56 protein-coding genes, 1 tRNA gene and 2 pseudogenes (1 of these 59 only partly in view) are annotated in these 54,978 nt (G+C 70.8%); 23 read left to right on the top strand and 36 right to left on the bottom strand.

All coding sequences use genetic code 11. The features are described 5' to 3' along the window. The 3 genes in view from ACWIE7_RS11900 to ACWIE7_RS11890 are tightly spaced (each overlapping or abutting the next) and all read right to left on the bottom strand, a layout consistent with a single transcriptional unit that may run on beyond the window. On the bottom strand, nt 1-848 hold the 5' portion of the coding sequence (locus ACWIE7_RS11900; protein WP_454069317.1) for a M56 family metallopeptidase. Its footprint begins 136 nt before the window's first position; 848 of the gene's 984 nt are visible here — the first part of the coding sequence; the start codon lies at nt 846-848; its stop codon lies off the left edge, out of view. Beyond that, a complete protein-coding gene (locus ACWIE7_RS11895) occupies nt 845-1,285 on the bottom strand; it encodes a BlaI/MecI/CopY family transcriptional regulator (protein ID WP_452098723.1) in 441 nt (146 codons plus the stop codon). Before ACWIE7_RS11895 ends, ACWIE7_RS11900 begins: the two co-directional genes overlap by 4 nt. After that, complete coding sequence (locus ACWIE7_RS11890; protein WP_454069316.1) at nt 1,282-1,872, bottom strand: hypothetical protein; 591 nt, start codon at nt 1,870-1,872, stop codon at nt 1,282-1,284. The genes ACWIE7_RS11895 and ACWIE7_RS11890 overlap by 4 nt, the downstream gene beginning before the upstream one ends. 145 nt (nt 1,873-2,017) lie before the next feature. On the opposite strand from ACWIE7_RS11890, the gene ACWIE7_RS11885 reads away from it, so the two are divergent. The 3 genes from ACWIE7_RS11885 (at nt 2,018) to ACWIE7_RS11875 (ending at nt 5,580) form a co-directional block, all read left to right on the top strand. Next, on the top strand, nt 2,018-2,776 hold the full coding sequence (locus ACWIE7_RS11885; RefSeq protein ID WP_452098721.1) for a DsbA family protein: 759 nt from the start codon (nt 2,018-2,020) through the stop codon (nt 2,774-2,776). Between the two features lie 7 nt (nt 2,777-2,783). Continuing rightward, nucleotides 2,784-3,665: a cytochrome c biogenesis CcdA family protein gene (locus ACWIE7_RS11880; protein WP_454069315.1), complete on the top strand. Its 882-nt coding sequence runs from the start codon at nt 2,784-2,786 to the stop codon at nt 3,663-3,665. A 70-nt stretch (nt 3,666-3,735) separates the two neighbouring features. Continuing rightward, nucleotides 3,736-5,580, top strand: coding sequence for a serine hydrolase domain-containing protein (locus ACWIE7_RS11875; RefSeq protein ID WP_454069314.1), 1,845 nt, complete (start codon nt 3,736-3,738; stop codon nt 5,578-5,580). Between the two features lie 69 nt (nt 5,581-5,649). Here ACWIE7_RS11875 and ACWIE7_RS11870 read toward each other — a convergent pair whose 3' ends face one another. The 3 genes from ACWIE7_RS11870 to ppk2 form a co-directional block, all read right to left on the bottom strand. Continuing rightward, entirely contained in the window at nt 5,650-6,864 is a 1,215-nt protein-coding gene (locus tag ACWIE7_RS11870) for an AI-2E family transporter (protein ID WP_454069313.1), read from the bottom strand. Nucleotides 6,865-7,017: 153 nt separating this feature from the next. Then, the gene (locus ACWIE7_RS11865; RefSeq protein ID WP_454069312.1) at nt 7,018-8,067 is read right to left on the bottom strand and encodes an enoyl-CoA hydratase/isomerase family protein; all 1,050 of its coding nucleotides are present in this window, start codon (nt 8,065-8,067) and stop codon (nt 7,018-7,020) included. 95 nt (nt 8,068-8,162) lie between these two features. Next, on the bottom strand, nt 8,163-9,113 hold the full coding sequence (gene ppk2, locus ACWIE7_RS11860; RefSeq protein ID WP_454069311.1) for a polyphosphate kinase 2: 951 nt from the start codon (nt 9,111-9,113) through the stop codon (nt 8,163-8,165). A gap of 124 nt (nt 9,114-9,237) precedes the next feature. On the opposite strand from ppk2, the pseudogene ACWIE7_RS11855 reads away from it, so the two are divergent. The 3 genes and pseudogenes from ACWIE7_RS11855 (at nt 9,238) to ACWIE7_RS11845 (ending at nt 12,375) form a co-directional block, all read left to right on the top strand. Continuing rightward, nucleotides 9,238-10,878 (top strand): annotated as a pseudogene (locus tag ACWIE7_RS11855) (GMC oxidoreductase). Nucleotides 10,879-10,936: 58 nt separating this feature from the next. Further along, a complete protein-coding gene (locus ACWIE7_RS11850; protein ID WP_452098716.1) occupies nt 10,937-11,491 on the top strand; it encodes a TetR/AcrR family transcriptional regulator in 555 nt (184 codons plus the stop codon). Beyond that, nucleotides 11,488-12,375, top strand: coding sequence for an HAD hydrolase-like protein (locus tag ACWIE7_RS11845; protein WP_454069310.1), 888 nt, complete (start codon nt 11,488-11,490; stop codon nt 12,373-12,375). Before ACWIE7_RS11850 ends, ACWIE7_RS11845 begins: the two co-directional genes overlap by 4 nt. A gap of 155 nt (nt 12,376-12,530) precedes the next feature. Here the strand turns inward: ACWIE7_RS11845 and ACWIE7_RS11840 are convergent, their stop codons facing one another. From ACWIE7_RS11840 to ACWIE7_RS11825, 4 genes are all read right to left on the bottom strand, one after another. Then, on the bottom strand, nt 12,531-13,454 hold the full coding sequence (locus ACWIE7_RS11840; RefSeq protein WP_454069309.1) for a hypothetical protein: 924 nt from the start codon (nt 13,452-13,454) through the stop codon (nt 12,531-12,533). 332 nt (nt 13,455-13,786) lie between these two features. Then, nucleotides 13,787-15,760 carry an ABC-F family ATP-binding cassette domain-containing protein gene (locus ACWIE7_RS11835; protein WP_454069308.1) on the bottom strand — a complete coding sequence of 658 codons (1,974 nt, stop codon included), beginning with the start codon at nt 15,758-15,760 and terminating at the stop codon, nt 13,787-13,789. A 2-nt stretch (nt 15,761-15,762) separates the two neighbouring features. After that, nucleotides 15,763-16,830, bottom strand: coding sequence for a 4-(cytidine 5'-diphospho)-2-C-methyl-D-erythritol kinase (locus ACWIE7_RS11830; protein WP_454069307.1), 1,068 nt, complete (start codon nt 16,828-16,830; stop codon nt 15,763-15,765). Nucleotides 16,831-16,867: 37 nt separating this feature from the next. Further along, entirely contained in the window at nt 16,868-17,872 is a 1,005-nt protein-coding gene (locus ACWIE7_RS11825) for a YeiH family protein (protein WP_454069306.1), read from the bottom strand. A 102-nt stretch (nt 17,873-17,974) separates the two neighbouring features. Here ACWIE7_RS11825 and ACWIE7_RS11820 point away from each other — a divergent pair, with 102 nt between their 5' ends. Next, a complete protein-coding gene (locus ACWIE7_RS11820; RefSeq protein WP_454069305.1) occupies nt 17,975-18,937 on the top strand; it encodes a LysR family transcriptional regulator in 963 nt (320 codons plus the stop codon). On the opposite strand, the gene rsmA is transcribed toward ACWIE7_RS11820, so the two are convergent. From rsmA to ACWIE7_RS11795, 5 genes are all read right to left on the bottom strand, one after another. Beyond that, on the bottom strand, nt 18,874-19,785 hold the full coding sequence (gene rsmA / locus ACWIE7_RS11815; protein ID WP_454069323.1) for a 16S rRNA (adenine(1518)-N(6)/adenine(1519)-N(6))-dimethyltransferase RsmA: 912 nt from the start codon (nt 19,783-19,785) through the stop codon (nt 18,874-18,876). The two genes, ACWIE7_RS11820 and rsmA, sit on opposite strands and share 64 nt — an antisense overlap. 38 nt (nt 19,786-19,823) lie before the next feature. Continuing rightward, nucleotides 19,824-21,020, bottom strand: coding sequence for a transglycosylase family protein (locus ACWIE7_RS11810; RefSeq protein WP_454069304.1), 1,197 nt, complete (start codon nt 21,018-21,020; stop codon nt 19,824-19,826). Nucleotides 21,021-21,263: 243 nt separating this feature from the next. Continuing rightward, the gene (locus tag ACWIE7_RS11805; protein ID WP_454069303.1) at nt 21,264-22,130 is read right to left on the bottom strand and encodes a TatD family hydrolase; all 867 of its coding nucleotides are present in this window, start codon (nt 22,128-22,130) and stop codon (nt 21,264-21,266) included. Between the two features lie 8 nt (nt 22,131-22,138). Continuing rightward, nucleotides 22,139-23,977 (bottom strand): methionine--tRNA ligase, encoded by a 1,839-nt coding sequence (gene metG / locus ACWIE7_RS11800; RefSeq protein ID WP_454069302.1) that lies wholly within the window; start codon nt 23,975-23,977, stop codon nt 22,139-22,141. Between the two features lie 9 nt (nt 23,978-23,986). Further along, nucleotides 23,987-25,588, bottom strand: coding sequence for a BCCT family transporter (locus ACWIE7_RS11795; protein WP_454069301.1), 1,602 nt, complete (start codon nt 25,586-25,588; stop codon nt 23,987-23,989). Nucleotides 25,589-25,762: 174 nt separating this feature from the next. Here ACWIE7_RS11795 and ACWIE7_RS11790 point away from each other — a divergent pair, with 174 nt between their 5' ends. Further along, nucleotides 25,763-27,046 carry an aminodeoxychorismate synthase component I gene (locus tag ACWIE7_RS11790; protein ID WP_344988118.1) on the top strand — a complete coding sequence of 428 codons (1,284 nt, stop codon included), beginning with the start codon at nt 25,763-25,765 and terminating at the stop codon, nt 27,044-27,046. A gap of 38 nt (nt 27,047-27,084) precedes the next feature. Here ACWIE7_RS11790 and rsmI read toward each other — a convergent pair whose 3' ends face one another. Next, nucleotides 27,085-27,933 carry a 16S rRNA (cytidine(1402)-2'-O)-methyltransferase gene (rsmI, locus tag ACWIE7_RS11785; protein WP_452098706.1) on the bottom strand — a complete coding sequence of 283 codons (849 nt, stop codon included), beginning with the start codon at nt 27,931-27,933 and terminating at the stop codon, nt 27,085-27,087. Between the two features lie 93 nt (nt 27,934-28,026). On the opposite strand from rsmI, the gene ACWIE7_RS11780 reads away from it, so the two are divergent. After that, entirely contained in the window at nt 28,027-29,538 is a 1,512-nt protein-coding gene (locus ACWIE7_RS11780; RefSeq protein WP_454069300.1) for a dolichyl-phosphate-mannose--protein mannosyltransferase, read from the top strand. Between the two features lie 94 nt (nt 29,539-29,632). Next, nucleotides 29,633-30,655: a mechanosensitive ion channel family protein gene (locus ACWIE7_RS11775; RefSeq protein WP_380059537.1), complete on the top strand. Its 1,023-nt coding sequence runs from the start codon at nt 29,633-29,635 to the stop codon at nt 30,653-30,655. A gap of 98 nt (nt 30,656-30,753) precedes the next feature. Here the strand turns inward: ACWIE7_RS11775 and ACWIE7_RS11770 are convergent, their stop codons facing one another. The 7 genes from ACWIE7_RS11770 to ACWIE7_RS11740 form a co-directional block, all read right to left on the bottom strand. Continuing rightward, nucleotides 30,754-31,152: a DoxX family protein gene (locus ACWIE7_RS11770; protein WP_230930058.1), complete on the bottom strand. Its 399-nt coding sequence runs from the start codon at nt 31,150-31,152 to the stop codon at nt 30,754-30,756. A 5-nt stretch (nt 31,153-31,157) separates the two neighbouring features. Continuing rightward, nucleotides 31,158-32,021 carry an SDR family oxidoreductase gene (locus tag ACWIE7_RS11765; RefSeq protein WP_454069299.1) on the bottom strand — a complete coding sequence of 288 codons (864 nt, stop codon included), beginning with the start codon at nt 32,019-32,021 and terminating at the stop codon, nt 31,158-31,160. Nucleotides 32,022-32,185: 164 nt separating this feature from the next. Continuing rightward, the gene (locus ACWIE7_RS11760) at nt 32,186-33,394 is read right to left on the bottom strand and encodes an NADH:flavin oxidoreductase (RefSeq protein WP_454069298.1); all 1,209 of its coding nucleotides are present in this window, start codon (nt 33,392-33,394) and stop codon (nt 32,186-32,188) included. 60 nt (nt 33,395-33,454) lie between these two features. Beyond that, on the bottom strand, nt 33,455-33,775 hold the full coding sequence (locus ACWIE7_RS11755; RefSeq protein ID WP_454069297.1) for a DMT family transporter: 321 nt from the start codon (nt 33,773-33,775) through the stop codon (nt 33,455-33,457). Next, nucleotides 33,772-34,173: a DMT family transporter gene (locus ACWIE7_RS11750; protein ID WP_452098701.1), complete on the bottom strand. Its 402-nt coding sequence runs from the start codon at nt 34,171-34,173 to the stop codon at nt 33,772-33,774. Before ACWIE7_RS11750 ends, ACWIE7_RS11755 begins: the two co-directional genes overlap by 4 nt. Further along, the gene (locus ACWIE7_RS11745) at nt 34,166-35,077 is read right to left on the bottom strand and encodes a dihydrodipicolinate synthase family protein (protein ID WP_452098700.1); all 912 of its coding nucleotides are present in this window, start codon (nt 35,075-35,077) and stop codon (nt 34,166-34,168) included. Before ACWIE7_RS11745 ends, ACWIE7_RS11750 begins: the two co-directional genes overlap by 8 nt. An 18-nt stretch (nt 35,078-35,095) precedes the next feature. Beyond that, the gene (locus ACWIE7_RS11740; RefSeq protein WP_454069296.1) at nt 35,096-35,242 is read right to left on the bottom strand and encodes a hypothetical protein; all 147 of its coding nucleotides are present in this window, start codon (nt 35,240-35,242) and stop codon (nt 35,096-35,098) included. On the opposite strand from ACWIE7_RS11740, the gene ACWIE7_RS11735 reads away from it, so the two are divergent. Continuing rightward, nucleotides 35,241-35,987 (top strand): potassium channel family protein, encoded by a 747-nt coding sequence (locus tag ACWIE7_RS11735; protein ID WP_454058047.1) that lies wholly within the window; start codon nt 35,241-35,243, stop codon nt 35,985-35,987. The genes ACWIE7_RS11740 and ACWIE7_RS11735 overlap by 2 nt on opposite strands. A gap of 61 nt (nt 35,988-36,048) precedes the next feature. After that, nucleotides 36,049-37,284, top strand: coding sequence for an IS1096 element passenger TnpR family protein (locus ACWIE7_RS11730; RefSeq protein ID WP_454058046.1), 1,236 nt, complete (start codon nt 36,049-36,051; stop codon nt 37,282-37,284). Nucleotides 37,285-37,407: 123 nt separating this feature from the next. On the opposite strand, the gene ACWIE7_RS11725 is transcribed toward ACWIE7_RS11730, so the two are convergent. Beyond that, nucleotides 37,408-37,480, bottom strand: a tRNA-Ala gene (locus ACWIE7_RS11725). A 214-nt stretch (nt 37,481-37,694) separates the two neighbouring features. On the opposite strand from ACWIE7_RS11725, the gene ACWIE7_RS11720 reads away from it, so the two are divergent. Beyond that, nucleotides 37,695-38,786 (top strand): NAD(P)/FAD-dependent oxidoreductase, encoded by a 1,092-nt coding sequence (locus ACWIE7_RS11720; RefSeq protein WP_454069295.1) that lies wholly within the window; start codon nt 37,695-37,697, stop codon nt 38,784-38,786. 57 nt (nt 38,787-38,843) lie between these two features. Then, nucleotides 38,844-39,482: pseudogene (locus ACWIE7_RS11715) on the top strand (class I SAM-dependent methyltransferase); the annotation flags it as partial. Between the two features lie 80 nt (nt 39,483-39,562). Here ACWIE7_RS11715 and sepX read toward each other — a convergent pair. The 4 genes from sepX to ACWIE7_RS11695 all read right to left on the bottom strand — a co-directional run bounded on the left by sepX (nt 39,563) and on the right by ACWIE7_RS11695 (nt 44,024). Beyond that, nucleotides 39,563-40,804 (bottom strand): divisome protein SepX/GlpR, encoded by a 1,242-nt coding sequence (gene sepX, locus ACWIE7_RS11710; RefSeq protein WP_452098695.1) that lies wholly within the window; start codon nt 40,802-40,804, stop codon nt 39,563-39,565. A 120-nt stretch (nt 40,805-40,924) separates the two neighbouring features. Next, a complete protein-coding gene (locus ACWIE7_RS11705) occupies nt 40,925-41,572 on the bottom strand; it encodes a GNAT family N-acetyltransferase (protein WP_452098694.1) in 648 nt (215 codons plus the stop codon). A gap of 23 nt (nt 41,573-41,595) precedes the next feature. Further along, nucleotides 41,596-42,858, bottom strand: coding sequence for a molybdotransferase-like divisome protein Glp (glp, locus tag ACWIE7_RS11700; protein WP_230930069.1), 1,263 nt, complete (start codon nt 42,856-42,858; stop codon nt 41,596-41,598). 266 nt (nt 42,859-43,124) lie between these two features. Continuing rightward, entirely contained in the window at nt 43,125-44,024 is a 900-nt protein-coding gene (locus ACWIE7_RS11695; RefSeq protein ID WP_454069294.1) for a UTP--glucose-1-phosphate uridylyltransferase, read from the bottom strand. Between the two features lie 108 nt (nt 44,025-44,132). Here ACWIE7_RS11695 and ACWIE7_RS11690 point away from each other — a divergent pair, with 108 nt between their 5' ends. The 4 genes from ACWIE7_RS11690 (at nt 44,133) to mscL (ending at nt 46,401) form a co-directional block, all read left to right on the top strand. Continuing rightward, a complete protein-coding gene (locus tag ACWIE7_RS11690) occupies nt 44,133-44,711 on the top strand; it encodes a 5-formyltetrahydrofolate cyclo-ligase (protein ID WP_452098693.1) in 579 nt (192 codons plus the stop codon). A gap of 36 nt (nt 44,712-44,747) precedes the next feature. Continuing rightward, entirely contained in the window at nt 44,748-45,089 is a 342-nt protein-coding gene (locus ACWIE7_RS11685) for an FmdB family zinc ribbon protein (protein ID WP_454069293.1), read from the top strand. A 191-nt stretch (nt 45,090-45,280) separates the two neighbouring features. Beyond that, entirely contained in the window at nt 45,281-45,853 is a 573-nt protein-coding gene (locus ACWIE7_RS11680; protein WP_452098692.1) for a hypothetical protein, read from the top strand. A 119-nt stretch (nt 45,854-45,972) separates the two neighbouring features. Next, the gene (gene mscL, locus ACWIE7_RS11675; protein ID WP_452098691.1) at nt 45,973-46,401 is read left to right on the top strand and encodes a large conductance mechanosensitive channel protein MscL; all 429 of its coding nucleotides are present in this window, start codon (nt 45,973-45,975) and stop codon (nt 46,399-46,401) included. Between the two features lie 118 nt (nt 46,402-46,519). Here the strand turns inward: mscL and ACWIE7_RS11670 are convergent, their stop codons facing one another. From ACWIE7_RS11670 to ACWIE7_RS11640, 7 genes are all read right to left on the bottom strand, one after another. After that, nucleotides 46,520-46,705 carry a hypothetical protein gene (locus ACWIE7_RS11670; RefSeq protein WP_454069292.1) on the bottom strand — a complete coding sequence of 62 codons (186 nt, stop codon included), beginning with the start codon at nt 46,703-46,705 and terminating at the stop codon, nt 46,520-46,522. Beyond that, nucleotides 46,702-47,277 (bottom strand): MogA/MoaB family molybdenum cofactor biosynthesis protein, encoded by a 576-nt coding sequence (locus tag ACWIE7_RS11665; RefSeq protein WP_452098688.1) that lies wholly within the window; start codon nt 47,275-47,277, stop codon nt 46,702-46,704. Before ACWIE7_RS11665 ends, ACWIE7_RS11670 begins: the two co-directional genes overlap by 4 nt. After that, on the bottom strand, nt 47,274-48,371 hold the full coding sequence (locus ACWIE7_RS11660; RefSeq protein ID WP_452098687.1) for a S1C family serine protease: 1,098 nt from the start codon (nt 48,369-48,371) through the stop codon (nt 47,274-47,276). Before ACWIE7_RS11660 ends, ACWIE7_RS11665 begins: the two co-directional genes overlap by 4 nt. A gap of 377 nt (nt 48,372-48,748) precedes the next feature. Then, the gene (locus ACWIE7_RS11655) at nt 48,749-50,140 is read right to left on the bottom strand and encodes an ATP-binding protein (protein WP_452098686.1); all 1,392 of its coding nucleotides are present in this window, start codon (nt 50,138-50,140) and stop codon (nt 48,749-48,751) included. Nucleotides 50,141-50,142: 2 nt separating this feature from the next. Next, entirely contained in the window at nt 50,143-50,826 is a 684-nt protein-coding gene (locus ACWIE7_RS11650; RefSeq protein WP_230930078.1) for a response regulator transcription factor, read from the bottom strand. A gap of 185 nt (nt 50,827-51,011) precedes the next feature. Continuing rightward, the gene (gene rpmF / locus ACWIE7_RS11645; RefSeq protein WP_230930079.1) at nt 51,012-51,182 is read right to left on the bottom strand and encodes a 50S ribosomal protein L32; all 171 of its coding nucleotides are present in this window, start codon (nt 51,180-51,182) and stop codon (nt 51,012-51,014) included. A 51-nt stretch (nt 51,183-51,233) separates the two neighbouring features. Next, a complete protein-coding gene (locus tag ACWIE7_RS11640; protein ID WP_230930080.1) occupies nt 51,234-51,494 on the bottom strand; it encodes a type B 50S ribosomal protein L31 in 261 nt (86 codons plus the stop codon). Nucleotides 51,495-51,881: 387 nt separating this feature from the next. Here ACWIE7_RS11640 and rpmB point away from each other — a divergent pair, with 387 nt between their 5' ends. The 5 genes from rpmB to ACWIE7_RS11615 all read left to right on the top strand — a co-directional run bounded on the left by rpmB (nt 51,882) and on the right by ACWIE7_RS11615 (nt 54,015). Beyond that, nucleotides 51,882-52,118, top strand: a complete 237-nt coding sequence (rpmB, locus tag ACWIE7_RS11635) for a 50S ribosomal protein L28 (protein WP_230930081.1) — start codon at nt 51,882-51,884, stop codon at nt 52,116-52,118. A 1-nt stretch (nt 52,119) separates the two neighbouring features. Then, nucleotides 52,120-52,284 carry a 50S ribosomal protein L33 gene (rpmG, locus tag ACWIE7_RS11630; protein ID WP_010542298.1) on the top strand — a complete coding sequence of 55 codons (165 nt, stop codon included), beginning with the start codon at nt 52,120-52,122 and terminating at the stop codon, nt 52,282-52,284. 3 nt (nt 52,285-52,287) lie between these two features. Next, the gene (gene rpsN, locus ACWIE7_RS11625; protein ID WP_182633241.1) at nt 52,288-52,593 is read left to right on the top strand and encodes a 30S ribosomal protein S14; all 306 of its coding nucleotides are present in this window, start codon (nt 52,288-52,290) and stop codon (nt 52,591-52,593) included. A 10-nt stretch (nt 52,594-52,603) separates the two neighbouring features. Then, complete coding sequence (rpsR, locus tag ACWIE7_RS11620) at nt 52,604-52,861, top strand: 30S ribosomal protein S18 (protein WP_230930083.1); 258 nt, start codon at nt 52,604-52,606, stop codon at nt 52,859-52,861. Nucleotides 52,862-53,049: 188 nt separating this feature from the next. Next, nucleotides 53,050-54,015: an AEC family transporter gene (locus ACWIE7_RS11615; protein WP_454069291.1), complete on the top strand. Its 966-nt coding sequence runs from the start codon at nt 53,050-53,052 to the stop codon at nt 54,013-54,015. A gap of 39 nt (nt 54,016-54,054) precedes the next feature. Here the strand turns inward: ACWIE7_RS11615 and ACWIE7_RS11610 are convergent, their stop codons facing one another. Next, on the bottom strand, nt 54,055-54,768 hold the full coding sequence (locus ACWIE7_RS11610) for a CPBP family intramembrane glutamic endopeptidase (protein ID WP_454069290.1): 714 nt from the start codon (nt 54,766-54,768) through the stop codon (nt 54,055-54,057). Nucleotides 54,769-54,978 lie beyond the last annotated feature (210 nt).

The following is a 54,978-nucleotide window of genomic DNA, read 5'->3' as shown; positions in this document are numbered from 1 at the left end:
TGCCGGATGCGGTCGGGGCCGAGCGCGTGCAGCGCGCCGTGCAGCTGCTGGCGATGCGCCCCCGGATGCCCGGTCTGTCCCAGGGTCAACAGCGCGCCGGCCAGCGCCGTGGTGCCGACCTCGCGCCTGGCGGCGTCGTCGGCCGCGATCTCGAGGTAGTGGCCGAGTGCCGCCTCCACGGCGGCGAACAGGGGAACGCGGTGCAGTCGCCCGGTGAGCGTGGTGACGACCGCCGAGATGAGGTGGTGCCGCTGGCGCAGGTGCGCGGCCTCGTGGGCGAGGACCGCCCGCAGTTCGTCGGGGGTCAGCATCCGGACGGCGCTGGTGGAGACCACGATGCCACCGTGCCGCCGGGGCAACGTGAGCGCGAACGGGTGCTCATCGCCCACGAGGAGCACCCGGTGCCCGTACAGGTCCACCGGCCGCGCGCCGTCCCGGAAGACCCGCGCGGTTCTGCTCGAACGGCGGCGACGACGGACGAGATCACCCGCGATCGCGAAGGCCTGGTAAACCGAGACCGCGACCGGCACGGCCAGCAGGAGGGCGACAGGCACGCCGGTGTCCACCCGGTCGAGCCCGAAGGGATCAGCGGCTGCCAGACACTGGCTGCACACGACCGCGGCGTCGCCGGGGAGGATGTCCGGCCCGGTGACGACCCAGGCGAGCAGTGGTGCGATGGACAGGGCCGCCAGCACCCAGGCGACCACGCCTCCGGACAGCAGCGCGACCGCCAGGCGGGGCACCCGCATCAGCGTGGGCGCCGCGTGGCGTAGCACGCGCGGCCCGGCGAGAGCCGGCACGGCGAGGCCGAGGCACAGCACGAACACCAGGAGCAGGATGCCGGTCACGACGCACCTCCACCGCGGCGGTCGAGGAACTCCCGCAGCAGATCCAACTCGTCGTCCGGGATGGTCTCGGCGAAGTGCAGAATCGACGCGGCACGGTCACGACTGCTCCCGAGCGCGTGGGACATCACCGAGGCCACGTGCTGCTCACGCGTGCCGGTGGCCCCGTACACCGTGGAGCGGCCCTCCTTGTGCGGGGACACGAGCTGCTTGCGGCAGAGATTAGTGAGCACCGTGGCGATGGTCGTGTACGCGGGCTCGCCCGGGAGCCGGTCGATGAGCCCGCGGATGGTCGACGGCCCGGCGTCCCACAACATGTCCATCACCCGGGACTCGAGCGTGCCGAGGCGGGGCGCCTCGTCCTGCCGGGACGGCGCTTCTCGACCGCCGCTCCGGCGGGATGCACGCTCTCCTCGAGCCCCTTCGCCGCGACTGCTCATCGGCTCACCTCCTCCACCCGGCCCGACGGTAGTACGCACAGGACCCGGCCACGTAACCGGACGATCAGCGCGACGCCCGTGAGTACGAGGGCCAGCACCGCGAGGACGGGCTGGAACGGAGCGAACCACGTGATGGCGCCCGAGTAGCCGAGCGCGAGGAGGGCGAACTTGTTGCAGACCGGACACCCGACCGCGAACCACGCGAGGAACGCCCCGGCCATGCCGGCCCTGCTCGTGCGCCTGGCCTCGTCGTCGTCACCCCCGGCCCCGCTGGCGGAGGCGCCCGCTTCCCCGGCGCCGTCGCGGACGTAGGTCGCGAAGAGCAGGCCGGCGAGCATCGATGTGACGATCCAGACGGGGTAGTTCCACCACACCCCGGGGATGTCGCGGGTGAACAGCGAGTTGGGGATGAGGACCGTGGCCAGGCCGAGCAGCACCCCGAAGCCGATCGAGACCGCTGCTGCGACCACCCACTGCCGACGGGTGAGCGTGCGGAGCCCCTCGGCCGCGAGCGATACCGATCGCGGCCATGTCGCGACGTGCCGCCTGATCTTCTCCACCGGGCCCGCGGGCTTCGAGAACTGCATGGGGACGATCATGCCACGAGTCGACTAACCGCAATAGTCGACTATGTGCCATAGTCGTTACCGGTTCGCCCGGACGCGACCCGGTGCGACGGCACCGCAGCCTCCGGAACCTCCGCAGAACCGACCCCCGACAGAAGGGCCCGCAGTGAACGCTCCCGTCTCACGCCACACACTGGAGGCGAAGTACCGACGCTCCCGGATCTGGAACATCGTGTTGGGGGCGGTCGTCGCCTTCCTCGGCATCGTGGTGGTTGCCCAGATGCTGCCCGGCCAATCCCCCACCTCGACCACCACTGCGGGAGAGGCCTCAGACGAGACGAACGCTGAGGCGAACGCGAGCGGCGGCGGGGACATGATGTTCGTCAGGCGCGATGCCGACGACCCCAAGGCGATCGGCGACATCGACGCGCCGGTCGTGCTCACCGAATGGGTGGACCTGCGATGCCCCTTCTGCGCGTCGTTCAGCCGCGACACGCTGCCGACCCTCATCGCGGAGTACGTCGACACCGGGAAGGTGCGCATCGAGTTCACCGACGTCGCCTACTTCGGCGAGGAATCGGAGTTCGCGTCGGTCGCCGCGCAGGCGGCGGCCGACCAGGACAAGTACGTCGAGTACCTCACGGCCGTCTTCGACGCCGCGCCCGAGAAGGGTCACCCGGATCTGCCCCGCGAGGAGCTCATCGCCTTCGCCGAACAGGTGGGGATGCCGGACATGGACCGGTTCACCGCAGCGCTCGACGACCCGGAGATCCGGAAGCAGACCGAGGCCGCGACCCTCGAATCGCAGCAGCTCGGGGTGACCGCCGTCCCGTTCTTCGTGGCAGGCGAGACCGCACTGTCCGGCGCGCAACCCCTCACGACGTTCCGCGAGTACCTCGACGAGTCACTCGCCGCGGCGGAGTGACGCCGACATGGACATCGGACTGACCGGCGCCTTCCTCGGTGGCGTCCTCACCCTGCTGAGCCCCTGCTCGGCGATGCTCCTGCCCGCGTTCTTCTCGTACGCTTTCGCGAGCCCCCGCGAGCTGCTCGCCCGGACCGGCGTCTTCTACCTGGGCCTGGCCACCAGCCTCGTCCCCCTCGGCGTCCTGGCCGGGACACTGGGCGCGTTCGTCAACCAGCACCGCTTCACGTTCGTCACCGTCGCCTCGGTCATCGTGATCGTTCTCGGCGTACTCATGCTGCTCAACGTGCCGCTCCCCTTCCGGGGCCGTGGGACCAACACGCAGGGCACCTCCATCACGGCCGTGTACGCCCTCGGCACCGTCTACGGGCTGGCGGGTGTGTGCGCGGGACCGCTGCTCGGCGCCGTCCTCACGGTGGCCGCCGTCTCCGGGACCGCACTGTCCGGCGGGGTCATCGTGCTGGTCTTCGCCGCCGGCATGGCCCTGCCTCTGCTCCTGCTGTCCCTCGTGTGGGGGCGCTTCCCCGCGATCAAACGGCTGATCCGGCCCCGTGAGGTCTCGATCGGGCCCTGGACCAACACGTGGACCGGCATCATCGGCGGAGTCCTCACCATCGGCGTGGGCGTCCTGCTGCTGGTGACCGCCGGCACCACCGAGCTCACCGGACTGCTCGGTGCCGGCGCCCAGGCCGAACTCGAGGGAGCGGTCCTCGAGTGGGCCGGCGCGATCCCCGATCTCGTCGTCGTCCTCGTGGTCCTCGCGGTGGCCCTCACCGCTCTGGTCGTCGTCCGCGTCTCGCGGACGAAGCCGCGGGTCGCCGCGGACACCCCGTTCCCCGAGGTCTCCCTCCCGGGCAAGATCCGCGTCCGGACAGAGGAGGACGCGTGACCGCGGGCCTCGCTGTAGCCGCCCGATGTCCCTCGGCGCATCCGGCGGTGCCGAGCACTAACCTGGGCGCATGCTCACTCCCCCGTCACGGGCCCCGCGAGCCGGGCGGATCGCGCCGCTACGCGCCTCACTGCCCACCACACCCCGTGGCCGGGATTCGGGTCGCGTCGCCGTCCGCCGCCGGATGTGGTCGCTGACCGCCGGGGGCCTCGTCCTCACCACCGTCGCCGCGTGTGGAGCGCCGCTCCCCAAGCCCGAACCGGGACAGAGACCGGCCGCCTACTCCGGGCTCGAGGTGGGTGAGGATCGTATCGAGTACGCGATCGGCAAGATCACCGACATCGTCGAGGACGAGCTCGACAAGTCGGGGGTTCCCGGAGCCTCGGTGGCTGTGGTCCACGGCGGCGAGGTGGTGCTGGCCGAGGGATTCGGGGTGCGGAGTACCGAGACGGGCGAGGCCGTGGACGCGCAGACCGTGTTCCCCCTGGCGTCGCTCTCCACGCCGGTCAGCGCGACCGTCGTGGCGGCCGAGAGCGCCCGCGGCGAGGTCGGCTGGGACACGCCGGTCCGCGAGTACCTGCCGTGGTTCGCACTCTCGGACCCGCGGGCGTCGGAGCAGGTCACCGTGGGCGATATGTTCGCGCACCGCTCCGGGCTGCCGGAGCAGGCGGGCGGCGATCTGGAGGATCTGGGGTACGATAGGCCGGCGATCCTGCACGGGCTGCGGCACCTGCCGCTCGAGCAGTTCCGAACCTCGTACGCGTACACCGATTTCGGCCTCACGGCGGGCGCGCAGGCGGTCGCGACGGCCGCGGGGGCCCCGTGGGACGAGCTCAGTCGCGAGCTCATCTTCGAGCCGCTCGGGATGAGCGAGTCCTCGTACTCGTACGACGGGCTCGTCGATCGCGGCAACCGCGCCGTGGGGCACGTGCGGGCCACGGATTCCGACACAGGCTCGGGCGAGGCCGGGGATGACTCCGGGTCCGGGTCCGAACCGGATTCCGGGCCGGGGTCCCAGGCCGGGTGGGTCCCCGCCGATCCCGCGCGCGACACGGACACGCAGGCGCCCGCGGGCGGGCTGAGCTCGACCGCTGCGGACATGGCCAGGTGGATGACGATGGTGCTCGCCGACGGCGCCGGGCCCGCCGGCCAGCAGGTGGTCCCCCCGGAAGCGCTGCGGCAGGCGCTGACCCCGCAGGTCGTGTCCTCGCCGCCGCAGTCGGGCGCCGACCGCACGGGCGGTTACGGCTACGGCTTCGACATCGGAACGAGCTCGTCCGGCCGCGTGCAGTGGAGCCACTCGGGCGCCTTCACGCAGGGCGCGGCCACGGCGATGCTCATGATGCCCGACCTCGACCTGGGGATCGTCACGCTCACCAACGCCGCACCGATCGGGGTTCCGGAGACGATCAACGCCCGGTTCGCCGACTACGCGCAGTACGGCGACCCCGCGCAACCTTGGGGCGAACTGTTCGCCACCGAGTTCGCCCCGCTCCGGGTCGGGATCGGCGACCTGGTCTCGGCCCGGCGCCCGGAATCGCCCGCCGCCGCCCCGCCAGTGGACGACCTGCTGGGCGTCTATCGCAACACCTACTTCGGGGACGTCGAGGTGCGCGAGGCGCGCGGGTCGAGCGACGCGACCGAAGACGGCCGGGAGGACGACGACGACAGCGTCGCCGGGTCCACGGACACCGGCGCGGCCGCGGACACCGGCCCCGCCCTGGTGCTGACGGTGGGACCCGACCGGCAGTCCTGGCGGCTCGAGCACTGGGACGGGGCCACGTTCGCCATCAGCCCCGAGGGCGAGAACTGGCCGCCCGGCTCACGCGGCAGCGTCACCTTCGACGGCGACACGCTGGCCGTCGACCTCCTCGACGGCGACGGCATGGGCACCTTCACCCGCGTCGAGGACTGAGGCCTCTCCCGAATGGCGGGCCGGCCCTGTTGCTCTCAGCGCGCGGCGGCGCTCAGCTCATGGCGGCGGTCAGCTTCCGGCGGCGGTGAGCTTCCGTGCCCGGAGTCTGCCTCGCTTGGAGTCGGCGTCCGGAGTGGTGAGGAAGGTGGACAGCCACGCCATACGCGGGTCGGCATCCACCAGGAACGCCTTGAACGCGAGGGTGAGCGGGACCGCCAGGATCGCGCCGAGCGGTCCGGCGACGGCCGCCCAGAACACCAGCGACAGGAACGTGACCGTCGGGGTCAGGCCCACCGCGTCACCGGTGAACTTGGGCTGGATGAAGCTCTGCATCACCAGGTTGACCACGCTGTAGATGGCCACCACCCAGATGGCGTCCCCGACGCCGCCGGTGAGCAGGGCGAACAGGGCGGGCGGGACGAGGCCGAGCACGAAGCCGATGTTGGGGATGTAGTTGGTGACGAACGCCAGCACGCCCCACACCAGGGCCAGCGGGACGCCGAGGATCCAGAGCGCGACCACGTCCATGAAGGCGACGATGAGACCGAACGCGGTGGCCACGATCCAGTACGACTTGAGGCCGTCGCCGAACGAGTCGAGTGCGTCGGCCAGGCGGGGCCGGAGGCGGGCGATGGTGGCCCGGCGCCGCGAGACCCCGGGGATGTCAAAGACGAGGAAGGTCAGCGCGATCACCAGGATGGTGAGCTGGCCCCCGGCCGAGGACACCTGGCCCGCGACGTTCTGCAGGGCACCGATCACGGTCGTCGGCGACACCCCGCTCAAGGCCTCGGAGACCTGGTCCTGACTCAGCCCGAACCGGCCGAGGAACTCGATGGACTGTCGGTACATCTCGTAGAACTTGTCCTGGTACTGCGGGATCTCCTCCGCGGCGATCCAGAGCGCCCACACGAGCATGCCCACGAGGGCGATGAGCAGGAGGTACAGGACGAGCAGGACGATGATCATCCCGCCCCAGCGCGGCACGCCGACCCGTTCGAGCAGAGACTGCAGTGGCTGCGCGGCGATCACGAGGTTGAGTGCGAGGAACGCCGGCATCACCATGTGCGAGTGCTCGGAGATGCCCCACAGCACGATGAACGCCGCGGCCAACGACACGACGGTGACGGCCGCGATTCCCCAGCCCTTGGACTCCTCTTCCGGGGCAGCGATCTCGCTCACGGCCTCGTCGGAGTTCGTCTCCTCACTGGTCGCCGCAGCAGCGGATTCACTTTCCTCTGAGTCGGCCGACAACGCGTCCGCGTCGTGACCAGCGGTTCCTGACATACGTCCTCCTCGGCCCTGCCACCATGATCGCCCTACGCGCAACGACATTACGCGGTGGCGCACCGCGATCACCCGCGGCGCGGAACCCCGCCCCGCGGCCGGATGTCCGGCCGCGGGAGCAGTCGCGGGACGCCGCGGAACGCGAGGTCCGGGTCAGGCTCCGGCGAGCGCGGAGCGGATCGCGTCGACGTCGACGTCGACCGAGTCGAGATCGGCCGGGTCCCACGACGGGTTGCGATCCTTGTCGATCACCACGGCACGCACGCCCTCGATGAAATCCGGGCGAGCGGTGATCCAGGAGCCGAGCGCGAGCTCGTTGTCCAGGCACTCACGCAGGTCCGCGGCCCCGGCGCCGGCGCGCAGCAGTTCGATGGTCGCGATGACCGACGTCGGGCAGTGCGAGCGGAACATCTCCAGCGTCGCGGTGGCCCACTCGTCCGGCTCTCCGGCCTGCAGCGCGGCCACCATCTCCTGCGCGGTGCCGCGAGAGAAGACGTCGACGATGCGGTCGATGTGGGTCTCCACGGCAGATTCTCCCGCCTCGGACCGATCACGGGCGAAACGCTCGAGCGCCGCGTCGAGACCGTCGGTGCCGATCGCGGCGATGAACGCCTCCTGGTCGTCGTTGTCGATCAGGTGGGTGCCGAGTCCGGTGTAGAGGGCGTCGGCGGAATTCAGACGCACGCCCGTCGTGCCGAGGTAGATCGCCACCGCGAGCCCGCGTTCCCCGCCGCCGCACAGGCGCGGCAGGAAGTGACTCGCGCCGACATCCGGGATGAAGCCGATCGCGGTCTCCGGCATGGCCATCATGACCTTCTTGGTCACGACCCGGTGCGAGCCGTTGATGGAGATGCCGAGCCCGCCGCCCATCGCGACGCCGTGGACCACGGCCACGGTCGGAGCCGGGTTGGTGTGGTACGCGAGGTTCATCGCGTACTCCTCTGAGAAGAACGTCCGGTTCGTCTCGTGGTCGCCGGCCGCCGCCGCGTCGCGCAGCGCGCGGATGTCGCCGCCGGCACAGAACGCCTTCTCCGAGGTGCTGGAGACCACCACGGCCTCGACGGCCGTATCCCCCGAGACCTCTTCCAGCGCCGCGTGCAGGGCCTGGCACATGGGCAGGTCCAGCGAGTTCAGGGCCTTGGGGCGGTCCAGGACGATGTGCTGCATCCGGCCTTCGCGCCGGGTGATGACGAATTCGCTCATGGCCCCAGTCTGACAGGCCCGCCGCGGCCCGGCGCAGAGATACTAGGAATTCCTACCTCATCGCCCCCGCCCGGGCGTCCGGGAGCAGCCCGGGGTCAGTCGTCGAGCAGCTGCGAGGCCACATCCGGCACGTAGCGGAACTCCTCGCGCGGTGGCCGCACGTAGTCGGTCTCCTCGGGCCGCTCCGGGATCTCCAGTTTCGGCGGCTCGAGCTTCTCCCACGGAATGGTCGAGAGCAGGTGCGAGATCACGTTGATCCGCGACCGCTTCTTGTCCTCCGACTCGACCGTGTACCACGGCGCCTCGGGGATGTCGGTGTGGACGAACATCGCGTCCTTGGCCCGGCTGTAGTCCTCCCACCGGTTGATGGACTCCAGATCCATGGGAGAGAGCTTCCACCGCCGCATCGGGTCCTTGTTCCGGTCCCGGAAGCGCCGCTCCTGCTCCTCGTCCGAGACGGAGAACCAGTACTTGCGCAGCATGATCCCGTCCTCCACGAGCAGCCGCTCGAAGATCGGCGCCTGGTGCAGGAAGCGGCGGTACTCGTCGGTGGTGCAGAACCCCATCACGCGCTCCACGCCGGCCCGGTTGTACCAGGAGCGGTCGAAGATCACGATCTCCCCGGCGGCCGGCAGGTGCTCGATGTAGCGCTGGAAATACCACTGCGTCCGCTGCACCTCCGTCGGTACGGGCAGCGCGACCACGCGGGCGTGGCGGGGGTTGAGGTACTGCGTGAGCCGCTTGATCGCCGATCCCTTGCCCGCGGCGTCGCGCCCCTCGAACACCACCACCAGGCGGTTTCCGGTCTCGCGGAGCCAGGCCTGCATCTCCACGAGCTCGGCCTGGAGCCGCTTGAGCTCCTTCTCGTACTCCTTCTTGGGGAGCTTCTCGAGCCCACTGGGCAGCAGCTCCCTGGAATCGCCCTTCGCGCCGCCGCCGGTCTTGGCGCTCTTCGTGCCGTTGCCCGTCCTTGCACTCTTCGTGCCGCTGCCGGACGCAGACTTCTTCGCACCGGACTTCTTGTCGCCGCTCTTCCCGCTGCTCATGGGCCGATCCTACGGGGCCGCAGCGCCTCGTCGACCCCACACGAAGAACTTGACAGTATCCGAGACATATGTCTAACTTTGCGCGCGGTGACGGCTGTCACCCATCGCCCGAGACGAGGATTCGATGCACCACCTCTCCCGCCGGGGTTTCCTCGGCGCCGTCACCGCCGCCGGCCTCGCCGCACTCACGGCACACCCCGCCGGAGCACGGCCCACCGGTCCCGCCGGCGCCGAGCCGGCCCCCGGATCCGCCGGCCCGGAGGCCGCCCGCCCGGCCACGCGGATCCCCCACGCGATCGAAGACCATCGCGTCCTGGTCGTGGGCAGCGGTTTCGGAGGCGGGATCTCCGCACTACGACTCGCGGAGGCGGGAGTGCCCGTCGTCGTCGTCGAACGGGGTCGCCGCTGGCCCACCGGACCGGACGCCACCACGTTCCCCGACGCCACGGCCCCCGACGAGCGCGCCCTGTGGTTCCGCTCGTCCCCCGAGGTCTTCGGCCGCCCCGTCGACCTCCCGCGCTATACCGGCCTCCTCGACGCCTCCGTCGGCGAGAACATGACCTCCGTCTGCGCCACTGGCGTCGGCGGCGGCTCCCTCATCTACCAGGGCATGGCGCTCCAACCCACCGAGGAGCTCTTCCACACCTGGTTCCCCTCCGGCCTCGACTGGCGCGAGCTGGACCGCGAGTACTACCCGCGCGTCGCCCGAATGCTGCGGCTGGCCTAGGCCCCCGACGAGCTGATCGCCTCGCCCACCTACGCCGTCGCGCGCGCCTTCGCCCGGCGCGTCCGCGAGGCCGGCCTGCCGCTGCGCAAGATCCCCATGCCCATCGACTGGGACTACGCGCTGGCCGAGCTGCGCGGCGAGATGAAACCCGCCTACACCAACGGCGACGGCTCGCTCGGCGTCAACAACGGCGGCAAACACTCCGTCGACGTCACCTACCTCGCGCGGGCCGAGGCCACGGGGCTCGTCGACGTCCGGCCGCTCCACGACGTGCGCGCCATGCGGCGGCTGCCCGACGGTCGCTGGGAACTGGACGTGGAGGTGCTCGACACGGCAGGCCGGCTGCTCCGCACCCTCGCCCTCCGCGCGCCGACGCTGATCCTGTCGGCCGGGTCGGTGGGCACGAGCACACTGCTCACGCGCGCCGCCGCGACGGGCGAGGTCACCGACCTGCCGGACGGGATCGGCAGCGGCTGGGGCACCAACGCCGATCGCATCTACCTGTGGTCCGACCCCACCGCCGGTTTCGGCGCCGTCCAGGGCGGGCCGGTCGTCTACGGCAGCCTCAACTGGGACGATCCGCGCAGCGCGCACACCCTCATCCAAGCGTCCATCCCGTCGGTCGGCGCCGAGGTCCACTCCACGATGATGGTCGGCTACGGCGTCAGCGCCGACCGCGGTCGGATCGTGTACGACGCCGCGCAGGACCGCGGCGTGATCAGGTGGCCGGAAGGGGGCGACGACGACATCGTGTTCGGCCGCATCGACCGGACCGCACGCCGGATCGTCGGACCGACCGGACATCTCACCGACACCAACACGATGGTGAACTCCACCTGGCACCCGCTCGGCGGCGCGGCGATGGACAGTGTCTGCGACCTCGAGGGGCGGGTGCTCGGCCAGCGCGGCCTCTACGTCGTCGACGGCGCGCTCATCCCCGGCACCACCGCGGCCTGCAACCCGTCGTGGACCATCGCCGCGATCGCCGAGCGGGCGCTGGATCGGATCGTGCATCACGACGTGGGCGAGGTGGTCTGAGGTCGGCCCGGGGCGGGGGAACGCGAACGCTCGCCCCCTGCTGGGGGATACTGTCTTCGTGCGCTCCCGCGAACCCATACTCGACGCCACCCGCGAGGTGATAGGTGATGCCGGTTTCGACGGCGTCACGATCGCGGCCGTGGCCAAACGTGCGGGCGTGAGTCGCCAGACCGTCTACTCGATCTTCGGATCACGGGAGGAGCTGGTCTCGCAGGCCATTTCCGAGCGCCTCACCTCGCTCTTCGGCGCCGTTTCCGACCTGCAGAGTTCCGCCACCACCCCGCTGGACCTGCTGGTGGAGATCCTGGTGGTGACCCGCGGGCATATCCTCGGCGACCCCCTGCTGCGGACCCTCACCCTGGCCGGCGGCTCCAACCCGATCTTCGACCCGGGCGCGGCCGAACGTGCGCGGCGGTACGCCAGGTCGCTGCTCGTGCCCGCCACCGAGCAGTTCCCGCAACTGGTTCCGCACCTGGACTTCTTCTCCGACGTGGGCGTCCACATGGGCTGGTCGGTGCTGTGCCTGGACTCACCCGAGACCCGCTCCGACGCCGACCTGCGCACCTTCCTCCGCACCTGGCTGGGGCCGCTCGTGGCGAGCCTGCTCGAATGACGCACGCGGACCTCGCCGCGCTCCGCCGCGCTGCGGCCGCGCCGGCCCTGACTCCGGCCACGCCGGACCCTCCTACGGCCGCTCCGGCACCCACCGCCGCGCCCGTGACCCCACCGGCGCCCGCGCCCGTGCTCGTACTCTGGGACCTCGACCTCACCCTCCTCGACCCGGCCGGCTTCGGTTCGCGCATGATCACGCCGGTCCTCGCCGAACTGCTCGGCCGCGAACCTGTAATGGGCGCTTCGTTCGCCGGACGTACCGACCGTGCGATCCTCACCGATCTGCTGGTGCGCAACGGGATGGAGATCGACGACGACAACGCCACCACCGACACCACGCTCACCGGTGGTGTCGAGCTGACCGGCGCCGACCGTCTCGTCCCCGCTGTCATGGATGCCGTGGCCGAGCGGTGCGAGACGTTCGCCGACGACCTCCTCGACGGTGGAGGTGGTCCCCTGCCGGGCGCTCATGACGCTGTTCGCGCGCTGGCCGCGGACCCTCTCGTGCACCAGGGCATCGTGACCGGCAACATGCGTCGGACCGCGCTGCTCAAGCTGCGCGTCTGCGGGTTCGACGGTCTGCCCGATCCCTCGCTCGGGGCGTTCGGCGATCACCGCAGCGACCGGGCCCACCTGATCCTCGACGCGGTCGCCGCCGCCCGCGAGCGAGGTATCGACGTCTCTCCTGCACAGGCGGTGGTGGTGGGCGATCACGTGCACGACGTGCGCGGCGCACTCGATGCGGGTGCCCGCTGCATCGGCGTGGCGACGGGGCGTGTCTCCGCCGACGACCTCCACTCGGCCGGCGCCCACGTGGTTCTGCCCGACCTCACCGATCCGGATGCCCTCATCGCCGCTATTCGCGCGGCAGCGCCCCGGCACTGACCGTCACCCACACCACCCGCCCCTCCCGCACCTTTGTCGACACCACGGCGACGCTTGATGCCACTACTGCGAGAACGCGGCGGGTGCTTCGCAGTGATGCCAACACAACGCTCTGAGGGCCCTGGCCGCGGCCTTCAACTGCTCGACTTCCTTCCTCAACCAGACCAATCTCCCCGCATTACCGCCGAGCCGATCTGCCGCGTCAGCATCCCCGGGCTGCGCATCATTTGCGCCGTGACGCGAAACCTCTCCCACCCGAGCTCTGCCATCTGGGCGTTGGCCCACGCGTCGAACTCCCAGTTCCCCTTCTCACGATGGAGTTCGCTGTCGTAGAAGATCGCGACCTTCTGCTTCTCGTATCCGAGGTCCGCTTTGGCGATCTTCTCGCCGTACTCGTTGCGCATGACTAGCTGCGGAGTCGGCGTCGGCAGTCCGGCCCGGATCAACATCAGCCGTAGACGTGTCTCCGGCGGAGAATCAGCCCGCTCGTCGCACCATCGGAGCAGCGATCGGATCCGGTTTACCCCGTGCAGACCGCTCATCTGGTCAATCGTCTGTCCCAGTGCGTTCACCGTGATCCCGCCCCGGTTGCAGACGGCGTCGATCTTGGCGATGGCGATATCGTCGTCGTCCTCCCACCTCCCCACATCGACGGCGGTTCTGGCCGCGGACGTGAATCGGACCCCTTCCTTCTCCACCAAGTGTCCTTTCGGAAACGCGCGCGACCAGCGGCGGAGCCTCACGCCCGGGACTCTTCGCGGCGTGCCCGGACAATAAATGTCAGTAGTCTTCGTGACGGATTCCGGCGCGTACCAGCGCTCGTGATGCAACAGGGCCGCACCCGCGCCGCCGAGCACCGAACCCTCGGGCGCCCACAGCGCAGCCGCGCGCACAAGAATCTCCGGCGTCACCACGCACGACGACACGACGTACACATCCGGGAACAAGCGCCTGTACCGAGTGCGCAGTTGGTACGGGCTGAGCCGCCCCGCCGCGATCGCGTCACTGCCGAGGAAGGGAGCATCGCGCCGCGACAGAGTTGCGCGATTCAACGGTTTTCCACGACTCGGTGCGCTCACCAGTCCATCTTCAGCCTCACCGACCACCGCCGAGACGATCGACCGCGCGATTGTGGATAGAACAGACGACCATCCACAGGCACCAAAGCAACGTAGCCCGGCCCTACTCCGCCCAGCACAGCCCCGCATGCACGGCCCAGCCGGTCCCAGCCAAGAGTAGCGTCCGGCCCGGTCGGTAGCGCCCCGCACCGCTGCAGCTGCGAACTTTGTTGGCACCACTGCGGTGGGCGGAAGAGATTTTCGCATTGGCGCCAACAGTCCCCGCAATGGTGCAGACAAAACGCAGTACTCGGGCTGGGCCGCGGGGACTGCGGGGACCGCGCGCGAGCGGATCACCCCTCGAGTTGCTCGCCGATCTCCATCCAGCGCTCCTCGAGCTGCTCCTTCTCGGCGACGACGTCCTTGAGTTCGCGGTCCAGGTCGGCGAGTTTCTCGGTGTCCAGCGCCTCCCCCGCTGCGGCGGCCATCGCGGCGTGCAGCTGAGATTCACGCTTGTCGAGCTTCTGCATCTGCCGCTCCAGCTTGTTCATCTCCTTCTGCAGCTCGCGCTGCTCACCGGAGCTGAGTACGGCAGCCGCAGGTACGGACGTATCGGCGACCGTCGCGCCCGTGCCCGTGCCCGTGCCGCCAGCGTAACCGGCGGAACCGGCGGAACCAGCCACGCCAGCGGAACCAGCGGAACCAGCCCCGGCCCCGTCGGCCCCAGCCGTGGAGCGGCCATCCGAGCCAGCGCCGACACCAGCGCCAACGCCTGCACCCGCCACTGCCGCGCGCGAGATCTTGCCCGAGTCGCCGGCCGCCCCGGCCACGCGCCGACGCTCGAGGTACTCGTCGATCCCGCGCGGCAGATTGGTGAGCCCGCCGTCCCCGAACAGCGCCCACACCGAGTCGCAGATCCGCTCGATCAGGTAGCGGTCGTGAGAGATCACGACCATCGTCCCGGGCCAGCCGTCGAGAAGGTCCTCGAGTTGCCGCAGTGTGTCGATGTCGAGGTCGTTGGTGGGCTCGTCCAGCAGCAGCACGTTCGGCTCGGCCATCAGTACGCGGGTGAGCTGCAGCCGCCGCCGCTCGCCGCCGGAGAGGTCACCGACGGGCGTGCGCTGCCGCGCCGGCGAGAAACCGAGCCGCTCGGCCAACTGGGAGGCGGACAGCTCATCCTCGCCGAACGCCACGCGCGTGGCGACGTCCTCGATCGCCTGGAGTACCCGCTGGTCGAGCGGCAGGTCGTCGAGCTCCTGCTTGAGCCAGCCGATCCGGACGGTCTTGCCCTCCTTGCGTCGCCCGGCCGCCAGCGGCGCCTGGCCGGCGAGCGCCCGCAGCAGGGTGGTCTTGCCGGAACCGTTGACGCCCACCAGTCCGAGTCGCTCGCCCGGCGCGAGCCGCCAGGTCAGATCGTCGACGAGCGTACGGCCGTCGGGGGCGTCGAGCCGGACGTCCTCGAGTTCGATCACGACCTTGCCCAGCCGCCGCGCAGCAAAACTCGACAGCTGCAGTGCATCGCGGGGCGGCGGCACGTCCTTGATCAACGCCTCGGCGGCCTCGATGCGGTAGCGCGGCTTGGAGGTACGTGCGGGCGCGCCGCGGCGCAGCCAGGCGAGCTCCTTGCGCGCGAGGTTCTGCCGGCGCGATTCGGTGACGGAGGCCTGGCGATCACGCTCGGCGCGCGCGAACACCCAGTCGTTGTATCCGCCCTCGTACTGCTCGACGCGGCCGTCGACGACCTCCCAGGTGTGGGTGGCCACCGTGTCGAGAAACCAGCGATCGTGTGTGACGACGACGAGTGCGCTCGACCTCCGCACCAGGTGGTCGGCCAACCACTGGACGCCCTCCACGTCGAGATGGTTGGTGGGCTCGTCCAGCACCAGCAGATCGAGGTCCTGCACCAGGGCCGCCGCCAACGACACCCGGCGCCGCTCGCCGCCGGACAGGTCCGCGACAGGGGTGTCCAGGCCGAGGTCGTGGATGCCGATGCCGTCGAGCACCGACCGCACGCGGGCGTCGCCGGCCCACTCGTGGGTGGCCAGGCCGAGTCCGCCGATCACGGCCTCGCCCACGGTGTCGGCCGCGAGTTCCGTGCGCTGGGTGACCACCGCCATCCGCAGGTCACCCACCCGGGACACGCGCCCGGAGTCGGGCTCGGCGACGCCGGTGAGGATCTCCAGCAGGGTCGTCTTGCCACCGCCGTTGAGGCCCACCACGCCGATGCGGTCACCGGCGTTGACGCCCAGCGAGACGTTGTCGAGCACCTGGCGGATGCCGAAGGAGATCGAACCCTGCTCGATGTTGATGAGGTTGGTGGGGGCCATCTCTACTTTCCTGTGGGGTCGCCGGCGGACGGTGCGCCGCCGACGTGATCGAGGTCGAGGTCGCCGGTGGCGTCGCTCGTGATGCGGGCGCCGCCGACCGGGCCGCTGGTGATGCGCACCTCGCGCGCGACGCCGGATTCGCTGATCTCGGCCGCCACGGCGATCGCGTGTTCGCGGTCGGCGCAGAAGAACAGGCAGGTCGGCCCGGAGCCGGAGACCATTCCGCCCAGGGCTCCGGCCTCCCGGCCCGCGCGCAGGGTGCGGCGTAGCGCAGGCATGAGTGAGAGGGCGGCGGGCTCCATGTCGTTGACCAGCAGGGCGGCCACCGCGGCGGGGTCATTCCCGGCCAGTGCCTGCACGAGCCGCTCGGTGCCGCCCGCCCGGGGTAGGGCGCGGCGGCCGTCGCCCTGCTCCGCGGTCCCCCGCTCGGCGCGGAGCCGGTCGAGCTCGCCGAACACCGCCGGGGTGGACAGCCCGCCGGCGGCCAGTGCCACGACGACGTGTTGTTCGCCGCGGGCGTGCAGCAGCGTCGCGAGCTCCTCGCCCCGGCCGGTGCCGAGCGCTGTTCCGCCGCGGATGCAGAACGGCACGTCACTGCCGAGACGGGCCCCGCGCTGCTCCAGTTCCGCCCGGTTCAGTCCCAGACCGAGCAGCCGGTCGGTGGCCACCAGGGCGGCCGCCGCGTCCGCGCTTCCGCCGGCCATTCCGCCGGCCACGGGGACGCCCTTGCGAATACGGATGGCGATCCGGGCATCCGAACCCGCCTCCTCACGGAGCAGGTCGACCGCCCGGGCCGCGAGATTGGTCCGGTCCGTGGGCACCTGGTCGGCCCCGGGCCCCGACACGGTGATCGCGACGTCGTCGTCGGAACCAGCGATGCCGTCGTCGGGTCCGGCGGCCTCGATCGCGACCGTGACCTCCTCCCACAGATCCACGGCCCGGTACACGGTGACCAGCTCGTGGAAGCCGTCCTCGCGCACGTCACCCACGGCCAGGTGGAGGTTGATCTTGGCCGGCGCGACGGCGGTCACAGCACGCGGGCCGGTGGGGGTGGAGACGTCGCGGAGCATGCCCATCAGCCTACGTCGCCCACCGCGGAACCGACGGTCAGGCCGCGACCCCCGCCACCCGCACCCCGACCAACGCGATCCCGGCCACCCAGACGGTGGACGCCGCGGCCAGGACGAACGGGCGCGCGCCGACCTCGCGGAGGGTGGCCACCCGCACGCCCGTCCCGAGGGCGAACATCGCGGCGGTGAGCAGGACCGTCTGCGCCACCCCGGCCCCGTCGAGCACCGCCGGCGCGAGCAGCCCCGACGACCGCAGGAGCACGCAGGCGAGGAACGCCACGATGAACAGCGGCACGAGCGGGGGTCGACGGAGCCCCGGAACCGAGGCGGACCGCCGGCGCGCCTGCAGCCCCAGCACCGTCACGACCGGGGCCAGCAGGAGGACGCGCGCGAGTTTGACCGTCACCGCCACCGCGAGTGCCGATCCCCCGATCGCCCCGCCCGCCGCGACCACCTGGGCCACCTCGTGGATCGACCCCCCGGCCCACGCGCCGGCCGCAGTCTCGGGCATCCCGAGCGCCGCGGCGGCGAGCGGCACGGCGGGGATCATGAGGGTGCCGAACACCACCACGAGCGCCACGGCGGTGGCCACCTCCTCCTCACGGGCGTCCACCACCCCGTCGACGGCCGCCACGGCCGCCGCCCCGCAGACCGAGAACCCGCAGGCGATGAGCACCCGCTGCGTCCATCCCAGGCCGAGGAGCCCGCCGACGAGCATCGTCCCCGCGATCCCGAGGATCACCACCGACACCACGACGACCAGGACCGGCCACCCCAGCCCGAGGATGTCGCCGAGCGCCACCTGCAGCCCGAGCACGGCGATTCCGGCGCGGAGAAACGTGGTCGACGCCACCGCCAGACCCGGGCGACACCCTGGGGTCACGCGCCCGAGGTTCACCAGGACGGCCCCGAGCAGGATCGCCACGAGCAGCGGGCTCACGGCGGGAAGCAGCCGCCCCAGCACGAGCGCGAGGATGGTGCCGAGGCCGCACAGCGCGAGCCCCGGCAGGGCTGGTCGGGTCGCGGTTCTCAGGGAGGTCATGGCGTCCAGTCTCGGCCGGGCGGCGGTCTCCCGGTAGCCGCGGAATCGGCATCGGGACATATAGTTCCGATATGCCAGCGCTTCGAGGCATATGATCCGGACATGACCAGATGGTGGCCGGACCTCGTGGCCCTGGAGCTGTTGACCGGTGTCGACGACCACGGCAGTCTGAGCGCCGCCGCCCGCGCCGCCGGCGTGGCCCAGCCCAACGCCAGCCGGATGATCAAGCAGCTCGAGCACCGTTTCGGCACGCCACTGCTCGAGCGCCGCCCGTCGGGCGCGACCCTCACCCCGCACGGGAGGCTGATCACGCACTGGGCCCGGCAGGTCCTCGAGGGGGCGGCCGGGCTGCTCGACGTGGCGGAGAGTCTGAACAGCGAGCGGGCCGCCCAGCTCACGGTCAGTGCGAGCATGACCGTGGCCGAGCACCTCATGCCGCTGTGGCTGGGGGACTTCCGCGGCGAGCATGGAGAGGTGGGCCTCCACGTGAACGTGCGCAACTCCGCCGTGGTGTTCGACGAGGTCTCCGGCGGGGCGTGCGATGTGGGATTCGTTGAGACACCCACGGTCCCGGCCGGCCTGCACTCCGCGACCGTCGCCCGGGACCGACTCGTCGTGGTGGTCCCGCCCGGTCATCCGTGGGTGCGGAGAAGGACGCCCCTGAGCGTGCGCGAGCTGGCCGCCACGCCGCTGGTGGTCCGCGAGCAGGGATCGGGCACCCGCGTCACCCTGGACCTGGCACTACAGGAGTACGAGCGGGCCGCGCCGCTCCTGGAATCCGGGAGTTCCGCTGCCGTCCGGACGAGCGTCCTCGCGGGCGTGGGGCCGGCCGTACTCAGTTCGCTGGCCGTGTCCGACCAGGTGCGCTCGGGCGAGCTCCGGGTGATCGAGGTGGACTGCCTCGATCTGGACCGCCGCCTGCGGGCGGTGTGGCGGCCACCGCGCCAACTCTCGGGGCCGGCCGCCGATCTGGTGACGATCGCGCGGAGGAACGTGCGCGGTCAGGCGGGCCCGGGCCCCGGCCCGATCCCCAGCTCCCGGGCGGCCCCGGCGATCGCCACGTAATCGGCGGTGGTGAGCTGCTCGCCGCGCGCCCTGGGGTCGATGTCGGCGGCGACCAGCGCCTCCTCCGCGAGCGCACCCGAGCCGGCCCAGCCGGACAGCGCCGCGCGAAGGGTCTTACGGCGCTGCGCGAACGCGGCGTCGGCCACGGCGAACACCCGGCGGCGGTGCTCGTCGCTCATGTCCCACGGCGCCTCGTCGTACCGGTCGATCCGCACCAGCCCGGACTCGACGTTGGGTACGGGCCAGAAGACGTTGCGCCCCACCACGCCGGTGCGGCGGACGGTGCCGTAGAAGCCCGCCTTGACGCTGGGCACGCCGTACACGCGCGAGCCCGGGGCGGCGGCCAGGCGGTCGGCCACCTCGAGCTGCACCATCACCAGCGCGGTGCGCAGGGTGGGCACCTCGGCGAGCAGGTGCAGCAGCACGGGCACGGACACGTTGTAGGGCAGGTTCGCCACGAGCGCGGTGGGCGCGGGCTGACCCAGCTCGGCGACGGTCACCGCGAGCGCGTCGGCGCCCACGACGGTGAGCGCACCGGCCCGCTGCGGGGCCCGCTCGGCGACGGTGCGCGGCAGCCGCTCGGCCAGGACCGGGTCGATCTCCACGGCCACCACGCGGCCGGCGGCGTCGAGCAGCGGCAGGGTCAGCGAGCCCAGGCCGGGGCCCACCTCGATGACCGAGTCCTCGCGCCCGACGCCGGAGGCCACGACGATCCGCCGGACGGTGTTGGCGTCGTGGACGAAGTTCTGCCCGAGGGTCTTGGTGGGCTTGATGCCCAGCTCGCCGGCGAGCGCGCGGACCTCCTGGGGGCCGAGAGGTTCGGCCTGCCCGCGGAACTGCTCGGAGATCCCCGTCCCCGCGGGCTGGGATCCCGGGTCGACGATGCTCAGCGGAGCCCCAGCCGCGAGGTGCAGGCGGGCCAGGCGCCCCAGCCCTGTGAGGCCCGGACCTTCTCGGCGATCGCGATCTGCTGCTCACGCGTGGCCAGGTGGGCGCTGGGCGCGTACTGGCCGCCGCCGTGGCCGGTCCAGGTCTGCGGGTGGAACTGGAGGCCGCCGGAGAAGCCGTTGCCGGTGTTGGTCGCCCAGTTACCACCGGACTCACACTGTGCGATCGCGTCCCACGTACTGCCCTGCGAGGACTGCGGGACCGCCGGCTTGGGCTTGGTGCCCACGCTCACGACGGCCGGGGTGGCCTCGGTCAGGACGGTCTCGGCGCCGCGGTGACGCTCGGTCTCGACGCCGTTGACGCGGGTGACCGTGTAGGTGACCTCGCGCTCGCCGGGCACGCCGGGCTCGGCGACGGTGCGCTCCCCCTCAAGCGCCTCGGGATCCTCGGTGGTCGTCTCGGGCGCGTCGTAGGGCTCGACCGCCTTCTCCTCGGCGGTGGCGATGCGGGTGACCGTCACCCGGGTCTCCGGGCCGACCGGGGTCTCGGGGGCGGGCTCCACGACGTCCTGCGCACCCAGCTTCACGCCGAGCCGCTCCAGGAACTCGCCCACGGTCGCGCCGGGCGCACTGAACGAGCTGTGCGGGCCGCCGTGGTCGGACAGCATGACCTCGCGCGGGGTCACGATCGAGACGGAAGCACCGTCGAGCGGCACCTCGGCGTCGATACGGGGGCTGACGTAGCTACGGGGCGGCACGTCGCCGCGTTCGGCGACGAGGTCGGCGACCGTGGTGGCCGTGGTCCAGACCTCTTCGGTCTCGCCGTCGACCTCAACGGTGACGGGCCGGGCGCGCTGCAGGGTCACGGTGTCGCCGTCGCCGAGCCGCTCGGGCGCAGAGACCACGTCACGCTCGTCGACCGAGTAGCCGGCCTCCTCGAGCGCGGCGCGCACGTCGGACTTGAAGGTCACGAGCTCGACGGTCGAGCCGTCCACCTCGAGCGTGTACTGGGTGCGCTGGTCCACCGCCGCGACCCCGCCCACCACGAGGGTGGTGAGCATGCCGGCCACCGACCACCGCAGCAGCGCGGAGCGCGAGCGGTGGATCCGCGTGACGGGGGCGAGCAGTCCCCTCGGCTCCCGGCGAGTGCCGTTGCCGGTATCCGTGGGGGTGCCGGTCCGTGCGTCGTCAACCACTTGTCAGATCTCTCCTCGCGTACCGCGCGAACGCCCGTATCCGGCGTCCACGTTTCATCACGGTAGCGTAACGAATCCGGTCACCGTCGGGCAACGTGATACCCGTGACATGCGACGACGACGAAGACCGCCGATTACTTTTCGTTACAATTGCACCGCTGTTCACTCCAGTCACACCACTCACGGCGCTCCCTCCGCGGCCGGTGGGCCGGGCGGTCGCCCGCGTCGGCCGGCGGTGCCGCGTCAGACCGTCAGGCCGAAGATCCCCCGCGCGGTCTCGGCGACCTCGGCCACGAATTCCTCGGGCGTCTGCCCGCGGACCTCGGCGATCGCACGGGCGGTGTAGCCGACCAGTCCCGGCTCGTTGCGGGCCCCGCGGAACGGCTCGGGCGCCATGTAGGGGGCGTCGGTCTCCACCAGGATCTGCCCGGCCGGGGCCAGGCGTGCCGCCTCGCGCAGGTGCTCGTTGGCCTTGAAGGTCACGTTCCCGGTGAACGACAGCACGTACCCGCGGTCCAGCGCCTCGCGGGCGACGTCCAGGGGCGAGGAGAAGCAGTGGAGCATCACGCTCGGAACGCCCGACCCGGGCCCGGCCACCTCGGCCAGCACGCGCATGAGGTCGTCGTCGGCCTCGCGGTTGTGGATCATCAGGCACTTGCCCAGTTCGGCGGCGAGACCGGCGTGCCAGCGCAGCGACTCCTCCTGCTCCGCCGGGTCGGCGCAACCGTCCATCGTCCCCACCCAGTAGTGGTCCAGGCCGGTCTCCCCCACCGCCACCACGCGCGGGTGGGCGGCGAGCTCCGCCAGCCGGGCCCGCGCGGCCGGGCCGGTCTCGGGGTCAGTGACCTCGCGGGCACGGGTCGGGTGCACGGCCACGGCCGCGTACACCCGCTCGTCGGCCTCGGCGGCGGCCACCACGGCCTCCGACTCGGCCAGGTCATCGCCGACGGTCACGAGCGCGGCCACGCCGGCCAGAGCGGCACGGTCGGCGGCGGCGCGGACCTCGTCGGCGGTGCGGTGCCCGCACGAGTACAGGTGCGTGTGGGCGTCGACGAGTCCGGGCAGCGGCTCGGGCAGGACGGGGGTCGGGCGGGGCTTGCGCTTTCCCATACTCCGGGTCAGTCCTCGCGCTGGATCGGGGCCCACTCGGGGCCGGTCTCGGCCAGCTCCGGGTCGACCTTGGCGAACAACGGGGAGGGCTTGGCCAGCGGGGTGCCGGGCACGATCTCGCTGCGGGCCCACCGGGCCTGCTCGGAGGCGTAGTCGCCCATGATCACCGGGTACCGGTGGCCGGGCTCGGGCACACCCGAACCCACCACCTCGACGGGCATGTCGTCGGTGACCTCGTGGACCTGCGGTGCGGCCGCCCAGATGCCCTCGCCGCCGATCGCGCCGTGGATCCGCTGGGCGGCCGACGGCATGAACGGGGTGAGCAACGTGTTGGCGTCGGAGACGACCTGCAGCGCGGTGTGCAGGACGGTGCCCAGCCGCTCGCGCTGGTCGGGCTCCTTGGCCAGCTTCCACGGCTCGGTGGCGGCGATGTACCGGTTGGCGGCGCCGACGATGCGCATCGCCTCGGTCACGCCGGCCTTGAAGCGTGACTGGTCGAGGTGGCCGCCGACGGTGTCGAACGCGGAGCGGGCCTCGCGCAGCAGCTCGACGTCCACGTCGGTCAGCGTGCCCGGTCGCGGGATCTCGCCGAAGTTCTTGTGCGCCATCGACACGGTGCGGTTGACGAGGTTGCCCCAGCCGCCCACCAGTTCGGCGTTGGTGCGGCGCACGTACTCGTCCCAGGTGAAGTCGGTGTCCTGGTTCTCCGGCCCGGCCACGGCGATGAAGTAGCGCAGGGCGTCGGGACCGAACTCGGCCAGGAAGTCGCGGACGTAGATCACCACGCCGCGCGACGAGGAGAACTTGGAGCCCGACATGGTGAGGAACTCAGATGAGACCACCTCGGTGGGCAGGTTGAGCGCGCCCAGTCCACCGGGCTCGCCACCCTTGGCCCCACGGCCGTCGTAGCCCAGCAGCTCGGCCGGCCAGATCTGCGAGTGGAAGGTGATGTTGTCCTTGCCCATGAAGTAGTGGGAGACCGCCTCCGGGTCCGTCCACCAGCGGCGCCACGCCTCCGGCTCACCGGAGCGCCACGCCCACTCGATCGACGCCGACAGGTAGCCCACCACGGCGTCGAACCAAACGTAGAGCTTCTTGTCACCGCGGTCCTGCCAGCCCTCGACCGGGATCGGGATGCCCCAGTCGATGTCGCGGCTCATAGCCCGCGGGCGCAGGTCCTCGAGCAGGTTGAGCGAGAACTTCAGGACGTTGGGCCGCCAGTCCTTGCGCCCTTTGAGCCAGTCCCCCAGCGCGTCGGCCAGGGCGGGCAGGTCGAGGAACCAGTGCTCGGTCTCGATGAACTTCGGCGTCTCGCCGTTGATCTTCGAGACCGGGTTCTTCAGGTCGATCGGGTCGAGCTGGTTACCGCAGTTGTCGCACTGGTCGCCGCGCGCACCGTCGTAGCCACAGATCGGGCAGGTGCCCTCGATGTAGCGGTCCGGCAGAGTACGGCCCGTCGACGGGCTCACCGCGCCCGTGGTGGTCTTGGCCACCATGTAGCCGTTGCGGTGCAGACCCTTGAACAACTCCTGCACCACGGCGTAGTGGTTCCGCGTGGTGGTGCGGGTGAACAGGTCGTAGCTCAGCCCCAGCCCGGCCAGGTCGTCGACGATCACCCGGTTGTACCGGTCGGCCAACGCCTGCACCGGCACCCCCTCCTTCTCCGCCTGGACGAGGAGGGGGGTGCCGTGCTCGTCGGTGCCAGAGACCATGAGCACGTCGTTGCCGGCCATGCGCTGGTACCTGGAGAAGACGTCCGACGGTACGCCGAACCCCGAGACGTGTCCGATGTGCCGGGGGCCGTTCGCGTACGGCCATGCGACCGCGGTGAGGACTGTCTTCGCCATGGCTACAGACTAGGTGGTCGGATCCTCCTCCTTCGAGGAGGTGGTACCCCCGTGCGCCGCGGCCTCCCGCGCCGCGATGATCTCGTCCTGCTGCTTCTTCGGCATCGCGTAGATCTTCTCGGTGATGAACGGGTCCGACTGCAGACCCCTGAGCATGGACACGCACATGAACGCCAGGACCACCACGAACGGCGACGCCGCGATGATCGTGAGGTTCTGCAGACTGTCCAGCGCCAGAGAGGGCTCGCCCTCGCTCAGGCCCGGCAGCAGCATCAGGACCGCCACACCGGCCGTGAGGACGCCCCACAGCACCACGACCCCACGCTTGGGCTCCTCGGCACCGAACTCCGACATCGACGCCATGATGATGGACGCCGAGTCCGCGCCGGTGATGAAGAAGATCGCCACCAGCGCCATGGCCAGGAACGACAGCAGCCCGGTGAGCGGCAGGTGCTCGAACAGCGAGAACAGCTGGACGGTCGCGTCACCGTCGCCGTAGATGCTCTCCCCCTTGAGCTCCAGGTCCAGCGCGGCGCCGCCCAGAACCGAGAACCATACGATGCTCAGCGCGCTGGGCACGACCAGCACGCCTACGACGAACTCACGGATCGTACGGCCGCGCGAGATGCGGGCCAGGAACATGCCCACGAAGGGCGACCAGGAGATCCACCAGGCCCAGTAGAAGACCGTCCAGCCCGACAGCCACGGGCCGGCCGTGCCGTTGTCACTCGCGCCGGTGCGCGCGGACATGGCGAAGAAGGTGTCGATGTACGCGCCGACCGAGGTGGGGATCAGGTCGAGCATGAACACGGCCGCGCCGGAGAACACCAGCACGAAGATCACCATCAGGATCGCGAGGATCATGTTGATGTTCGACAGCAGCTGGATGCCCCGCTCGACGCCACTGACCGCCGAGGCGACGAAGCACAGGCCCAACACGACGATGATGCCGATCACCACCGCGATGCTCTCGCCGGTGATGCTTCCGGTCTGCTGCAGTCCGGCCTGGATCTGCAGCGCGCCGAGGCCGAGCGAGGCCGCCGTACCGAACACGGTCGCGAAGATCGCCAGGACGTCCAGGACCTTGCCCTGCCAGCCGTCCGCGCGGCGCTGACCGATGAGCGGGGTGAAGGCGCTGGAGATGAGATGCCGGCCGCCGTAGCGGTAGGCGGTCAGCGCCAGCGAGAGCCCGACCACCGCGTAGACGGCCCAGGCGTGGCCGGTCCAGTGGAAGGTCGTGGTGGCCATCGCGGTGGTCACGCCGCCGTTGGTTCCCGGCGGGTCCTCGACGAAGTGCGCTAGCGGCTCGCTCACGCCGTAGAACATCAGGCCGATGCCCATGCCGGCCGCGAACATCATGGAGATCCAGCTCGTGGTGCGGAAGGTCGGCTTCTCGCCGTCCCCGCCCAGGCGCACGTTGCCGTACTTGCTGAACGCCAGCCACAGGACGAACGCGACGAAGGAGGTCGCCGCGAGGACGTACACCCAGCCGACGCTGTCCACGGTCCAGTCGAAGGCCGCCGTGGCCACCGTCTGGAAGGAGTCGGTGAACACCAGCCCCCAGACGAGGACCGCGCCGATCAGGATGAGCGCAGGGATGAACACACCCATGCTGATCCCGCTGGTCGGTGATCCACCCTTGGCAGGTGGAGACTTTGGGACTTTCTCTTCGTTGATGGTCACAGGTCCACTGGTAGCACGTTGGGGCCGCCAGTCGGTAAGTTTGGCCGTCTCCGGCTCGGCCCCGGCTGGACCCGGGTCGTGCGGATCTGCCACGTTTATACCGTGCATACCTGGGCGGAAGTGCCGCCGGACCCGCTCCGCGTCCTCGACGCCTGCGCTCGCCGAGCCACCCACGAGGGGCTGCCGCAACCGGCCGCGCTGCTCGGGGACTGGCTGGGCGCCGCCGCGGTGATCGCCCCGTCCGTCGAGCTGCTGCCCGTGGCATCGGAGCACGCCTTCGGTGACGGCAGCGCCAGCGCCGACGGGGACGGCCTCGTCGTCGTCGACCCTTCGCACTCCCCCGCACCCGCCGCGGAATCCCGCTACACGCTGGGCTTCCGTTCGTTCCCCGACGTTCCGATCGGCGCCCGCCGCCTCCTGCCCGAGGCGGTGTCCGGCCGCGCCGACGGCCTGCTCGTCCTCGGCCACGACGGGCGCTGGACCGCACGGGGTGACGTCCCCACCCCGCGCGACCTGGGGCTCGGAAGATTTGACGACGCCACCGACACAGTCACCAACACAGTCACCAACACCGATACCGCCGCGGCCCATCTGACCTGGGAGGCCCCGGACCGGCGGTCGCATCAGGCCGCGGTCCGGGAGTGCCTCGAGGCCATCCGGGCCGGCGAGATCTATCAGGCCTGCCTGTCCACCCGACTCGACGGCCGGCTGCACGGCGAGCCGCTCGTGCTGTTCAGTCGGCTGTGGCGGAAGACCCGGGCGCGGCGCGCGGCGTTCATGACCGGGCCGTGGGGCTCGGTGGTCTCGCTGTCGCCGGAGACGTATCTGACGCGAAGCGGCCGCGAGGTGCGCTCCTGCCCCATCAAGGGCACCCTGCCGCGCGCGGCCGATCCCGCACTGCTTCGCGGGTCGGTCAAGGACGTGGCCGAGAACATCATGATCGTCGACCTGGTCCGCCACGACCTGGGCCGGACCGCCGAACTCGGCTCGGTGACGGTGCCCGAGCTGCTGGCAGTCCACGAGGCGCCCGGCGTGTGGCACCTCGTCTCGACCGTCGCGGCCCGGACCGGCGTTCCGCACGACGAACTGGTCGAGACCACGTTCCCGCCCGCTTCCGTCACCGGCACGCCCAAGCTGCGGGCGCGTGGGCTCATCGCCGGGTGGGAGCCGCGGGCGCGCGGGCTGCACTGCGGGGCGATCGGGATCGCCGGGCCCGACGAGCTCGACCTGTCGGTGGCCATCCGGACGCTGGAGATCGCGCCGGACGGACGATGTGAGTTCGGGGTGGGCGGCGGGATCACGATCGACTCCGACCCGGACGCCGAATGGGACGAATGCGTGCACAAGGCGGCGTTCACGTGGGGCGGTGGGCCGGCGCCCTGGTGACGCGGCTCGCTGATGGGGCCCACAACGCGAGTGGGTGACTAATCAGACTCCGCGCGGGCGTCGAGCACCGCCTGGTACAGGTCCCGCTTGGTCAGCGACGACCCCTCCGCCACCGCCGCGCAGGCGTCCTTGAGGCGCTCACCGGCCGCGACGCGCTCCTCCACGATCTCGACCAGATCGTCGAGCGAGGCCTCGGTATCCGCCGCGTCTGCGCCCTCGAGCACCACGACGATCTCACCCAGCACCCCGTCGGCGGTGCGTTCGGCCAGCTCCGCGAGCGTTCCGCGCAGCACCTCCTCGTAGGTCTTGGTGAGCTCCCGGCACACCGCGGCACGGCGATCCGGCCCGAGCACCTCGGCGGCCTCGGCGAGGGTGTCGGCCAGACGGTGCGGCGACTCGAAGAACACGCAGGTGCGCTCCTCCGCGGCCAGGCGGGCCAGCCACGTGCGACGCCGCCCGGCGCGGCGCGGCGGGAACCCGTCGAAGCAGAAGCGATCCACGGGCAGACCGCTGAGCACGAGCGCGGTGGTCACGGCCGACGGCCCCGGCAGACACGTCACCGGCAGACCATCCTCGATACAGGCCGCCACCAGCGAATATCCCGGGTCCGAGACCGCGGGCATCCCGGCGTCGGTCACGACCGCCACAACGTCACCCGCGCGGACGCGATCGAGCAGCTGCGGCACGCGGCCGGCCTCGTTGTGCTCGTAGAAGCTCATCACCCGGCCGCCGATGGCGACCTCCAGCGCCGCGGCCAGTGACCGCAGGCGGCGGGTGTCCTCCGCGGCCACCACATCGGCGGTCTCGAGCAGCTGGCGGAGTCGGCCCGAGGCGTCGCCCGGGTTCCCGATGGGGGTGGCCGCCAACACGACCCGTCCGGACGTCATGTCGTCCACCTTATCCCCGTCATCCCGCGAGCCACGCCTTGCTGCCGCCGGGCGTCCCCCGTGCGCGACACGGACCCCCACTATGCTCGCCGTGTGACCTCGACCCTCGGCGTGCGCTCTCCCGGCCGCCCGCTCCCCGCTCCGGACACCGGGCCTGTCGAGACCACCCGCGACCTCATCGCCACCGGCGTCATCCTCGTGCTGGCGTTCGTGACGCGCTTCTGGGGTCTGGGTTCCGTCACCGACCGCGGCACCCCGGTCTTCGACGAGAAGCACTACGCACCGCAGTCGTTCAACATCGCCCAGCTGGGCATCGAGGAGAACCCCGCCTACGGGTTGGTCGTGCACCCGCCGGTGGCCAAGCAGATCGAGTCGATCGGCGGGATGCTGTTCGGTTACACGCCGATGGGCTGGCGGTTCACCGCCGCGATCTGTGGCGTGCTCGTGGTGCTGCTTGTCATGCGCATCACCCGGCGGCTGACCCGTTCCACCCAGCTCGGGCTCGTCGCCGGTCTGCTGCTCTGCCTCGACGGCGTCACGTTCGTCACCTCCCGCATCGGGATGCTGGACATCTACCAGGTGCTGTTCGTCACCGCGGCCGCCGGCGCACTGCTGGTGGATCGCGACCAGATGCGGGCCCGCATGCACCGTGCCGCCGTCGAGGGCCGCCTGCACCTGTCCGACCTCGGACCGCGACTCGGGTTCAGGTGGTGGCGCTTCACGGCCGGCGTCATGCTCGGCCTGTCCCTGGGCGTCAAGTGGTCGGGACTGTACTTCATCGCCTTCTTCGGTCTGATGACCGTGGCGTGGGACTGGGCGCTGCGCAGCCGCTACGGGGCCCGTCGTCCGTTCGCCGGGGCGCTGCTCCGGGACGCGCCGCCGGCTTTCCTCACCCTGGTGATCTGGCCGGCGATCCTCCACTTCTTCACCTGGCTGCCGTGGTTCGCCGGGGAGAACACGGTGTACCGCCACGCGGTGGGCGCGAAAACCGAGGACACCTGGCTGCCCGATGTCATCCAGTCCTGGATCTACTACCAGTCCTCCGTGTTGGACTTCCACTCGTCGCTGACCACCTCGGCCGGGAACCGGCACCCGTGGGAGTCCAAGCCGTGGACGTGGCCGATGAGCCTGCGGCCGATGCTCTACTACGTCGAGCAGGGCGAGGACGTGGCCGGATGCGGCGAGGCCTCCTGCGTACGGGCGATCATGCTGCTCGGCACGCCCGCCATCTGGTGGCTGGCGATCCCGGTTCTGGCCTGGGCGTTCTGGCGTGCGGTGATCTGCCGCGACGGGCGCTACGCATTCCCGCTGGTCGGATACGCCGCCGGATACCTGCCGTGGTTCTTCCAGCACGACCGACAGATGTACTTCTTCTACGCCGCGGTGATGGTGCCGTTCTTCGTCATGATGGTCTCGCTCGTGCTCGGCGAGATCTCCGGCAGATTCTCGGATCCCCCACGCAGGCGGATCATCGGGCGGGCGATCGTCTGCCTGTATCTCGCGTTGGTGATCGTGAACTTCATCTTCATGCTGCCGATCCTCTCCGGCACGCCCATCACGCAGGCCGAATGGAACATGCAACTCTGGTTGCCGTCCTGGCGGTGACCCTCCACACACCCTGGCGCACCTGACACGACCGGTGAGGGTCAGTAGCGTCGCGAGAGTGAACGAGCTACCCATTCCCTTCCCCGATCTCGGGATGTCCGACACGACGCAGGAATGGCTGGTGGAGAAGCCGGTCATGATCGTCGTGTACATACTTCTGGCGTTGCTGGTGCGCTGGCTCCTGCACCGGGCCATCGACCGCGTCACCAGGCCCACGGCGGACGGCACCACCCCGAGCCTGTGGCCGCGTCGCCGCAGGAAGGCCGACGCAGGGGCCACCGTCGACATCGACGAGCACGACGACGAGCAACGCGGGGTCAGCGCCGACGAGAGCGGTGGACTGACCGCCGAGAGCCTCAAGAAGGCACACCGCAAGCCCGCCGAGCAGGCGATGTCCGACCGCAAGCGGGCGGAGCGGCGAGCCCAGCGCATGGCCACGATCGGGTCGGTGCTCAAGTCGCTGGTGTCCTTCGTCGTCCTCGTCTGGGTGGTCCTGCAGACGCTGGCGATAGTCGGGGTGAACGTGGCGCCGTTCATCGCCTCGGCCGGGATCGTGGGCGTGGCGCTCGGCTTCGGCGCCCAGGCGTTGGTGCGTGACTTCCTCTCGGGGATCTTCATGCTCTTCGAGGACCAGTACGGCGTGGGCGACTGGGTCGACCTGGGCGAGGCCGAGGGCACCGTCGAGAACGTGGGTCTGCGGATCACCTCGCTGCGCGACCTGCACGGAACCCTGTGGTACTGCCGCAACGGCGACATCCTGCGCGTTGGCAACTACAGCCAGGACTTCGGTGTGGCGTTCCTCGAGATCCCGGTCTCCTACGGCGCGGACATCGACCGCGCCTGCAATATCGCCATCGAGACCGCCAAGAGTGCGGCGCTCGAGGAGCCGATCAAGTCCAACCTCATCTCCGGGCCCGAGCTGGCCGGCGTCAACGAACTCGGTGCGGACTCGTGGTCGCTGCGGATGACGGCGGTGACCCACGCCAACATGCAGTGGGCGACCGAGCGCGAACTCCGGCGCCGCATCCGCAATGCCTTCGTCGACGCAGGTATCGACGCCCCCTACTCCCATGGCCTGCCGGTGACGCCCATGAAGGCGATCTCCTCGGCCGAATGACGGCCTGAGCACCGGCGACGCGAACACGCGCGACACGAACGCGGGCGCGGCGACCCTGATCGGGTCGGCCGCGCCCGCGCTGTTGTGCGCCTGTGGATTCAGCCGCCCAGCGCCCGGTCGACACTGAATCTGCCCGCCCCGACGGCGGCGATGAGCAGGGCCCCCACTCCGAGCGCGACCACCAGCTCCCAGCCGTTCTGGGTGACGAACGGGCCGTTGGTGGCGTGCACGAAGTAGAACGCGCCGGCCATGTCCGCGCCGAGCAGGATCCCGGCCAGCGGGGTGAGGATCCCGGCGATGAGTGCGATCCCGGCGGCCAGCTCGACGCCGGCCACGATCGCGGCGGTGACGTCCGGTTGGGGCACGCCGAAGGAGGCGAACTGCTCCCCCACGCGGGACAGGCCGAGGGTGAAGAACTTCTGCCACCCGTGCGCCACGAAGACCACCCCGAGCCCGACGCGGGCCAGGAGGATCGCGGCGTCGGTGAGTGTCTCCATCCCCCTCACGGGAGGACGCCCTGCGCCGCCTTGTTGATCTTCCGGGCGATGAGCCTCATCGCCAGCTTGTACGCCGGCGGCGCGAACTTCTGGGCCGCGAAGGCCAGCCGGATGTCGGGCGAGGTGTAGACGATGTAGCGTCCCTTGCGCACGCCCTCGATCATCGATTCGGCCGCCTGGTCCGGGGTGACGGCGTGCCGCTGGAACTGCGCCGCGGTCTTGGCCACCTCGGGGTTCGACCGGTCCACGCCGGCGATCTCGATGCTGCCCACCAGCGGCGTGTCGACGGCGCCCGGACAGACCAGGTGCACACCGATGTCGTATGGCGCCAGATCGAAGCGCAGCACCTCGGCGATGCCGCGGATGCCGAACTTGGCGGCACTGTAGGCGGCGTGCCACGGCAGTCCCAGGAGGCCCGCGGCCGACGACACCATGACCACCGCGCCGGGTTTGCGGGCTGCCATCATCGCGGGGATGAACGCCTCGATCACGTGGATCGTGCCCATCAGGTTGACCTCGACCATGGACCGCCACACGCGGTGTTCGAGCAGGTCCGGGCGGCCCCAGGCCGAGTTTCCGGCCACGTGGAAGATCGCGTCAGGCGCGCCGTTCGCGGCGACGACCCGGTCGCCGAACGCGGCAACGGCCTCGTGATCGGTGAGGTCGATAGTCTCGGAGGCCAGCACGGAGACCCCCTTGTCGCGGCACTCCTGCGTGACCCCGGCGAGCCCGTCGGCGTTGACATCGGTCAGCACCAGCCGCGCGCCTTCGTCGGCCAGGCGGATCGCGGCCGAGCGTCCGATCCCGCTGGCCGCGCCCGTCACCACACAGATCGTGCCCCGGTAGTCCTTGATCCGCCGCCTCGACATGTGCTCCCCTGTCCGGGCCCGGGTCGACTGGTCGGGCCGCTGGTGTCCCACCGTAGCGGCCCGCCGTACCCCGCGAGGGGAGGTCGCGCGGCGCGGATCTCTGCTCGCTGCACGCGGTCGGCGGCGCTGATCCGCGGTCCGACCGCAGCCTGTATCGGCCCTGGCTACCGCGCCGGGACCGGCGGGACGTACTCGCGCAGGACGCAGCGGCTGCCGCTGTAGATGGTGGCCATGCAGCGGTTGCAGTGCACGCACAGCGACCGGCGACGCTCGTCCGCCTTGAGCTTGTTCGGCAGGTCCGGCTCGCGCAGCAGCCCGCGGCCCATGGCCACGAACTCGAAGCCGGCACCCATGGCCTTGTCGATGGAGGGCCGATCGACGATCCCGCCGAGCAGCATCATCGGCAGGTCGACGGCCTCACGGATCTGTCGGGCGTCGTCGAACATGTACGCGTCGGTGTACGGGTACTCCTTGAACATCCTCGGCCCGACGACCTTCATGCCCATCTTGATCACGGGCGGCTGGGTCGCCGCGAACTCCTCCAGCGGCGCATCCCCCTTGAACAGGTAGATGGGGTTGAGCAGCGAGCTGCCCACGGTCATCACCAGCGCGTCGGCGGAGCCGTCCTGCTCGATCCACCTGGCCACCTGTACGGCCTCGTCGATCCAGAACCCGCCGGGTACGCCGTCGTCCATGTTGAGCTTGATGGTCACGGCGATCGTGTCGCCCACGGCGTCGCGGACGGCCCGGCCGATGCGACGCGCGAACCGGGCGCGGTTCTCGAGCGAGCCGCCGTAGGCGTCCTTGCGTCTGTTCAGCTTGGGGCTGAGGAACTCGCTGACGAGGTAGTTGTGCCCGAAGTGGACCTCGATGGCGTCGAATCCGGCCTCGCGGGCACCGCGGGCGGCCCGCACGTGGTCGGCGATGATCCGGTCGATGTCGGCCTCGGTGCACGCCTTGGTCAGGGACATCCCGGTGGGCGCGGGGATGCGCGACGGCCCCATCGCGGGCATCCCGTTGGAGGCGGAGTTGGCCACGGCGCCGGCGTGACCGACCTGCGCGGAGACCGCGGCGCCCTCGGCGTGCACGGCGTCGGTGAGCTTGCGCAGCATCCCGCGGTCGTCCATGCCCCAGTGGTACTGGTGCCGGTCGGTCCGCCCCTCCGGTGAGGTCGCGAGGTAGGCGACCGTGGTCATCCCGACGCCGCCACGCGCGTACTCGGCGTGGAACTCGATGAGCTCGTCGGTCACGCGACCGTTCGGGCACCGCCCCTCGAAGGTCGCGGCCTTGACGATGCGGTTACGCAGCATCACGTTGCCGATCTTGCCGGGACTGAAGACGTCGGGTGCAGGGGTTCCGGGCGCGAGAAGCATGCGGGAACTATAACCTGTTCCAGTCGGTCTCGCGGGGGCTTGGCCAGCCTGTTTTCCGGGTCAGGCCGCCGATCCCAGTTCCACCAGCACCACGCCGGCACCGATCATCGCGATCCCGGCGCCCATCAGCGGACTGAGCGGTTCGCGGAACAGGAACCGACTCGCCACCGCGGCCAGCGCCACGCCGGCGGCCGTCCAGATGCCGTACGCCACGCCCAGTGGCATCCCGGCGGCGAGCGTCAGGGACAGCAGGGCGAACGCGGCCAGGTAGCCGGGCGCCACCGCGAGGTACCACCGACGGTCGTCGACCGCCTTGCGGAGGGAGAGGGTCGCCGCGAGTTCGAGGACGATGGCGACGACGAGATACGCCCACCCGGTCACACGGGCACCCCTTCTGTGGCGCGGGCCCGCTGGGCCCCGAGTTCGACGCACAGGACCCCGGCGATGATGACCGCGATGCCCGCGCCCATCAGCGGGGTCAGCGGCTCGGCGAAGATCAACGCGGACAGCGCCGCGGTGAGCACGACCCCCGCGGCGCCCCAGATCCCGTACGCCACGCCGAGCGGCATCCTGGCCCGCAGGGTCAGTGCCAGGAACACGAACGCTCCCGCGTAGCCCAGCACCACCACGAGGTAGAGCACCGGAGAGGTCAGGGCGCCCTTGAGCGAGAGCGAACCCGCCACCTCCAGCCCGATGGCCGCCATGAGGAATCCCCACCGGCGGGCCGTGCCCGCGCCCTGGCCCGCTTCACCGGGTACTCGGCCGCCGGGCTCAGTCACGGGGGCCGATGGTCTGCAGCGCGGACCGGACGGCCTCACGCTCGTCCCCGCTCAGCGGCAGCACCGGATGGTGAAGGCCCTCGTGGCGTACGAGGCCGGTCTCGGCGGCGATCGCGGACACCGTGCGGTAGCTGCCGAACCTGTCGAACAGGTCCCAGACGGGGTCCAGCTCCGCGGAGAGCCCGGTCGCCAGCTCCTCGTCGCCGTCCTGCGCGGCGCGGGTGATCGCCAGGCAGGTCCGGGGGAACACCCCGGCCAGCACGCTGTACCAGGTGTCGCATCCGACGAGTAGTCCGCAGGCGCCGGCACGGTCGCCGCTGATCCCCAGGGACACATACCGCGACACGGCATCACGGAGATCGGTCACGTGCCCGAGGGCCCGGCCGAGGTCCGCCGCCACGGGCGGGATCTTGACCGAGACCACCCGGGGCAGCGCGGCGACCTCGGTGAGCACTTCGCGGGTGAAGGTGTAACCCGTGGTGGCCGGGTTGTCGTAGACCACCACGGGCAGGTCGGTCTCCGAGGTCACCGTCTTGAACAGCGTCATGACCTCGGCCGGGCGCAGCGGTTGGTAGCCCAGCGGTGGCACGAGGATGCCGGCCGCGCCCGCGTCTTCCGCATCGGCCACGTGCCCGAGGATCTCCCGGGTCGTCAGGGCCCCCACGCCGACGATCACCGGCGTGGATCCGGCCGCACGCACGGCCGTCCGTGCGAGCGCGCGACGGTCACCGCGCTGCAGGTAGGCGAACCCACCCGTCGAGCCCAGAGCTCCGATCGAATCGACCCCCGCCGCCACCAGTCGCGCGACCAGGCGGGCGTACGCGCCGAGGTCGGGCACACCCCCGCTGTCCGGGCCCGCGCCGGTGAACGGGGTCAAGGGAAATGCACTCAGTCCGCTGAACACGTCGACCACTATGCCCCTCTACGCGCCCGGAGAGAAAGCAAGGCCCGCCTCGCCCGATTCGCCGCCCACGCGTTCGCCACCGATGCGCTCGATGTCGTCGTCATCGTCGTCGCCCTTCGTCCCGTCGAAGGCGTGGGCGTGGGCGAAGACTAACGTCGAGGCCATGAACGACTCCGCGTCGCCGATCCAGCGGGCGCAGCACTTCGAGCACTTCACGACGTGGCCGGTCTTCCTGGCCTCGATCCTGTTCTTCGCGGCGACGGTGGCGCTGGTCTCCGGATCGGTCCACGCCCGGGACCTGGTCAACGCGACACGGCTCGCGGCGATCGCCTGCTACGTGCTGATCCTCATCGACTTCCTCATCCGGGCGGTGCTCGCCCGCAAGGACCCCCGTGCGTTCTTCCATCGCTACCGGTTCGAGATGGTGTGCCTGATCCTGCCGCTCCTGCGGCCGTTCGTGATCCTCATCTATCTGTGGCGGCTCCCGGCCTTCCGGCGGTCCGGCACCACCCTCCGGGCCAGGTTGCTGGTCACCACCTTCCTGTTCATGCTCCTGTTCGTCTACTTCGCCGCCTCGGCCGTCTGGCTGTTCGAGCGCGGGGCGGACGGGGCCAACATCGTCAATCTCGACGACGCGATCTGGTGGGGATTCACCACGCTGACGACCGTCGGCTACGGCGAGTACTACCCGGTCACCTTCCCCGGGCGCGCTCTCGCCGTGGGGCTGATGCTGGCCGGGATAGCGATCGTCGGTACGACCACGGCCCTGGTGGTCTCGGTGCTCGGCGAGCAACTCGCGCTCCGCAAGGACGCTCTCATCCACCCGGGCGCGACAGTTAGCCATCACGACCCCGACGGGCCATCCGAGCCCAGCGGTCCAAGCGAACCAAGCGGGCCGACGACGCAGTGACGCGAGCAGCGGGCACAGCAGATCACGGCGAGCTCCCCAGCAAGCCGACATACTCGAACTCATGGCACGTACCTGGCTTTCGATCACGGTGGAACTCCTAGGCGGCCGAGGCGACGATCTGTGGCCACCACCCGGCCGGGCTTTCGCCGTCGGCCCGTCGCACACGTTCATGGATTTCGCTGACGCCATCAACACCGCGTTCGCTCGATGGGATCCCGCGCATCTCTCCGAGTTCACGCTCTCAGACGGGACAACCGTCGCCAATCTTGAGAGCAGTCTGGACTTCGTGTCGTCCGGCTTCGGCCCGGTCCAGCGCCTCGAGGACATCGAACGGACGAAGGTCGCCAAGACCGTGGAGCTCGGGGATGAGTTCCGGTTCGTCTTCGATCTCGGGGACAACTGGGTGCACCGCTGCGAGGTACACCCGGTCAAGATCGACCCGGTCGAGACCCTGGGGATCCGGCCCAGTACTCCCCTGCCCTACTGGGGATGGGGAGACATACCCGACCAATACGGGCGCCGTTGGAGCGACGACGACGGCGAGTCCCAGCCGGGCCCCCGCCCCGACCAGCCTGAGCCCATGCTGGATCCTCGATGGCCCGCGGCCCCGACTATCTCCAGTGGCGATCTCCAGGAGGTACGACGGGCCCTGTCGGCCCGGGGTGGTGATGCCCTCCTGTCGGCGATCGCAGGGCGTCAGGTCGACGACGCGCTGCAACAGATAGCCGTCGGGGCTGCGCTCCTGTTGGAGTCCGGCGACGCGAGGAGGGAGGCCCTCGTACTCTCGTTCGTCAACAGGCTGAATGCCCGCGGCCTCCCGGGGGACAAGGTGTTGGGTGAGGAGCTCCTCGCGCGGTTGCGGGGCGACACGCCGCCCGGGCGGCAGACCCCCGTCGATATCGACATGCTCGCCACGATGCTCGGCGATTCCGAGCACCTGACCGGCGCCTACGTCGACCTCGAGACCGGGTCGGTGATCCCCGTCGGGAATGGGCTCGTCGACGCCGACGACCCCGTTGACGTGGAGACCGATCCGGATCGATTTCTCTGGCTGGACCGGTACGAGGCCGACGACCGCTGGAACGACAGGATGGCCTTCGCCGCGCAGGAGCGAGACCGTGATCTACGCAGACGGCTCGAGACGGCGTTGGACGGGAAAGGGGCGTTCCAGGCATTCCGGAGCGCGATCGACGAGGCCGACCTGGTGGAGCGATGGCTCGTGTTCTCGGCGGATGCCGAACAGGGACGCGCCCGTGAGCGTCTCGCGGAACACGACATCCGTCCCGCACTGCCGTGAGTCGGCATCTGCGGGGGGGTAAAGGCCAAACTTAATGTAGGGATGCCCAGACCGTGCCCAGCCGAACGCACGAAGGCCGTCCCCGGTTTCCCGGAAACGGCCTCTGACATGCTAATTACCTTGTGGAGCTAAGGGGAATCGAACCCCTGACCTTCTCGATGCGAACGAGACGCGCTACCAACTGCGCTATAGCCCCTCACCGCCCTCGCGGGCAGTGGGTCCACCCTTGCGGGCTGGAATGCGACCCTCTCGGGCAGCGTGGAACACCTTACCAGTACGCCCCGCCCACCAACCAAACCGGCAGGGCCGCCGGTCACCGAATGCCCGCCGCCGCGGCCGCCGCCTGCGGAACCTTGCCAGACCAGCAATATTTCTTGCAGGTCTCGCACGCCCGCCCGCAGACTGCACTCATGAGCGAAACCCGAGAGAGCAAGGACCGCGGTCGGCGCGACACCGACGACGCGGCCCAGCCGCCCGAAGACCCGACACACCAGAACGCCGCACACGGAGATCCATGGGACACGGTCATCATCGGCGGAGGTGCCGCCGGCCTGTCCGCGGCACTCATGTTGGGGCGCGCCCGCCGCCGCGTGCTCGTGGTGGACGCCGGCGAGCCCCGCAACCGCTTCGCCGCCCACATGCACGGCGTGCTCGGCGACGACGGCACCGACCCGGCCGAACTCCTCCGCCGTGGACGCTCGGAGGTGGCCGCGTACGACGTGACGATCCGTCCGGGCATGGTGACCGGCGTGGACGACAACGACCCCGACGACGACGAGGCCGGCCTCACCGTCCGGTTCGCGGACGCAGCGCCCGCATCCGCGCGTGCACTGATCCTCGCGACCGGGATGACCGACGGCCTGCCGGACATCCCCGGTATCCGGGAATTCTGGGGCACCAGCGTGCTGCACTGCCCCTACTGCCACGGCTGGGAGGTCCGCGGCCGCAGGCTGGCGGTTCTCGGCACGTCCGAGATGTCGCTGCACCAGGCCCAGCTAGTGCGCCAATGGAGTGACGACCTGATCTTTTTCACCGCGGCCGTGGGCGAGCTCGACCCGGACGTCGTGGCGCGGCTGCGCTCGCGTGGGGTGGAGCTCGTGGACACGCCCGTCGCTGCGGTCCTGTCCCGCGACGACGAACTGAGCGGCGTGCGTCTGGCCGACGGCAGCGAGGCGGAACTCGACGCGATCTTCGTGGCCTCGCAAGCCCTCCCCCACGACGACGTCGTGGCCCACTTCGAGCTGGAGCGGGCCACCAACCCGATCGGATCGTTCCTCGCCACGGATATGACGGGCAAGACGAGCCATCCTCGTATCTGGGCCGTTGGCAATGTGGCCAACCCCGGAGCGACCGTTCCGGTGGCGATGGCGGCGGGCGCGATGGCCGGCGGGATGGTCAACATGGCCCTCGTCACCGAAGAGTTCGACCGGGCGGTCCGGGCGGTGTCGGGCCTCGCCCCCGCCACGCCAGTTCACGCCACGCCCTCTCCCGCCGAGCACTGAGAGAGCCGCTATGCCGGGGGCGAGGTCCGCTGGCCGGGAGGTGTCAACGCCAGCACCGCCGCCGTGGTCAGCACACTCGAGGCCGGCGACGTCCTCGAGCTGGGATGCGGGGAGGGCGGCGACGCCGTCTGGCTCGCCGAGCAGGGGTGGCGGGTCACGGCCGTGGACATCTCTCCCACCGCCACCGCCCGCGGCGCCGAGGCCGCGGCCGCACGCGGGGTGTCGGCGAACATCGACTGGGTCGCGCACGACCTGTCCACGTGGGAAACAGAGCAGAGTTTCGACCTGGTGACGGCCAGCTTCTTCCACTCGGAGGTGGAGCTGCAGCGCATCGAGATTCTGCGCCGGTCCGCCGGGTATCTCCGGCCCGGTGGGCTCCTCCTGCTGGTGACGCACGTCTTCGAAAGCGAACACGACATCCCGCCGTGGGGGCGCGAGGCCTCGCGGGAGCGGGCTGACGCCGTCGGCCACGGGCACGGGCGCGGGCACGGGCGCGGGCACGGGCACGGGCACGGGCACGGGCACGCTGTCCACACGATGCCCACGCCGGGCGAGGAACTCGAGGATCTCGCCCTGGACCCGGCGCTCTGGGACGTCGTCACCCAGGAGATCCGCCCGAGGGAGGTCATTTCTCCCGACGGCACTCAGGCGGCCACGATCAAGGACGGCATGCTCCTGCTGCGGCGTCGCACCTGACGTCCGCGACCGAGACGACGACGCCGCGGCCCTCATTCGGGCCGCGGCGTCGAAGCTCGCAAAGGGGGGAGGGGCCGGGGTCAGCCCACCGCGCGGCGCAGCGGCTCGCGGTGCGTCGACCGGCGGTCGTGATGGTCCGGGCCGCTGTCGAGGTCGCGATCGTAGGTGTCCAGCACGTCGAACGCGGGGTCCTCGTCGTCGATCTCCAGGACCACGGCGCCCGGGCGGCGCAGCCGCGGCGGGACAACCGACAGCTCGTCGTCCTCACGCGACTCCACGCCCAGCCGCGCGCGGCGCATCCGCTCGACACGGCGGCGGCGCAGGCTCTCCTCGAGCCGGACCTGGCGGCGCAGGTACGTCAGGTAGGCGGCCAGCAGCAGCACCGCGCCGCCGGCGAACCACCACACGGCCGGGACGGTGAGCAGCGCCGCGATCACGGCGGCCACCGCCAACCCGACGAGCAACAGGGCTGTGCGCTGGCGCGCGTGCGCCCGCTGCTCGGCGGCCTGACGATCCGCCATCGGGTCGTAGGCCCCGCGCCCACGACGCCGCTCGGCGAAGTCCAGATCGGCATCGGTGAGCTCCACCTCGGGCTCGGCATGACGACGCCGACCGCGATGCAGGTGGACGGCCTCGGCATCGATGCCCGCCGCGTCCTCGGCGTGATCCACGCGCCCCGCGGCCGAACGGGCGGCGGGGCGCTCGAGCAGCTCACCGTCGACGACCTCGGGCCGCACCGAGTCGGCGGCGGGCCGGTCCGCGACCGCGCGGGCGCCCCCGGCCCGGACGTCCGTGGTGCGGATGTCGGCGGACCGGACCTCGGCAGCGGTCCCAGCAGCCACGGCTGATGCGGTCCGCTCGTCGACGGAGGCGACGGCCTCTGCCGCCTCGTCGTCGTCGGACACGACGACCGCCGGGATCTCGGAGGTGATCTCCTCGGACAACTCGCCGCCACCCGTGGCGGCGTTGCGGCGTTCCTCCATCGCACGGCGGACGGCCTCGCCGCGCCGGCCCGCCGCCTCCCGGCGCAGGGTCTGCTCGAGCGTGTGCTCCCAGGTCTCGGTGTCGAGCAGTTCGGCGTCGGTGGCTCCGGCTCCGGTCGGCAGACCGAACAGCGACTCCTCGGGTTCGGCCTGCACCGGGTCCGCGGCGGCGGGCCCGCGACTGGGCACGAGTCGGCCCGAGCCGCCGGAGTACAGCGTTCGTGTCTGGGCCAGCGCGTCACCGGTGCGGCGGATGGGATTGCGCGACCGGATGAGCATCGGCGCGAGAACGAACAGCCAGACCACCACCAGCAGGATGATCAGCAGTGAGCTCGACATCGATCAGGCCTCCTCGAGCGTCTACCCCGACTCGGGACGTCGTGGTGAGGTCCCAACCGTAACGGCGGCCGAGCCCGGCTTTGTGGCGGCGCGCCGCAGGTCACGATGCTCAGGACATACTCAGACGCGCTGTGCGAATCCGGCGTCCACGAGCGCGGCCACGGCTCCCCTGCCGTGTTCCTCCCGGGTGCGCGCCACCAGCAGATGGTCCCGCCAGGCGCCGTCCACGTGGAGGTAGCGCCGTAGCACCCCCTCCTGCCGTAGACCGCAACGCTCGAGCACCACGCGGCTGGCCGCGTTCTCCGGGCGGACGGTGGCGTCGACGCGGTGCAGGGCGCCCGGCCCGAGCGCGTGATCCAGGCCCAGGGCCAGTGCCGCGGTGGCCACGCCCGTACCGACGAAGGGCCGGCCCACCCAGTAGCCGATCCAGCCCGAGTGCAGCGCGCCGCGCACGATCCCGCCCACGGTGAGCTGGCCGCAGAACGTGCCGTTCAGCTCGATGGCCGCGGGGATCGTGGCCCCCGCGCGGGCGTAGCGGCGCAGCTGCGAGTGGATTCCGGGCCACGCTCGTGGGGTGTTGTTCTGACTCCAAGGGCCCTCGACCGTGGGTTCCCACGGTTCCAGGTACGCCCGCTCGCCCAGCCGCAGCGCCGACCATTCGCGCGCGTCCCTGCGGCGCACCGGACGCAGGGTCACGACCCCGCCGCGGACACGGAGCGGGCCGGCCTCGATCGGCCAGCCCGGATGGTGGGCGGTCTCGCCCGCCAACGCGCTCCACACGGTCGCGCCGCTCAGCCGCGCTGGGCGAGGAACATCACGTCGACCTCGTCGCCGGCCCGCACCGCGTCGACCTCGGGATCGATCACGACGAGGCAGTTCGCCTCGGCGAGCGAGGCCAGGAGGTGCGTGGAGGCGCCCTGCGCACCGCCGAGTGCCCGGACCAGGTACTCGCCGGTGTCGGTGTCGCGCATGAGCTGCCCGCGCAGGTAGCCGCGACGACCCTCGACCGAGGAGATGGGGGCGACGGTCCGGGCGCGGACCGTGCGGCGCATGGGCTGGCGTTTGCCGAGCGCGATGCGGATCAGCGGGCGCACCATGATCTCGAACACCACCAGCGCGCTGACCGGGTTCGACGGGAGCAGGAAGGTGGGCACCTCGTCGCGTCCGAGCCGGCCGAACCCCTGCACGGAACCCGGGTGCATCGCCACGCGGTTGACCTCGATCTCACCGAGCTCGGCCATCACCTGCCGGATGCGGGTGGTGGCCTCACCGCCCGCGGCGCCGGAGACCACCACGAGTTCGGAGCGCACGAGCTGCCCCTCGAGCACCTCGCGCAGGCGTCCGGGCTCGGTGCTGGCGATGCCCACCCGGTGCACGTCGGCGCCGGCGTCGCGGCCGGCGGCGGTGAGCGCGTAGGAGTTGACGTCGTAGACCTGCCCGGTGCCGGGGCGGGCGTCCACGTCGAGGAGCTCGTCGCCCACCGAGATGACGGACATCCGCGGCTTGGGGTGCACGAGCACCTTGGCCCGGCCGACGGACGCGAGCAGGCCCACCTGGGCGGGCCCGATGATGCTCCCGGCGCGCACCGCCACATCGCCCGGCTGCACGTCGTCGCCGATCCGCCTCACGTAGTCGCCGGTGCGGACGCCACGGGTCGGGGTGATGTGCCGTCCCGACGCCTCGGCCCAGCCCACGGGCAGGACCGCGTCCGCGAGTGTCGGCAGGGGCGCTCCGGTGTCGACGCGGACCACCTGGCCCGGCTGCAGTCGCGTGGGCTGCCGGGAGCCGGCGGTGATCTGCCCGACCACCGGCAGCGTGGCGGGGCCGGACTGCTCGCCCTCGCCGCGGCCGTCTCCGGAGCCGCCGACCCGGACGTCGACGCTGCGCACCGCGTAGCCGTCGATGGCCGCCTGATCGAACGACGGGAGTGGTCGTTCAGCCACGACCTCCTCGGCACACAGCAGACCCTGTGCCTCGGAGATCGACACCCGAACCGGGCGCGGGGCGACCGCGGCCGCCGTCACCAGAGCCAGCTGTTCCTCGACAGAGCGCACCAGTGCCCCCTTCCCGTACCTGTTCCGGCCGAATCAGCCCGCGCCCGCGGGGCGGTGCTCGCCACCGCGCCGCGGAGCCGGGCCCCCGGGTCTCTGTGGGAGAGGGTAGCGGCCATATGCCCGACTTCCGCGGCGGCGCCGCCGAATCCGGGCGTGTTCGCAGCGCACGGGCGGGGTCTCGGCTACGCCCACCAGACCACGCCCGTTCCCCCCGGCGGCCGGTGCCGGCCTCAGGGGGCCGTTGTCGGCGCCGGGGCGGGTCGGTGTCAGGAACCGAGCCGGCCGGCGAGCCACTCGCGCAGGTCGTCCGCGTACGCCGGATTGCCCAGGGCGAAGTCCACGCACGCCTTGATGTAGCCACCGGGGTTGCCCAGGTCATGGCGGGCGCCGTCGTGCACCACCACGTGCACGGGGTGACCCTCGTCGATGAGCATGTCGATCGCATCGGTGAGCTGCAGCTCGCCACCGGCGCCGGGGGCGATCCGCCGCAGCGCGTCGAAGATCACCCGGTCCAGGACGTACCGTCCCGCCGCGGCGAGGTTCGACGGCGCGTCCTCGGCAGCCGGCTTCTCGACCATGCCGAGCACCTTCTTCACGGCCGGATCGTCGGTGTCCTCGACCTCGAACACGCCGTAGGAGGACACGTTCTCCGGATCCACCTCGAACGCGCACAGCACGCTGCCGCCGCGCGCGGCCCGCACGTCCGACATCTGGCCGAGGATCCCGAACGGCAGAACCAGGTCGTCGGGCAGCAGCACGGCGATGGCCTGCTCGTCGGCGCCCAGCTCGGACTCGACCTGCGCGACCGCGTGCCCCAACCCGAGCGGTTCCTCCTGGCGCACGTCCACGACCTCGATCAGGCCGGGCGCGCGCCGCACCTTGTGCAGCAGCACGTCCTTGCCGCGGTCCTCGAGGGTGCCCTCGAGGACCGGGTCATCGGCGAAGTGCGCCATCACGCCGACCTTACGCTCGGAGGTGACGATCGCCAGGCGACCCGCGCCGGCCTCGGTGGCCTCCTCGGCGATGAGCTCGATACCGGGCGTGTCGACGACCGGCAGCAGCTCCTTGGGCACCGTCTTTGTGGCGGGCAGGAACCGGGTCCCGAGGCCTGCGGCGGGCACGACGGCGGTCCGGAACTGCGAGTCGGACGAAGCGGTGGACGTCATGGGCATCACTGTAGACGCAGGACCTGACTCCCCCACGCCACGCCTCGCCCCGAACCCGGCGCCTCTCCTATGAGACGGCGCCCCTCCGTCGCCAGGCAGACTGGGGCCATGGACAAGTCCGAACTGAGGCGGGTGGTGCGCGCCCGGCGCGCCGCGGTGCCGCCGTCGGTGCGCGCCGAGCGCGATGGCGCGATCCTGGTCGGACTGGGAGAGATCGTCTCCGCCGGGATGGTGGTCTGTGCCTATGTTCCCGACGACGACGAGGCCGGCGGCTCCGGACTCCTCTCACGTCTCGTCGACTCCGGCGCGCGTGTTCTTCTCCCCGTCTCCCCGGCGGTGGGCCCGTTGGGATGGGCGGAGTACGCCGGCCCCGCGGACCTGGCGCCGGGCCGTTTCGGCATCCCCGTCCCGTCGGCGCCACCGGAAGGTCCGGAGACGATCGCCGGGGCCGATCTCGTGCTGGTGCCGGCCGTGGCCGTGGACCGCCGGGGCAACCGACTCGGCCGGGGCGGCGGCTACTACGACCGTTCCCTTCAGTTCGCGGGGCCACGCACCCGCCTGCTGGCGCTACTGGATACCGAGAACGTGGTCGAGCGCGTCCCGGTCGAGGCCCACGACCGCGCGGTGGACGGCGTGATCACGGAGGAGGGGCTTCTCGACTTCGAAACCTGGCACTCAGCGGAGTAGAGTGCCAGGCGTTGTCCCTGCTCCCCGGGAGGCCCCATGCCCACCTATTCGTACCGCTGCCGCGACTGTGACGTCGCGTTCGACATCCAGCAGTCCTTCGACGAGGACTCGCTGACGGACTGTCCGCAGTGCGGGGGCGGCCTGCGCAAGCTGTTCAACACGGTGGGCGTCGTGTTCAAGGGCTCCGGCTTCTACCGCACCGACAGCCGCGCCGGCGCGGGCTCGTCCGGCGGCACCGGCTCGTCGGGCAACTCCTCCGGAGGCTCCTCGTCAGGTTCCTCCAGCGGTGGCTCTTCCAGCAGCGGGTCCTCGAGCAGCAGCTCGTCGGCTTCCAGCTCCTCCGGCTCGAGCTCGTCCGGCAGCTCGGGCACCACGTAGGCAGCACGTAGCCGCCGCCTCGGCGTCGTCGTCGCACCGAACGCCACCGCCTGCCGCAACCGGTTCTCCACAGGCCGCTCCCCCTCCACAGGCGCCGGCTCCCACGCCGTTTTCCTCGATTGGTCGGGGCCGACCGCCGGTACCGTCGGCCCCACACCGCCGCCCTAGGCGCCGACCGACGGGGGATCCACATGCGCGGGACCATCGCCACCGCGACCGCACCGGGTCGTTGGCGGCGCCGACGCGCCGCTCGAATCGCCCTCGCGGGTGCGCTCGTGCTGGCCGCGCCGTTCGCCGGCGGGGCCGACGACGCCGAGGACGCCACCGCCGGGGACCTCACCCCCGCTCACGGCGGCCTTCCCGGAAGCTCGGGAACCCTCTCGGACTTCTCCCCGCACCGCCGGTCGGCAGACGGCGAGGCCCTGCGGGTCGTTCCCATCCCGCTCGCCGACCCCGCGGTGGCCGACGTCCTCAGCCCCGGGGACCTCGTCGACCTCGTGGCCGTCGCCGCTGCGGGCGCAGAGGCAGCGAACACCGGCACCGCGCGCGCTGACGCCGCAGGCGCGAATGCGGAAGCGACCCCGGACCACGACGTGGCGACCGGGGGCGCGCCGGTTGTCGTGGCCCGGGCGGCCCGCGTCCGCGACGCTCCGCCCGCGCGCACGGGAGGCCGGTCGATCCTCGTCGAGGTCCCCGAATCCGCCGCGCCGGAGCTGGCCGCGACCGCCGCCGGGACGCCGCTCGCGGTGATCGTCCATGGATGAAAACTACTGTTGACAGTGCTTCGGATCCGGTCGGAGGTGTTGGTACTATCCGTCCGCACCACACACGAACGCACGGCCATTCACATGATGGACCGGGCACTGACAGGTAGGAGTGCGCGATGCTCAAGGGCTTCAAGGAATTCATCATGCAGGGCAACGTGATCGACCTCGCGGTCGCCGTTGTCATCGGTTCGGCGTTCGCCACCATCGTCGACGCCTTCACCACGGCGATCATCAATCCGCTCATCGCACTTCTCGGCGGCAACAAGGAGATCGGATTCGCGGTCCAGCTACTGCCGGACAATCCCGAGACCATCATGGACTTCGGGATGCTCGTGACCGCGATCATCAACTTCCTGCTGATCGCCGCGATCATCTACTTCGTCCTGGTGGCACCGATGAACTCGATGAAGGAGGCCGCCGCCAAGCGCAAGGGCGTCGAGGCCCCCGCGAGCGACAACGACCTCCTGGTCGAGATCCGCGACCTGCTCGCCGGCCGTCCCCTGACGCACCCCTCCGACCCGCAGAGCCCCTCCAGCAACCTGTGACCCGCAGCCTGCCAGCTCACCGGAACCGGGCGCGGGCGGGAGATCCGCACAGCAGAGAACCCCTGCTCCTCACCTGAAGGAGCAGGGGTTCTCTGCGTGGCCGACCGGGGACCGCGGTTCAACCGTGATGGGGTGGGCGCTGCTCGCGCCACCAGTCGTCGTCCAGGTGACCGTCCCGCCCGCGCCGCTCGTCGGAGGTGGTCACGGGCAGGGTCTCGTCGAACACGGCGTCGAGCCGGGCCTTGTCCGGGCGGGGTCTATCCGACCCGGCTGTGTCCGGCCGGGCCGTGCTCCGGTCGGTCACAACTCGTCGAGGTCCGACAGCTGCGCCACGACGTAGGAGACCAGCGGGCACAGGGTGGCCATGCCATCGCGGATCGCGGCCCGGCTCGGTGCCAGGTTGGCCACGACCGTGCTGCCGGAGACCCCCACGTAGCCGCGGGACACGATCGAGTCGACCGCACCGGCGGTCAGCCCGGACGAACGGACGGCCTCGGCGATACCCGGCAACCGCTGGTCGAGGATCTCCTCCGTCACCTCGGGCGTGATGTCGCGGGGCCCCACGCCCGTGCCGCCGATGGTGACCACGAAGTCGAAGCCACCGACGACCGCCGTCTCCAGCGCCTTACGCACCTCGGTCTCCTCGGCGGCGACCCCCACCACGCCGCCCACGAGGAAGCCCTCTTCCTCAAGCAGTTCGGTGACCAGCGGGCCGATGGTGTCCCCGTGTTCACCGGAGCGGTCGGTCACGAGCACCACCATGGCGCGGCCCGCGATGCGCGGCTCCACGGGCTCGGCCGCCTCCGGATCGAACTCCACCTCGGTGGGCAGCCTGCGGCCTCCGGGCAGTGCCCGCGGATCGAATCTGGTGCTCATCTCGCCTCTCCCAGTACAACGTCGACGGTGGTCGGCTGCTCGCCCTCACGTGCAGCATAGGTGACACTGATCGTCTCCCCGGGGGCGTGGGAGCGGATTGCCGCCACCAGTGCGTCGCCGTTCTCGATGATGCGCTCCCCGACGCGGCTGATGATCGCCCCGTCACGGATATCCGCCTCCGCCGCCGGCCCGCCGGCCTCGACCCCCCGGACGAGGGCGCCGTCACTCCCGGGCGCGTCACTGACCGAGACCCCGAGCATCGCCCGCGTGGCGAAACCCTGCTTGATCAGCTGATCGGCGATACGGCGGGCCTGATCCACGGGGATCGCGAACCCGAGGCCGATCGACCCGGAGTTCCCGGAGCCCAGGGAGGCGATAGCCGAGTTGATGCCCACCAGCTCACCGTTCATGTTGACCAGGGCGCCACCCGAATTGCCGGGGTTGACGGCGGCGTCGGTCTGGATGGCGTTGATCACCGTGCTCTGGTCGGACTGCGCGCCGCCGGCCCGCACCGGGCGATCCAGCGCGGAGACGATACCGGTGGTCACGGTCCCTGACAGCCCCAGTGGCGAACCGACCGCCGCGACCGCCTGGCCTTCCTTGAGGTTCGCCGACGTACCCAGGGAGACCGGCGTGAGCGCCTTGGACGTGTCCGCCTTGATGACGGCGATGTCGGTCGCCGGGTCGGTACCGATGATCCGGGCGGGCGCCTTGGATCCGTCATCGAAACGGACCTGGATTTCGCCGCCTGCAGCCGCCATACCGACCACGTGGTTGTTTGTGATGATCAAGCCGTCCTGGGTGAGGATCACGCCCGATCCTTCGCCACTCCCGGTCTGGCCGCGCACGGCGATCGAGACGACGCTCGGCAGGACCTTGTCCGCCACCGCCTCGGCGGTGCCGTCCGGCGCCTGACTCTCCGGCTGCGACATGCTGATCGGCGAGGAGAGCCCCCCACCGGAGCCTCCGGCGACACTCGCTCCGACCCAGCCACCCAGACCGCCCGAGACCAGCATCGCCGCGATGATCCCCGCGACGAGCAGTCCCCGGCCGGGCTTCTTCTCCCGCGGAGCACCCGGCTCCGACGGGTCCATGGGCTGCGGCCCGGTAGCGGGAGGGAACACCGAGGTCGGCTGGGGGCCGCCGGGACCACCGGGAAAGGGCTGGGGACCGCCGGCAGTCGGCTGCGCGCCCCCACCGGTCCCGCTTCCGCCACCCGCGCCCTGCGCCTGTCCCTGTAACGGGCCGGCATACGGGTTCTGCGGGCCGTGAGGACCCTGTCCCCCATGCGGATACTGTCCCGCAGGTTGCCGACCGTGACCGCCCGCTCCCGTACCTGTTCCCGACGCCCATTCGTCGCCGGACCCGGATGTACCCGGGACTCGACCGTTCTCGTTCTCCATACCCGCCATCGTCCCCCACGGTGCTGTGTGTCCGCTGAAACGAGCCTGGAATCGCGCCACCAGTCGGTTCAGACGGAAGACTCCTCGCTACCCGGAAGAGTCACGCGTACTTCCGCGCCTCCCCCCTCGGCTTCGCCGACCTCGACGGTGCCCCCGTGCCGCGTAACGACCTGATGCACGATGGCCAGCCCGAGCCCGGACCCCGGCATGGCCCGCGCCTCGCGCGAGCGATGGAAACGCTCGAACACCAGCTGTCGGTCCGACTCGGGAATCCCCGGCCCCTGATCCGCGACGGTCAGCTCCATCACCGCCTCGGAGATCGGGCGCATGCGCACTGTGACGGTCCCGCCGCCGGGGCTCCACTTCGCGGCGTTGTCGCAGATGTTGAGCACGGCCCGCTCGATGCCGGCGGAGTCACCGAACGAGTACCAGGGAACGAGCTCGACCCGGAAGTCGACGTCGTGTCGCCGACGCCGGACGCGCTCGAGCGCACGCTCGACGGCCTCGGACACCGCGACCGGCTCCAGCTCGACCTCCCCGGAGTCCTCGCGAGCCAGCTCGACCAGATCGCCGACCAGCTGGCTCAGCTCGGAGATCTGCCCCACCACGTCGACCGCGAGTTCCCGACGATCGTCGTCCGGGATCGACGGCGCGCCCGGACGGCTTGCCGCGATGAGAAGCTCCACGTTGGTCCGCAAGCTGGTCAGAGGGGTCTTGAGTTCATGGCCGGCATCCGCGACGAGTCTCGCCTGCCGCTCCCGACTCTCACTGAGCGCGATCAGCATCTGGTTGAACCTGGTGGTCAGCCGTGCGATCTCGTCGTCCCCGGTGACCGGGATGGGCCGTAGGTCGTCGGTGCGCGCGATCCGCTCGACCGCTCTGGTGAGTTTGGCCACCGGCGCCAGGCCGGTCCGCCCCACCGCGGTGCCCGCGACCGCGGCCAAGGCTATCCCCGCCGCCCCGACCAGGGTGAGTACGATCGCGAGCCTGTTCAGCGTCGCCCGGGTGGGGCCGAGGTCCTGGGCCAAGATCAGGGTGGAGCCGTCGCGAACGCCGACGGCATAGATCTGTTTGCCCCCGGAGGCGCGCAGGCTCGACTCCGCCTCGCCCCGAACCACCCCGATCTCGGGTGCGCCGATCTGGAACGGCTCGCCGGTCGCGGTGCGACCGCCCGACGGGGCGATGATCTGCGCGTCGAGGTTCGGGTTGAAAGCCCGGAGCGCGATGAGCGTACTCCGGGACTGCAGCGCGAACTCCGAGGCGAGCTGGCTGTTGACCAGCTGGTCCGCCTGCTGTTGGAGCCGCTCGTTGACGCCCTTGTACAGGGACCCGGACACGACGAAGTAGGCCGCGACGGCCATGAGAGCCACAGCGACCCCCACCGAGCTCGCCGCCAGCAGGGTGACCCGCTGGTGCAACGAGATCGGTGTGGAGTTCCTCCCGACCGTGCCGGCTGCCACCGCTACGGCGTCTCGCGCAGCACGTATCCGACACCACGGACGGTGTGGATGAGCCTGACCTCTCCCTCTCCCTCGGTCTTGCGCCTGAGATAACCGATGTAGACCTCGAGCGCGTTGCCGGAGGTCGGGAAGTCGTAGCCCCACACCTCTTCGAGGATGTGGCTGCGTGTCAGCACCCGTCGCGGGTGGTGCAGAAGCAGCTCGAGCAGCGAGAACTCGGTGCGGGTGAGCTGGATCCGTCGTTCGCCTCGCGTGACCTCCCGGGTCGCGAGATCCATGCGCAGATCCTCGAACTCCAACACCTCGTCGGCGTCCTCGGACTCGGGCCCCCGGCGGCGCAGCAGTGCCCGCAGACGCGCCAGCAGCTCCTCCAACGCGAACGGCTTGGGCAGGTAGTCGTCGGCGCCGGCGTCGAGCCCTGCCACCCGCTCGGACACCGCATCACGGGCGGTGAGCATCAACACCGGCAGGTCGTCGCCTCGGCTACGGAGGATCCGGCACACCTCGAGGCCGTCCCGACGGGGCATCATCACATCGAGGATCACGGCATCGGGACGGTCCTCGTCCACCATCTCGATGGCCTCGATCCCGTCACCGGCCAGGTCGACCTCGTATCCGTTGAACGTCAGCGAGCGTCGAAGCGATTCGCGCACCGCCTGGTCGTCGTCTACCACGAGGATCTTCATGACGCTCAGTCTCGCGCACGCGCCTGAACCCCTGCTGAGGAATCACAGAGTGACGCTGAAGACGGCCCCTCAGACGCCGACGAACCCGGTGGCTCCCTGAGGATCCACCGGGTTCGTGACGGGCGTGTGCGTGCGGCGCGCCGGGCACCGCCGTACTCGGCTGATCGGAATCAGCCGGAGGCGGTTCAGCGGTCGAGGTCGACCAGGCCGAGCTTCGCGGCCTTCACCAGACGACGGGGAAGGACGACGGCGCGGCCGTCGACCTTGGTCTCCTGGAGGGCGACGTTGTCAGCCTTCCACTGCGAACGACGGGAATGGGTGTTGGCGCGCGAGAGGCGGCGCTTGGGAACTGCCATGATGTGTGTCCTCGGGTTAAAAGGTGGATCGGGGCGCGTGCGCCCCGCGGCTCACTTGGCGCGGCGGGTGCGGTTGCCGTAGCGGCGCTGGAACTTCTCGACGCGGCCGGCGGTGTCCATGACACGCTGCGCGCCGGTCCAGAACGGGTGCGACTCGCTGGTCACGTCCACGACGATCAGCGGGTAGGACTGGCCGTCCTCCCACTCGACCGTGCGGTCGCTGGTGGCGGTGGAACGGGTGAGGAACTTGGTGCCCGTGCCCGAGTCCTGGAAGACCACCGGGTGGTAGTCGGGGTGGATATCGTTCTTCATAACTGGATCCCTCTAGCTCGGTAGAAGACTGTGGGTCTGGCGCTCGCCCCACGAGTGGGGCGCGCTGTGGCCAGTGGCCGAACCGGGGAGTCCGGTCTCAGCACACGCATCGGTAGATCGTACCCGTATGATGGCCGAGCACCCAATTCGAGCGCGGACGCCCGCCGCCCGGCGCGGCGTGAGCGGCGGCGATACCACCACTGACGTGCCGATTACCGTTTCGGGCCACCGGCTGCGTAAACTAGACCATCGCTGTTGTCTGCACGTTTGCAATCGCCTCTCAAGGTGTTCGCGACGTGGCGATCCGCTCTTGCTCCGGCCCCGGCCGGAGGACGAGCGTTCCTCCGCCGCGCGCCACCGAGGACGGGGCGGAAGGAGAACCACGCCATGTCGGCGCATTGCCAGGTAACGGGACGGAAGCCGGGTTTCGGCAAGTCCGTCTCGCACTCACACCGCAGGACCAACCGTCGCTGGAACCCGAATGTCCAGCGTCGTAGCTACTTCCTGCCCTCCGAGGGTCGTCGCGTCACGCTGACGGTCTCGACGAAGGGCATCAAGACCATCGACCGCGACGGCATCGAGGCCGTGGTGGCCCGTATCCGTGCCCGTGGGGAGAAGATCTGAGATGGCCCGTAACGACATTCGTCCCATCATCAAGCTGAAGTCCACGGCCGGTACCGGGTTCACGTACGTGACCCGCAAGAACCGTCGTAACAACCCGGACCGCATCGTCCTCAAGAAGTTCGACCCGGTCGTCCGTAAGCACGTCGAATTCCGAGAGGAGCGCTGACCCGTGGCCAAGAAGTCCAAGATCGCGCGCAACGAGCAGCGCAAGGCTAAGGTCGCCCGGTTCGCCGAGCGCCGCGCCGAGCTCAAGGCAATCATCAAGAACCCCGAGAGCTCGGACGAGGCACGTATGGATGCCCAGACCGCGCTCAACAAGATGCCGCGTGACGCCTCGCCCGTGCGGGTGCGTAACCGCGACGTCGCCGATGGCCGCCCGCGCGGCTACCTCCGGAAGTTCGGCCTTTCCCGCGTTCGCATGCGCGAGATGGCCCACCGTGGCGAGCTGCCCGGTGTCACGAAGTCGAGTTGGTGAGTAGGTAATCATGGCTAAGGCACGTAGCACCCCGTCCAAGAAGGCCCGGGCCCAGGAGGGCCGCCGGCCCAAGAAGAACCCCTTGAAGGTCGCCGGCATCGAGACCGTCGACTACAAGGACGTCAACACCCTCCGCACGTTCATCTCCGATCGTGGCAAGATCCGTTCGCGCCGCGTCACCGGCCTGACCCCGCAGCAGCAGCGTCAGGTCGCCGTGGCGGTCAAGAACGCCCGCGAGATGGCTCTGCTGCCCTTCACCAGCCGCTGAGTCGTCGCTAGGCGCGGTCTCAGACAGCGCCCGCTCGTCCTGCGCGTGCCCACCGGGCCGCCGACTTAAGGCAACAGCAACCCGATCGGGGCTGTGCCTCCTGAACAAGGAGCGCACGGCCCCGATCGGCGTTACCGCTGGTCTCCCCCGCGCCCCCTCCCGCCGCCTGATCCGAGGAGCTCCCCACCGTGGCAGGTGTCCTGAACGGCTTCGCCGTGATCGTCGCACTCGTCGCCCTGGGCTGGTTCCTCGCCCGGACCGATGTCCTCGGCAGCGACGCCCGGCTGGTCCTCAACCGGCTGGTGTTCTTCGTCGCCACCCCGGCACTGCTGTTCGACTCGCTCGCCCGCACCACGCTCGACCAGGTCTTCACCGGCGTGTTCGTGGTGTCCGCGGTCTCCGCGATCATCATCGCGGTCCTCTACATGGCCATCGCCCGGATGTGGCTCCGACGACCCGCGTCCGACCTGGTGATCGGCGCGTTGTCCGCCGGGTACGTGAACTCGGCCAACCTCGGCATCCCCATCGCTCTGTATGTCCTGGGCGACCTCGGCTTCGTCATGCCACTGCTGTTGTTCCAGGTGGTCGTCCTCCAGCCGATCGCCATCGCGGTTCTCGAGCGCGCCCAGGCGCGGGATGCCGACCGGACGGACGGCACCCACGGGAACGGGGGCGCCCTCAGCGGTGCCCTGGGCGCACTCGTGCAGGCCATCCGCACCCCGATCGTCCTGGCGGCGCTCGCGGGGGTCGTGATGGCTGCCGTGCCGTGGACCCCGCCGGAGACACTGCTGGAGCCGGTGAAACTCATCGGCCAGATCTCCGTCCCCGGCGCGCTGTTGGTGTTCGGCATGTCGCTCTACGGCGTGAAGGTCCTCGAAGCCGGGGCGTCACCACGCCGCGAGATCTGGCTCGCGAGCGTTCTCAAGCTCATCGCGCACCCGCTCCTCGCCTACGCCCTCGGCGCCGAGCTGCTCGGGATGCAGGGCCACGAGCTGCTCACCGTGGTGGTGGCGGCCGCGCTGCCCACCGCACAGAACGTGCTCGTCGTGGCCACGCGCTACGGACACGGGATACTCCTCGCACGGGATTCGGCGGTCATCACCACGCTCGGTGCGTTGCCGGTCCTGCTGCTGGTCTCCGCGCTCCTCGCCTGAGGCCGGGCCCGGCCCGGCCCGGTCCGGCCCGGTCCGCGGTCAGAGTGCCCCGGCTCCGGCCACCACACCCGTGAACACGATCGCGTTGTTCACCCCGTGCAGCACGATCCCGGGCACGATCGACCGGTACCACTCGGCCATAGCGCACAGCGCGATCCCCACCACCAGCAGGTACGGCAGCGCGGGCGGCACGAAGTGCACCGCCGCGAACACGCCTCCCGCGAGCGTGATGCCCACCGCGGCCCGGTACCTCGCCCGCAGGGCCGGCAGCACGATGCCCCGGAACACGATCTCCTCGACGACGGGTACGAGAACGGCCACGGTGACCAGGCCCAGCACGACGTAGGCCGGGCCGCCGGAGACGAGGTCGCCGAGCGCCTCCGAGACCGCGTCGTCCCCCGTCTCCCCGGCGGGGGCGAGCGGGAGGAGGACGAACATCGAGGCCACCATGCCCGTGCCCATCACCGCCGGGATCTGCCACAGCAGATGTAAAGGCGACCTATCCGGACGTCGCAGGCCGAGGTCCGCCCATCTCAGCCGCCGTCGGCGCAGCAGGTGGGTCCGGACGGCGGCGAGCGCGGCCACCGCGGTGCCGGCCAACACGGCCAGGGCCAGCGGGGCGGCGGGTGGTCGTCCACTTCCCCACTCCCGCACCGCGAGCATCCCGAGAATGACGACGACGACGGCGCCGACGATGTAGACCAGCACCCAGCCGAGAGCAGCCACCGCGACCCGCCCCCGGATCGGTGTCATCCAGAGTCCCGGGGCGCCGTGTGGTGCGCCGGTGGCCGGAAGCGGCTGTCGAGGCCCGGGGAGGTTGTTCACGGCCTCCAGTCTGCCCGGGCAGCCGGCCCCGGCCCGGAAAGGGTGCGGCCCGGAAAGGGAGCGACCCGGAATGGGTGCGGTTCGCCGATTCGCGGGCAGCACCACGCCGGCGCCCCGGCCGGCACGAGGGTGCCGACC

It is taken from the genome of Dietzia sp. NPDC055343 (assembly GCF_053645265.1).
This window is presented reverse-complemented; position numbering and strand designations above follow the sequence as displayed.

Excerpts from the sequence above, each read along its gene's own strand:
- rpmF (WP_230930079.1), bottom strand. The coding sequence starts at position 51,182 with ATGGCAGTTCCCAAGCGCCGCCTCTCGCGCGCCAACACCCATTCCCGT.
- ACWIE7_RS11610 (WP_454069290.1), bottom strand. The coding sequence starts at position 54,768 with ATGACACCGATCCGGGGGCGGGTCGCGGTGGCTGCTCTCGGCTGGGTG.
- ACWIE7_RS11805 (WP_454069303.1), bottom strand. The coding sequence starts at position 22,130 with ATGGGAAAGCGCAAGCCCCGCCCGACCCCCGTCCTGCCCGAGCCGCTG.
- rpsR (WP_230930083.1), top strand. The coding sequence starts at position 52,604 with ATGGCTAAGGCACGTAGCACCCCGTCCAAGAAGGCCCGGGCCCAGGAG.
- ACWIE7_RS11640 (WP_230930080.1), bottom strand. The coding sequence starts at position 51,494 with ATGAAGAACGATATCCACCCCGACTACCACCCGGTGGTCTTCCAGGAC.
- ACWIE7_RS11890 (WP_454069316.1), bottom strand. The coding sequence starts at position 1,872 with ATGCAGTTCTCGAAGCCCGCGGGCCCGGTGGAGAAGATCAGGCGGCAC.
- ACWIE7_RS11895 (WP_452098723.1), bottom strand. The coding sequence starts at position 1,285 with ATGAGCAGTCGCGGCGAAGGGGCTCGAGGAGAGCGTGCATCCCGCCGG.
- ACWIE7_RS11830 (WP_454069307.1), bottom strand. The coding sequence starts at position 16,830 with ATGCTCCGCGACGTCTCCACCCCCACCGGCCCGCGTGCTGTGACCGCC.
- ACWIE7_RS11730 (WP_454058046.1), top strand. The coding sequence starts at position 36,049 with ATGGCACGTACCTGGCTTTCGATCACGGTGGAACTCCTAGGCGGCCGA.
- ACWIE7_RS11835 (WP_454069308.1), bottom strand. The coding sequence starts at position 15,760 with ATGGCCCCCACCAACCTCATCAACATCGAGCAGGGTTCGATCTCCTTC.
- ACWIE7_RS11765 (WP_454069299.1), bottom strand. The coding sequence starts at position 32,021 with ATGTCGAGGCGGCGGATCAAGGACTACCGGGGCACGATCTGTGTGGTG.
- ACWIE7_RS11685 (WP_454069293.1), top strand. The coding sequence starts at position 44,748 with ATGCCCACCTATTCGTACCGCTGCCGCGACTGTGACGTCGCGTTCGAC.
- mscL (WP_452098691.1), top strand. The coding sequence starts at position 45,973 with ATGCTCAAGGGCTTCAAGGAATTCATCATGCAGGGCAACGTGATCGAC.
- ACWIE7_RS11880 (WP_454069315.1), top strand. The coding sequence starts at position 2,784 with ATGGACATCGGACTGACCGGCGCCTTCCTCGGTGGCGTCCTCACCCTG.
- ACWIE7_RS11665 (WP_452098688.1), bottom strand. The coding sequence starts at position 47,277 with ATGAGCACCAGATTCGATCCGCGGGCACTGCCCGGAGGCCGCAGGCTG.
- ACWIE7_RS11695 (WP_454069294.1), bottom strand. The coding sequence starts at position 44,024 with ATGACGTCCACCGCTTCGTCCGACTCGCAGTTCCGGACCGCCGTCGTG.
- ACWIE7_RS11690 (WP_452098693.1), top strand. The coding sequence starts at position 44,133 with ATGGACAAGTCCGAACTGAGGCGGGTGGTGCGCGCCCGGCGCGCCGCG.
- rsmI (WP_452098706.1), bottom strand. The coding sequence starts at position 27,933 with ATGACGTCCGGACGGGTCGTGTTGGCGGCCACCCCCATCGGGAACCCG.
- metG (WP_454069302.1), bottom strand. The coding sequence starts at position 23,977 with ATGGCGAAGACAGTCCTCACCGCGGTCGCATGGCCGTACGCGAACGGC.
- ppk2 (WP_454069311.1), bottom strand. The coding sequence starts at position 9,113 with ATGAGCAGCGGGAAGAGCGGCGACAAGAAGTCCGGTGCGAAGAAGTCT.
- ACWIE7_RS11825 (WP_454069306.1), bottom strand. The coding sequence starts at position 17,872 with ATGACCTCCCTGAGAACCGCGACCCGACCAGCCCTGCCGGGGCTCGCG.
- ACWIE7_RS11770 (WP_230930058.1), bottom strand. The coding sequence starts at position 31,152 with ATGGAGACACTCACCGACGCCGCGATCCTCCTGGCCCGCGTCGGGCTC.
- ACWIE7_RS11775 (WP_380059537.1), top strand. The coding sequence starts at position 29,633 with ATGTCCGACACGACGCAGGAATGGCTGGTGGAGAAGCCGGTCATGATC.
- ACWIE7_RS11735 (WP_454058047.1), top strand. The coding sequence starts at position 35,241 with ATGAACGACTCCGCGTCGCCGATCCAGCGGGCGCAGCACTTCGAGCAC.
- sepX (WP_452098695.1), bottom strand. The coding sequence starts at position 40,804 with ATGTCGAGCTCACTGCTGATCATCCTGCTGGTGGTGGTCTGGCTGTTC.
- rpmG (WP_010542298.1), top strand. The coding sequence starts at position 52,120 with ATGGCCCGTAACGACATTCGTCCCATCATCAAGCTGAAGTCCACGGCC.
- ACWIE7_RS11845 (WP_454069310.1), top strand. The coding sequence starts at position 11,488 with ATGACGCACGCGGACCTCGCCGCGCTCCGCCGCGCTGCGGCCGCGCCG.
- ACWIE7_RS11865 (WP_454069312.1), bottom strand. The coding sequence starts at position 8,067 with ATGAGCGAATTCGTCATCACCCGGCGCGAAGGCCGGATGCAGCACATC.
- ACWIE7_RS11875 (WP_454069314.1), top strand. The coding sequence starts at position 3,736 with ATGCTCACTCCCCCGTCACGGGCCCCGCGAGCCGGGCGGATCGCGCCG.
- ACWIE7_RS11820 (WP_454069305.1), top strand. The coding sequence starts at position 17,975 with ATGACCAGATGGTGGCCGGACCTCGTGGCCCTGGAGCTGTTGACCGGT.
- ACWIE7_RS11680 (WP_452098692.1), top strand. The coding sequence starts at position 45,281 with ATGCGCGGGACCATCGCCACCGCGACCGCACCGGGTCGTTGGCGGCGC.
- ACWIE7_RS11870 (WP_454069313.1), bottom strand. The coding sequence starts at position 6,864 with ATGTCAGGAACCGCTGGTCACGACGCGGACGCGTTGTCGGCCGACTCA.
- ACWIE7_RS11720 (WP_454069295.1), top strand. The coding sequence starts at position 37,695 with ATGAGCGAAACCCGAGAGAGCAAGGACCGCGGTCGGCGCGACACCGAC.
- ACWIE7_RS11660 (WP_452098687.1), bottom strand. The coding sequence starts at position 48,371 with ATGGACCCGTCGGAGCCGGGTGCTCCGCGGGAGAAGAAGCCCGGCCGG.
- ACWIE7_RS11740 (WP_454069296.1), bottom strand. The coding sequence starts at position 35,242 with ATGGCCTCGACGTTAGTCTTCGCCCACGCCCACGCCTTCGACGGGACG.
- ACWIE7_RS11650 (WP_230930078.1), bottom strand. The coding sequence starts at position 50,826 with ATGAAGATCCTCGTGGTAGACGACGACCAGGCGGTGCGCGAATCGCTT.
- ACWIE7_RS11795 (WP_454069301.1), bottom strand. The coding sequence starts at position 25,588 with ATGGGTGTGTTCATCCCTGCGCTCATCCTGATCGGCGCGGTCCTCGTC.
- rpmB (WP_230930081.1), top strand. The coding sequence starts at position 51,882 with ATGTCGGCGCATTGCCAGGTAACGGGACGGAAGCCGGGTTTCGGCAAG.
- ACWIE7_RS11760 (WP_454069298.1), bottom strand. The coding sequence starts at position 33,394 with ATGCTTCTCGCGCCCGGAACCCCTGCACCCGACGTCTTCAGTCCCGGC.